We start from the raw sequence: 54,360 nt of genomic DNA, 5'->3' as shown, positions 1-54,360 counted from the left end.
GTCGATGCGCGGGGTGGTCCCGTTGTAGTCCTCGGCGGCCATCGACGTCGTCGTGTCGACGAGGAAGTAGACGTCGGCGGCGGTCTCGTACTCCTCGGTCGTCGACTCGGTGGTGACGCCCGGGCGGGCGAGGGCGAGGGCGAGGACGGCGACGACGCCGATGCGCGCGAACCACTTCCACTTCGGGCCCCGGCCGCGGATGAGGGGGATGAGGCACACGGCGAGGAGGACGGCGACGATGACGGCCGTGCCGATCCATCCGAGCAGCGGGTCGAAGGTCATGATCGCACCCTCCACGCGAGGACGAAGACGCCGATGAGTCCGAACGCGGCGATGAGCAGGGGAGCGGCGGGCATGTCGTGGACGATCGTGTACGAGCGACCCGGAGTGTTCTGCGCCTCCTGGCTCTGGATCTCCGAGACGATGCGGTCGATCGTCGTCGCCGAACCCATGTCGAACTGCTTGCCGCCGGTCCGATCGGAGACGGACCTGAGCTCCTGGGTCTGGGTGGTTGCGAGGATCGACGGCGGGGAGAGGCTGTAGATCCGGACGTTCGCCTCCACGGCGATGTCGGCGGCCTCGTTGAGCTCGAACAGGGGCTCACCGGCGAGCATGTTGTCGGTGGCGAAGACGATCGAGCGCGACCGGTCCTCGTCCTTGCGGTCGAAGTTGTCGATGCAGGACACGAGTCCGTCGCCGATGAGCGAGGACCCGCCGATGTTCGGCGGCGAGGTCGACCATGAGTAGTCGGTGCCCTCCGAGCCCCACGTCCGGAACCCCTGCTCGGCGTCCTCGAGGTAGTTCTGCACCATGTCGTAGTCATCGGTGAGCGGGAACGCGGAGACCGCGGTCGCATTGAACACGGTCATGCCGATGCGCTCGCCGTCGAAGCGCTCGACGAGCTCCTGGTAGGCGGCCAGCAGGTCGGCGTCGTAGCCGAGCATCGAGCCGGAGACGTCGAGGCAGAGCATGACGTCGCGCAGCTTCTTCTCCGGGTTGACGGTCTCGATCCAGGCGGGCCGGGCGACTCCGGCGAGCGCCCCGAGTCCGGTGAGGGCGATGACGCCGAGGAAGGCGGCGGTGAGCGTCATCTTCCTCCGCATCGCACGGCGGAACCCGGGAAGGCTCGTCATCCGTGCGCTGTGGGCGACGGGCAGGGAGGAGACCGTGCGGCGCGGACGCCGGAAGACGACGACGGCGAGTGCGGCGAGGACGAGGAGCGCGAGCGCGAGCCACCAGAACATCAGGACCATCGCGCCACCAGCTTCCTCGCCTCGGCGATCTGGGCACGCAGGTCCTCGGCCCCGTCCTCGGCGAACTCGGCGGTGTAGAGCCCGCGCAGGGAATCGGCGAGGTCGTCGAGGCCGGCGACCGCGGCATCGCGGTACGTCAGATGCTCCGAGCGCACGCCCCACGCGTCGCGGGCGAACTCGCGGACGATCTTCGCCAGCGTCCGCGCGCCCTCGCGGACGTCGGTCTCACCGGCGGCGAGATCCGCCTCGACGTCGGCGATGCGGGTCATGTACGTGCTGCGGACGGGGATCGGGATCCGCGGCTGCGCCTTCGCCGTGGCGCCGGCGGCCGCGCGCAGGAGCGGGGCGAAGAGGTTGACGAGCGCTGCGAGGAGGACGATCGCGGCGGCGACGTACCACCACACCGAGATCTGCAGCGGACCCATGAGCTCAACGGGACCCACGACGGTGCCTCCAGAGCAGGGAATGCAGGCTGCCGAGCGCCTGCTCGGGCTCGGACACCTCGGTGTGGGCGATCCCGAGCTTCGAGAGCAGGTCGGTGCGGTGCTGACGGCGCTCCGCCTCGGCGACGATGAACTCCGCCTGCACCCGGGGGTCAGCCATGACCGAGGACGGCAGGCCGACGTCGGCGCGGGCGACGTCGAAGGGGGCGGCGGCGGGGCCGAGACGCGCGAGGTCGGCGTCGGTGATGGTGATCCAGAGGATCTCGTGCTGGGCGCGCAGGCGCCTGATCGTCGCCTCCGCCTCGGGGCCGAGCGGCGCCTGGTCGGAGATGACGACGATGAGCATCCGGTGGGTGATGTGCCCGGCGATCCACTGCAGCTGCGCGTCGATCGACCCGTCGGTCGTCCCTCCGGCCTCGGCGAGGATCTGCTGGAGGAGGTGCTCGAGGTGGGCCTCGCTGCCCTTGCGCGGGGAGGCCAGCGTGTGCTCGGCGTCGCCGTGGATGAGCATGACGTCGTCACCGTGGCGCACGGCGAGGTAGCCGGTCATCCCGGCCATGAGGATTGCGAGCTGCCGTTTGTCCGCCCCCGCCGAGGTGACGGCGTCGAAGCCGCGGGAGGTGTCGACGACGAGGGCGAGGATGTGGCGACGGTGGGCGACGTAGCGCTTGACGAGCGGATCCGCATGGCGGGCCGTGGCCTTCCAGTCGATGTCGCGGATCTCGTCACCGGGGATGTAGTCGCGCAGGTCGTCGAAGTCGAGGCTGTGGCCGTGGAAGACCGAGGAGTAGTCCCCGTCGAGGAGACGGCGCGTGCGCCGGTGGGCGTGGATGGTCATCCGCGCCTTGATCCGATTGAGCAGAGCAGTCATCAGGGCACCTGGTCACGGGGTCGGCACTGCCATGAGGAGGGCATCGACGACCTGGGCGCTCGTGATGTTCTCCGCGGCGGCCTCGAAGTTGAGCTGGATGCGGTGAGCGAGGACGCGGTGGGCGAGATCCTTGATGTCCTCGGGGATGACGTAGTTGCGCCCGCGGATCATCGCCAGCGCCCGCCCGGCGTTGGTGAAGGCGATCGAGGCGCGGGGGCTGGCCCCGTACTCGATGTAGGGGGCGAGGCGACCGAGGTACTTCTGCGTGTTGCGCGTGGCGTGGACGAGTTCGACGAGGTAACGAGTGATCGAGGGGTCGATGTAGATGGTGCGCGCGTAGCGCTGCATCGTCATGACGTCCTCGAGCGTGCACGAGGCCGCGGGCACGGAGTCCTTGTCGAAGACACCGGAGTCGAGGCGGGCGAGGATCTCGACCTCTTCGTTCGGGCTCGGGTGGGTGAGGAGATCCTTGATCATGAAGCGGTCGAGCTGGGCTTCGGGCAGCTGGTAGGTGCCCTCCTGCTCGATGGGGTTCTGGGTGGCCATGACGAGGAAGGGCCTGGGCAGGTCGAAGCGCTGTCCGCCGATCGTCGTCTGCCGCTCCTGCATCGCCTCGAGCATCGCCGACTGCGTCTTCGCCGAGGAGCGGTTGATCTCGTCGAGGAGGACGATGTTGGCGTGGACGGGACCGAGGACGGTGTTGAAGGAGCCTTCGCGGGCGTTGTAGATCTGCGAGCCGATGATGTCCGCCGGCAGCAGGTCGGGGGTGCACTGGATGCGGGAGAACTTCCCGTCGACGGCGTTGGCGAGGGCAGCGGCCGCCGTGGTCTTCGCGAGTCCGGGGACGCTCTCGAGGAGGAGGTGGCCGCCGGAGAGGAGGCCGATGAGCAGGGACTCGCGGAGTCGCTGCTGCCCGACGACGAAGTGGTCGAGATACGATTCGAGCCCGCTGAGGAGGGACTTCGCGTGGGCGATCTCCTGCGTGTTGGCCGGTGCCGTTGCCGTCATGCGCGTGCTGCTCTCTCGTGGTCGTCGTTGCTGTCGGTACCCAGCATAGGAGCGGACCCTGACACGTGACTGGGTGTTCTCGTGTCAGTACCGACACATAGTGTGAAGGTCCGGACGCAGTCGTCGACACGCCGGGCAACACGCCCACAAGGAATGAATTTTTCCTGTGGACAACGGTGGATAACCCAGCCCGGATCCCGACCCCGAATCGCTGTCTCGCCCGGAGTCGCGCGTGTCCGCGCTGGTGATCGAACTACACCGTTGTCGTTCACAGCCTGTGGACGACTGTGGAGGACTTCGGGCACAGGGTGTGGACGGTGCTAATCACACTGGTGTAACACTGGATATAGGGGTAGGCTCGTACCCGAACACAACATCTAGTGGTCATCGCCGGTCGCCTTGACAGTGATCCCTCCCACTCGGGAGGCCGCGTCGCCGGCATGGCCCACCCATCGGAAACACCCATCCAGCACAGAGACGAGGAGTCGCCATGATCACCGTGTACACCAAGCCCGCTTGTGTCCAGTGCAACGCCACCTACCGTGCGCTCGACGCCAAGGGACTGAAGTACACCACGGTCGACCTCAGCGTCGACGAGAACGCCCTCGACGTCGTCAAGGCCATGGGCTACATGCAGGCGCCGGTCGTCGTCACCGACAGCGACCACTGGTCGGGCTTCCGCCCCGACAAGATCGCCGCCCTCGCCGGCCAGCAGACGGCGGCCACCGTCGTGGCCTGAGATGCTCGTCGTCTACTACTCCAGCTCGTCCGAGTACACCCACCGCTTCGTGGGCAAGCTCGATCATCCCTCCCGCCGTCTGCCGCTGCTGACGAAGGATGAGACGCTGCTGGTCGACGAGCCGTTCGTGCTCGTCACCCCCACCTACGGTGCCGGTCCCAACCGCGGGGCCGTGCCCAAACAGGTGATCAAGTTCCTCAACATCGAATCGAACCGCCGGCACCTCGTCGGCGTCATCGGCGCCGGAAACACGAACTTCGGAGCCGAATACTGCAAGGCGGCGATCAAGGTCGCCGCGAAATGCCACGTTCCCCTGCTGTACCGCGTCGAACTCCTCGGCACCCCCGAGGAGGTCGCGGATGTGAACCTAGGATTGGACAAACTGTGCGAGAGCTCGCTGAAGACCGCAATGTAGAGGACATCATCCGCGAAGAGACGGACCTCGACTACCATGCGCTCAATGCCATGCTGAATCTCTACGACATGGACGGGCGGATCCAGTTCGAGCGGGACAAACAGGCTGCGCGCCAGTACTTCCTTCAGCACGTCAACAACAACACGGTCTTCTTCCACGATCTCAAGGAGAAGCTCGACTACCTCGTTGAGAAGGACTACTACGAGCCGGAGGTCTTGGAGCAGTACTCCTTCGACTTCATCGAGTCCCTGTCGAAGCGCGCGTACTCGCACAAGTTCCGCTTCCAGACGTTCCTCGGCGCGTTCAAGTTCTACACCTCGTACACGCTCAAGACCTTCGACGGCAAGCGCTACCTCGAGCGCTTCGAGGACCGCGTCGTCATGGTCGCCCTCTTCCTCGCCCGCGGGGACGAGACGCTCGCGACGCAGCTCGTCGACGAGATCATCACCGGCCGCTTCCAGCCGGCCACCCCGACCTTCCTCAACGCCGGGAAGAAGCAGCGCGGCGAGCTCGTCTCGTGCTTCCTCCTGCGCATCGAGGACAACATGGAGTCGATCGGCCGCTCGATCAACTCGGCCCTGCAGCTGTCCAAGCGCGGCGGCGGCGTGGCCTTCAGCCTGACGAACATCCGCGAGTCCGGTGCTCCGATCAAGAAGATCGAGAACCAGTCCTCGGGTGTCATCCCCGTGATGAAGCTGCTCGAGGACTCCTTCTCCTACGCCAACCAGCTCGGTGCGCGTCAGGGCGCGGGCGCGGTCTACATCCACGCCCACCACCCGGACATCTACAGCTTCCTCGACACCAAGCGAGAGAACGCGGATGAGAAGATCCGGATCAAGACCCTCTCGCTCGGCGTCGTCATCCCCGACATCACGTTCGAGCTCGCCAAGCGCAACGAGGACATGTACCTCTTCAGCCCCTACGACGTCGAACGCGTCTACGGGATCCCGTTCTCCGACGTCGACGTCACGGAGAAGTACGAGGAGATGGTCGACAACGCCTCGATCCGGAAGAAGAAGATCAACGCCCGCGAGTTCTTCCAGACGCTCGCGGAGATCCAGTTCGAGTCCGGCTACCCGTACATCATGTTCGAGGACACGGTGAACCGGGCGAACCCGATCGACGGCAAGATCATCATGTCGAACCTCTGCTCGGAGATCCTCCAGGTCTCCGAACCGTCGAAGTACGACGAGGATCTGGGCTACGACGTCGTCGGCAAGGACATCTCGTGCAACCTCGGGTCGCTCAACATCGCCCTGACGATGGACTCCGAGGACTTCGGGCGCACCGTCGAGACCGCGATCCGCGGACTCACCGCCGTCGCCGAGACCTCGGACATCCAGTCGGTGCCCTCGATCGCCCGAGGCAACGACATGTCGCACGCGATCGGGCTCGGCCAGATGAACCTCCACGGCTACCTCGCCCGTGAGCACGTCTACTACGGCTCCGACGAGGGCCTCGACTTCACGAACATGTACTTCTACACCGTCGCCTACCACTGCGTGCGGGCGTCGATGGAGATCGCGAAGGAGCGCGGCTCTGCGTTCGCCGGCTTCGAGCGTTCGAAGTACGCGACCGGTGAGTACTTCGACAAGTACATCGATGAGACATGGGAGCCGCGGACGGCGCGGGTCGCCGAGCTCTTCGCCGAGGCGGGCGTGCACATCCCCACCCAGGACGACTGGCGTGAGCTCAAGGCAGCGGTCGCCGAGCACGGCATCTACAACCAGAACCTCCAGGCCGTGCCGCCGACCGGGTCGATCTCCTACATCAACAACTCGACCTCGTCGATCCACCCGGTGGCCTCGAAGATCGAGATCCGCAAGGAGGGCAAGATCGGGCGCGTCTACTACCCGGCTCCCTTCATGGACAACGACAACCTCGAGTACTACCAGGACGCCTACGAGATCGGCTACGAGAAGATCATCGACACGTACGCCGAGGCGACGAAGCACGTCGACCAGGGCCTGTCCCTGACGCTGTTCTTCATGGACACCGCGACGACGCGCGACATCAACAAGGCACAGATCTACGCGTGGCGCAAGGGCATCAAGACGATCTACTACATCCGCCTGCGTCAGCTCGCGCTGCAGGGCACCGAGGTCGACGGCTGCGTCTCGTGCATGCTGTGACGCCGACCGACCGCTGACACCCCGCTGAACTGACGAACTAAGAAGAGAGAACACCTCCGTGGAAAACCTCACCCTGGCCTCACACGTCGACGCCATCAACTGGAACCGCGTCGTCGATCCGGTCGACGACGACGTCTGGGACCGCCTCACCGGCAACTTCTGGCTGCCGGAGAAGGTGCCGCTGAGCAACGACGTCCCCTCGTGGGCGACGCTGACCGATGAGGAGAAGATGCTGACGATGCGCGTCTTCACCGGGCTGACCCTGCTCGACACGATCCAGGGCACGGTCGGCGCGATCTCGCTCATCCCCGATGCGGTGACCCCGCACGAGGAGGCCGTGCTCACGAACATCGCCTTCATGGAGAGCGTCCACGCGAAGTCGTACTCGTCGATCTTCTCGACCCTGACCTCGACGAAGGAGATCGACGAGGCGTTCCGCTGGTCGCGGGAGAACACGTACCTGCAGCAGAAGGCCGACATCATCCTCAGCTACTACCGGGGTGATGATCCGCTCAAGCGCAAGGTCGCCTCGACGCTGCTCGAGTCGTTCCTCTTCTATTCCGGGTTCTACCTGCCGATGTACTGGTCGTCGCATGCGAAGCTGACGAACACCGCCGACCTCATCCGCCTCATCATCCGCGATGAGGCCGTCCATGGGTACTACATCGGCTACAAGTACCAGCGGGGACTCGAGTCGCAGACCGCGGAGCGCCGTCAGGAGCTCAAGGACTACACGATGAACCTCCTCTTCGAGCTCTACGAGAACGAGGTCTCCTACACCCACGAGCTCTACGATTCGGTGGGACTGGCCGAGGACTGCAAGAAGTTCCTCCACTACAACGCGAACAAGGCGCTGATGAACCTCGGCTACGAGGCGATGTTCCCCAAGGAGGTCACGGACGTCAACCCGGCGATCCTCGCGGCGCTCTCGCCCAACAGCGATGAGAACCACGACTTCTTCTCCGGCTCCGGGTCGTCCTACGTCATCGGCAAGGCCGAGAACACCCAGGACGAGGACTGGGACTTCTGAGTCGCTGACCCTCACAGCAGCGCGCTGCCGACTGGCGGCCCGGTCGATCGACCGGGCCGCCTCTGCTTTCTCCTTGACATGCGCGCCCACGCGGTTACGATCACGAGTACCCCCATGGCCGTCCCGTCTCAAGGAGGAATCGTGAACTCAGTGCAGTCGTTCAGCGAAGTGCCCGAGCCGGACCGGATGGAGCAGGCACAGGACCTCGACGACCCCGAGGGCGTCGTCGGCACGGAGCCCACGGGTGAGGACGCGCAGCCGACCGGATCGTTCCCCGCGGTCCGCGAGGCCGATGGCGCCGATGTGGCCGAACAGTCCGTCGAGGTCGGCCTCGACGACGAGGACCACCCTCAGACGTGAGCCGATTCAGTCGGTGATTCTTCGGCGTCCCGGGCTCGGCGTGCCGAGGCGACATCGTCGACGATGACGGCGATGTGGCGCACGCTCGTGATGAGCGCCCCGTAGAGCGGCCATGCCCGCTGCGGCAGCTCCTCACCGTCCGAGAGCTCCGCGGAGAGCTCGTCGAGGCGGGCGTGGATGGGAGCGACCTCGGCGTCGGGGTCGGCGACCGCCCGGCCGGCGTCGCCGACGATCGCAGCCCAGCGCTCGCGGAAGGTCTCGTCCCAGTCGCCGTCATCGTAGGTCGCTGCGTGGAGAGTGCGCGCAAGGTGGCGGACGTGGGAGACCCCTTCGTCGAGACGCTGGAGGATGTTCTCATAGCTGAGCTCGGCGACCTCCGAGGGCTCGTCGTCGTGCCGACGCAGCACCCGCCGCAGCGACCGCAGTCGGGTCCGGGGATTCGCCCGCCTGGACTCACTCGCCAGGTGTACCGTCTGCCACGCGGCGGAGAGTTCACCGCTCATCGATTCCGTCTCCGCGAACCAGACCCCAGCCCGATCAGTGTCCCAGGACACGGCGAATTCATCACCCATGTTCTCCAGCACCTCGCCGATGCGCCGGTTGACGCTGTCGATGTGCTCCGCCGCCTGCTGGTCGCGCATCGGTGGGACGATGAGGAAGTTCACCCCCACACCGACTCCGACGCCGATCGCGAGCTCGACGATGCGTTCGAGGAGGAACGGCTCCTGACTGTCGAATCCGCTGCCGAGGACGAAGATCGCCGTCGTCGCGATCGCGATGCCCTCCTCCCGGATCCACGGAAGACGGGCGAGGAGGACCCCGACGAGGAGGGCGAAGCCGAACGTCCAGAGGCTCACCCCGAGCCAGTTGCCGATGACGAAGGACATCGCGACCCCGGCGACCGAGGCGACCATCGTCTGCGCTCCGCGTGCGACCGAGCGGTGGATCGTCGCATGGACGGTGAGGAGTGCGGCCCACGGGGCGAGGAACGGCATCTGCGAGTCGAGGACGGCCACCGAAAGCCACCACCCGAGAGTGGCGGCGATGACCGTCTTGGCGACTTGGATGAGATCCGTGACCGTCTCGGGCCGTCGGAGGCGGTCGAGGATCGTTGCGAGAGAGGGTGTCACTAGGGTCGTCCTCGCTTCCTGGAAAGGGATTCTCGTGCCGGTCGAGACGAGTCGTGCGCTCGCCCGAAAAGACAAGGTACCTGTTCATTTTCGGGGACGCAAAGACGCCCGGATCATGATCCTCGAACAAGGAGGCACATGATCCGGGCGTCGTGGTCGGTGCCGGGGGAGCGGGCGCACTGCGTCAGACCCGGCAGTGCGCTGCTCCGCTCCGGCGGAGGCTGCGCTCAGGCAGCCAGCGGCGTGGTCTCACGCAGCGCCGAACCGGTGAACAGGACGGTGCGGCCGGTGGCGTCACTGATCGTGACCTCCCCGTGCTCCGTGCTGATCTGCGGGTCGATGAGGCCGGCATGCTCGACGGCACGCTGGACCCACTGTGGGAACTCAGACATGGGTTCCCCTCCTTTCTGTCGACGACAGGACAGGCAACGACGCCTGGGCCCTGTCGTGTGGTTGATGCGGCGATGGGTGGTCGCCGGTGCTCGGCGATGGGTGGTCGCCGGAAGACGGCAGGATTCCTGCAACGGTCGTCGTCGCATTCTCCTGCGGGGTTCACCGTGATGCGGGTCGATCCCGACGGTGACGGGACTGCACTGCGAAGAGACACGGTGTCCGTGGTGGTTCGTCTCGGTCGGCGGCCGTCATGATCGGCCTGCCGTCTCCGTCGTCGCCCGGCCGATGCATGCCAGGGCGGTCACGGACGCTTCGAGCGCAAGTGACCAGAGTAGACCCTCCAAGCGTCGGGAGTCAAAACGACGCCTCAGCTCAGCGTGCGATGCCGTTTCCGCAGACGCCCCCAGAGCAGGATCGCTGCGATGAGGAGGACGACACCCCCGCCGAGGAGGACGAACGGCAGCACCCCGCCCCACGGAACCGAGGTCTCATTCCCGGCTGCCTCGGCAGACGGCGCGGCATCGGCGTCGGCGGTCCCGCCGGCGTCGCTGCCGCTGCCCGAGGCCGTGGCCGTCGGACTCGGCGTCGCCGCCGGTCCGACCGGCACCGTGGCCAGCGTCTCCGGGTTCGTCTGTGCGAAGTCCCATTCGAGGAGGTCGACGGCGGCCTGCCGGGAGTTGTTCTCCGACCCGAGCAGCGCGGAGACGACCCGTCTGCCGTCGCGTTCGGCCACGGCGATGTAGGAGCCCTTCGCGGCCTTCGTGTACCCGTTCTTCAGCCCGAGGCCGCCCTCGACCTGACCGACGACCTTCGTGTGGTTCTGGATCTCGTAGCCCTTGAACTTCTCCTTCGTCTCCGGGTTCGTCCCACCCGGGAACTTATACGTCTGCGTGCCGATGATCTCCATCAGCCGCTCGTTCTCGGTCACCGCCCAGGCGAGCTTCATCATGTCGGAGACCGTCGTGTACTGGTCGGGGTCGTCGAGGCCGGTGGTGTTGGCCGCGCGCGTGTTCGTCATCCCCAGCGACTTCGCCTTCTCGTTCATCAGCGCCACGGCCTTCTCCTGCCCGCCGGCGGCCCGACCGAGCGCATTGGCCGCATCGTTGGCGCTCGACATGAGCATCGCGTGGAAGAGGGTGTCGACAGTGTACGAGTTCTTCTGCATGAGCCCGACCTTCGTCCCGTCGATCTCCATGTCCTCGAACGTCGCTTCGACCTTCTGCTCGGGGTCATTGAGGACGTCGACGAGCGCGAGCGCCGTGAGCAGCTTGATCGTCGACGCCGGCGCATGCCGGACATCGATGTTCTCGGCCACCTGCAGCTCCCCGGAGTCGAGGTCCCCGACGAGCCATGCGGTGCCGATCGGTGCCGGTGGCTTCGTTCCGTCGCCGAGGTCGGACCGCGTGACGTAGATCTTCTCCCCCTTCTCGGTCGGCTCGGGCTGAGCATGCGAGGTGCCGGGGGAGAGGACGAGCTGTGTGAGGACGAGGAACAGCGTGAGGATCGCGGCGGTGACGGCGCGCGGGCGCGAGGCGGCAAGGACACGCGGGGCGCAGCGAACGGTCGGAGAAGCAGAGCGCATGCCGACCAGTGTACGGATCCTCGGTGTCGCCGATCCTCAGGTTTCGCATCCCCGAAGCGACGGGGAAACCGACGAAGGCGGCCGTGCCTGTGCACGGCCGCCTCGGCGGGGGATCCGGTCGATCCCAGGGGGATCCGACCGATGCCGGATCAGCGCTGGATCAGAACGCGCGCTGGAGGATCGCCTGCTTCACCTCGGCGATGGCCTTGGTGATCTCGATGCCGCGCGGGCAGGCATCGGTGCAGTTGAACGTCGTGCGGCAACGCCACACGCCTTCCTTGTCGTTGAGGATCTCGAGGCGCATGTCGCCACCCTCGTCACGCGAGTCGAAGATGAAGCGGTGCGCGTTGACGATCGCGGCCGGACCGAAGTACTGGCCGTCGGTCCAGAACACGGGGCACGACGAGGTGCACGAAGCACAGAGGATGCACTTCGTCGTGTCGTCGAAGGCCTCGCGCTGCTCAGCAGACTGCAGGCGCTCGCGCGTGGGCTCATGACCGGAGGTGATGAGGAACGGCATGATCTCGCGGTACGACTGGAAGAAGGGCTCCATGTCGACGATGAGGTCCTTCTCGAGCGGAAGGCCCTTGATCGCCTCGACGGTGATGACCTTGTTCGTGTCGAGGTCCTTGAGCAGGGTCTTGCAGGCCAGGCGGTTGCGGCCGTTGATGCGCATGGCATCGGACCCGCACACGCCGTGGGCGCACGAGCGGCGGAAGGACAGCGAACCGTCGATCTCCCACTTGATCTTGTGCAGGGCATCGAGCACACGGTCGGTGCCGTACATCGTGACCTTGTACTCCTCCCAGTGCGGTGCTTCGTCCGTCTCGGGATCGAAGCGGGCGATGCGGAAGGTGCAGTCGAAGGACGGGATCTCTCCCTGGTCTCCGCTCACATGCGAGGGGAGGTCGACCTTCGACGCCGGCTCCGGGGTGGTGGTTTCGGTGCTCATCAGTACTTACGCTCCATCGGCTGGTAACGGGTGACGACGACGGGCTTGGTCTCCAGGCGCATGCCCGGGATCCCTTCGGCCTCCGATTCCGGATCGAGGTACGTCATGGTGTGGTGCATGAAGTTCTCGTCGTCACGGTTCGGGAAGTCCTCGCGGAAGTGACCGCCGCGGGACTCCTTGCGGTGGATCGCTGCCACCGTGATGACCTCGGCGAGTTCGAGCAGGAAGCCGAGCTCGACGGCTTCGAGCAGGTCGAGGTTGTAGCGCTTGCCGCGGTCCTGGATGCCGACGTTGTCGTAGCGGGCACGGAGCTTCTCGATCTCCGCGAGCGCCTCGCGCAGCGTCTCGTCGGTGCGGAACACCTGGACGTTGGCGTCCATGATCTCCTGCAGGTCCTTGCGGATCGCGCCGATGCGCTCGGGTCCGTCGGAGGTCCGCAGGCGCTCGAGCACGGCGACCGTGTCGGCCTGAGGGTCCTCGGGCAGTTCGACCATGTCGGCGCCCTTGGCGTATTCGGCGGCGGCGATGCCCGCACGCTTGCCGAAGACGTTGATGTCGAGCAGGGAGTTCGTGCCCAGGCGGTTCGAGCCGTGGACGGACACGCACGCGCACTCGCCGGCGGCGAAGAGGCCGGGGATGACGGTGTCGTTGTCGGCGAGCACCTCGGAGGCGATGTTCGTCGGAATGCCGCCCATCGCGTAGTGCGCGGTCGGGAAGACCGGCACCGGCTCCGTGTAGGGCTCGACACCGAGGTAGGTGCGGGCGAACTCGGTGATGTCGGGCAGCTTCTCGTCGATGTGCGAGGGCTCGAGGTGGGTGAGGTCGAGGAGGACGTAGTCCTTGTTCGGACCGGCGCCGCGGCCTTCGCGGACCTCGTTGGCCATCGACCGGGCGACGATGTCACGCGGAGCGAGGTCCTTGATCGTCGGGGCGTAGCGCTCCATGAAGCGCTCACCCTCGGAGTTGCGCAGGATCGCACCCTCACCGCGGGCGGCCTCGGACAGGAGGATGCCGAGACCGGCGAGACCTGTCGGGTGGAACTGGAAGAACTCCATGTCCTCGAGCGGGATGCCGCGGTTGTAGGTCACGGCCATGCCGTCGCCGGTGAGCGTGTGGGCGTTCGAGGTGGTCTTGAAGACCTTGCCGACGCCGCCGGTGGCGAAGACGACGGACTTGGCCTGGAAGACGTGGATCTCACCGGTCGCGAGTTCGTAGGCGACGACGCCGGCGGGACGACGGACTCCGTCGACCTCGGTCATGACGAGGTCGAGGACGTAGAACTCGTTGTAGAACTCCACCCCGTGCTTGACGCAGTTCTGGTAGAGGGTCTGGAGGATCATGTGGCCGGTGCGGTCGGCGGCGTAGCAGGACCGGCGCACCGGTGCCTTGCCGTGGTCACGGGTGTGACCGCCGAAGCGGCGCTGGTCGATCTTGCCCTCGGGGGTGCGGTTGAACGGCAGCCCCATCTTCTCGAGATCGAGGACGGCGTCGATGGCCTCCTTTGCCATCACCTCGGCGGCATCCTGGTCGACGAGGTAGTCACCGCCCTTGACGGTGTCGAAGGTGTGCCACTCCCAGTTGTCCTCCTCCACGTTCGCCAGGGCCGCGCACATACCGCCCTGGGCGGCGCCGGTGTGGGAACGGGTGGGGTAGAGCTTGGTCAGGACCGCGGTGCGGGCCCGCTGGCCCGACTCGATGGCCGCGCGCATGCCAGCGCCACCGGCGCCGACGATGACGACGTCGTAGTGATGTACCTGCATGTTTCTCCTTTAGGCCTGGCAGAACGACGCGAGCAGCGCGGGGTCGGCTCCGGCAGGGCAGGGATCGAAGGTGAAGATGACGAGCGTGCCGAGCACGAGGATGACCGCCGAGGCGATGTAGAGGATGAGCTGGAGGCTCATCCGGGTGCCGGGCTTCTCGGCGTAGTCCATGATGATCGTGCGCAGGCCGTTCGTGCCGTGCAGCATCGCCAGCCAGAGCATGAGGAGGTCCCAGATCTGCCAGAACGGGCTCGCCCACTTGCCGGCGACGAAGCCGAAGTCGATCTGCTGGACGCCTTCGCCGGCCCAGAGGTTGACGAAGAGGTGCCCGAAGATGAGGATGACGAGCACGATGCCCGACAGACGCATGAAGAGCCACGCGAACATCTCGAACTTCGAGCGCGTGGACTTGTGGCGGGAGTAACCGGTGCGGGGCGCCGGAATCGATGTTGTGCTCATATCAGCCTCCGAACGTGTGCATCAGCTGGCGGGGCACGAACGCGACCATGACGATGAGCCAGAGGATCATGACCCCCCAGAACAGCTTCTTCTGGTTCTTCGGTCCGCCCTTGGAGAAGTCGATGAGGATGACGCGCAGGCCGTTGAACGCATGGAAGGCGATCGCGGCGACGAGGGCGATCTCCCCGAAGGCCATGATCGGCGTCTTGTACGTCCCGATGACGGCGTTGTACGCCTCGGGGGAAACGCGAACGAGTGCTGTGTCGAGCACGTGGACCAGCAGGAAGAAGAAGATTCCGACGCCTGTGACGCGATGCGCGACCCAGGACCACATTCCTTCTCCACCGCGGTACAGAGTGCTCGTTGACGCTTGGGCCACGGAGCATCCTCCATCTTGGATGAATCGACGATGTACAACATGAAACTACGCCCAACGCCCCGCAGTTGCCAGTCGGTCCGCCGCTGAGCGGGATGGATCACACCCAGACCCTGGCAGTTCCCTCACAGCGACTGATTCCGCGTGCTGGGACGGCGATTTACCACATATTCATGTGCGGTAATTCGCGGCCCGGTGCGCTCGGGATCTCCTCACCCCGACACGGCGGAGAACTTCGCAGAGGCGGTGCCCGGACTCTGAGACACTGAGGGGGTGAACACGCACTTCCACGCCATCATCCCCGCGGGCGGATCCGGAACCCGGCTCTGGCCGCTCTCCCGCAAGGCATCCCCGAAGTTCCTCCACGACGTGCTCGGCACCGGACGCAGCCTTCTCCAGTCGACGTGGGATCGGGTCGCCCCGCTCGTCGGCGATGACAACGTCTGGGTCGTCACCGGTGAGAGCCACCTCGACCAGGTCGCCGAGCAGCTGCCCGAACTGTGCCCGAGCCGCATCGTCGCCGAGCCTTCGCCGAAGGACTCCGCCGCGGCCATCGGACTGGCGACCCTCCTCATCGCGAAGACCGACCCCGAGGCGATCGTCGGCTCGTTCTCCGCCGACCACTCGATCACGAACGTCGACGAATTCCGTTCCGTCATCGAACAGGCCTGCGCAGCCGCGGAGACCGGTGACATCGTCACCGTCGGCATCATGCCCCGGAACCCCGCGACCGCCTACGGCTACATCAAGACCGGCAGTCTGCTCGGCCTCCCCGGCGCTCCCACCGCCCGCCGGGCGCTCGCGTTCGCGGAGAAGCCGGCCGCGAGCACGGCCCGCCGCTACGTCGACTCCGGCCGCTACCGCTGGAACGCCGGAATGTTCATCGCCAAGGCCTCGGCCTTCCTCGAGATCCTCCGGACGGAGGACCCGACCCTCTTCGAGGGCCTGTCGCAGATCGCCGAGGCGTGGGACACGGAATCCCGTGACGCCGTGCTCGCCGAGGTGTGGCCGGGCCTGGAGAAGCGCGCGATCGACTACGTCGTCGCCGAACCCGCCGCCGAGGCCGGTCGCGTCATCGTCATCCCCGGCGACTTCGGCTGGGACGACGTCGGCGACTTCGACTCCGTCGCCCGGCTGCGTCAGCCCGTGCCCGGCGAACCGCGCGGGGTCATCTCGATCGGCGGGTCCTGCGACCTCCTCGAAGTCGACGCCTCGGGCGTCGTCTTCTCCGAGCAGCCGCGCACCGTCGCCATCGTCGGACTCGAGGACCTCGTCGTCGTCGACACCGAGGACGTCCTCCTCATCACCTCCCGCTCACATGCCCAGGACGTCAAGAAGGCGGTGTCCCTGGCCGGCGAGCGCGGCCTCGACGACCTGCTCTGAGCCTCACCGCCTCACTGCGGGCTCTGCGCCCAGAGGTCGGGTCCGAAGACCTCGTAGTGGATGCGCTCGGCCGGCACGCCCTTGTCGATGAGCGCGAGCCTCGTCGCCTGCATGAACGGCAGGGGACCGCACATGAATACCTCTGCCTCGGCGGGCACGGCGATGCCGCTGAGGTCCATGAAGCCGCTGCGCGCGGGGTGGAGGGTCGGAGCCTCGGTCGCGCCCTCCTCGTACCAGTTGAGCGCCTGCGCATCGGTCATCGCGAGGATCTGCCGGCGCAATCCGGCGTAGAGCGCGTGATGGGCGTGTGAGCGGTCCGCGTGGTAGAGGCGCACCGTGCGGTCGGGCTGGCGCCGCGAGAGGTCCTCCATGATCGCGGCGATCGGGGTGATCCCGATGCCCGCGGAGACGAGGACGAGCGGAGCGTCGGACTCGCCGAGGACGACGTCGCCGGCCGGCTGCGAGAGCTTGAGGACGGTGCCCGGCTCGGCATTGTCGAACAGCCAGCCCGAGACGACACCATCCGGTGCCCCGCCGACGCCGCGGACCCGCTTGATCGTCACCCGCAGCGAGTCCCCACGGGGACCCGAGGAGATCGTGTACTGCCGCGGCTGGGTCGAACCGTCGGGGAGCTCGACGAGAATCGCGACGTACTGACCGGTGCGGTGGCTCGGCACCTCGCCGGAGACGGGGGCGAGCAGGAGGGAGAAGACCTCGTCGGATTCGTCGAAGCGCTCGACGACCCGGTAGTCGCGCCACGGGTGCTCGGGATCCGTGCCGCCCTGCGCGTAGAGCCTCGCCTCCTCGGCGATGAGGGCAGTGGCGAAGAGCCAGTACACCTCGTCCCACGCGGCGGCGACCTCGTCGGTGACGGCATCGCCGAGCACGGTCTTCACCGCGCCGAGCAGGTACTTGCCGACGACGAGGTACTCCGAGGCCCTGATCCCGAGCGAGACGTGCTTGTGGGCGATCCGATTGAGCACCGGGGTGAAGTCGGGGGCGTCGGGGTCGATGAGCTGGACGGCGAAGGCGACGACCGAGGCCGCGAGGGCCTTCGGCTGCTCGCCGACGGCCTGATTGGCGGTGTTGAAGATGTTGAGAAGCTCGGGGTGGGCCTCGAACATCGAGGGGTAGAACACCGAGGTGATCTCGTCGGCGTGTGCGGCGACGACGCCGGCCGTGGCCGCCACGATCTCGTGTGACTGCGGGCTGAGCTGCATGGGGATCCTTCGTCAGGGGGCGGTTCGTTGGCTCCAGGGTGGCAGCGGGGCGCGCAGCATGCTCGGGCTTCGACCGTGTTTATTCGGCCGTGACCGTCCGTTCGGCGCTGTGACCACAGCCGTTGTCCCACTTTTCTACGCGGCGTAGAATAGTGGTGCGTTCGACGCCGACGAACAGGATGCCGCCATGCCGCGCAGGACCACCGACTACAGAGGACTCACCGAGCCCAACCGGGTGCGCCTCCTCGGCGCCGTCCAGGAGCACCCCGACCGCTCCCTCAAGGAGCTCGCCGAGGCGGTGGGCCTCCACGTCAACACCGTCCGCGACCACCTCGGCGTCCTCATCGCCGAAGGCCTCGTCAGCTCCCGGCCCCGGCCCTGCGGCACCCGCGGCAGACCCCCGACCGTCTACCGGGCCGTCGACGATGCGCAGATGAACCCGGCGGCGCGGAAGCGCATCGATGAGGCCCGCCGCCTCGGTCCGGTGCTGCGGCGGATCGGCATGTCGTGCCGGCCGCAGCGGGTGCGCGACCTCGGCGAGGACGCGGGAGACCAGTTCGAGACCCTTTTCGAGCACCTCGACGACTCCGGACTCGAGCCCGTCGCCGACGAGACCGAGCTGCGCGTCTCGCTCGCCGCGTGCCCGCACCTCCAGCTCGACGGTGACGAGCGGACCATGGCGTGTGCCGTCCATGCGCGGCTGCTCCGCGACATCCTCGCCCAGGTCCCCGGACCGCTGACGATCGACGAGGTCGAACCGTTCCTCACCCCGGACTCCTGCGAACTCCGCCTCCTCGCCGCCCGCTCGAGCGCGCAGACCGCCTGAGGGGCGCGGCTGGGGAGGGAACGAAGTCACCGAACGTGTCGAATTTGGTCACGAGGGGTCCAAACCCGCGCGCCAGTGTCTAGCATGGCCTCAATGTCACTCAACCCCGATCCCAGCACAGCGATCCACGACGGAGAGCCTCCCAGCGTCGCAGGCACCCGGTCGCGCGCGAATGCCGCTGGCTCCCAGCAGCGCGTCACCGCCGACGCGACGGCTGCCGCCGACGGCGCCGCGGCGGCGACTCCCGCGAGCGTCATCGCCTCCACGATCGCGGAAATCGGCCCCGAGCTCATCGACTTCCGCCGCGACATCCACTCGCATCCGGAGCTCTCCTTCCGGGAGTCCGCGACGACGGACAAGCTCGTCGCCCGCCTCGAGGCCGCGGGGCTGACCCCGGTCCGCCTCGAGGGAACAGGGCTGATCTGCGACATCGGTGAGGGACCCATCGCGCTCGCCCTGCGCGCCGACATCGACGCCCTGCCCATCGACGACCTCATCGCCGAGGAGTTCGCCTCGACCGTGCCCGGGGTCGCCCATGCGTGCGGACACGACGTCCACCTCACCGGCCTCCTCGGCGCCGGCATCGCCCTGCAGCGGGCCCACGAGAGCACTCCGGGCGGCCTCGGGGGACGGGTGCGCCTGATCTTCCAGCCGGGCGAGGAGGTCACTCCGGGCGGGGCGCTGCGCGTTATCTCCCAGGGCGTCCTCGACGACGTCCCCGAGATCTACGCCGTCCACTGCGACCCCAACGTCGACGTCGGCCGGATCGGTTCGCGCATTGGTGCGATCACCGCCGCCGGCGACACCGTCCTCATCCGGCTCACCGGCCATGGCGGCCACACCTCGCGGCCCCACCTCACCGAGGACCTCGTCTACGCGCTCGGCAAACTCGCCACCGACCTGCCCTCGACGCTCGGTCGTCTCATCGACCCCCGTCACGCGATCTCGCTCGTCTGGGGTGAGATCAGCGCCGGCCACGCCGCCAACGTCGTCCCCTCCGAGGGAGTGCTGCGCGGAACCCTGCGGTGCCTCGACGTCGACGGCTGGAACCAGGTCGCCGAGGTGCTGCCCGACCTCGTCGAGCGCATCGCCGGCCCGTACGGGGTCAAGGTCGAACTCGACCACCGCCGCGGCGTCCCCCCGGTCGTCAACACCGAGGACCAGGTCGCGCTCATCGAAGCGGCCGTGCGGGCCGAACTCGGAGAGCACTCCGTGCAGCTGACCCCGCAGTCGATGGGCGGGGAGGACTTCGCGTGGTACCTCACGCACGTTCCCGGGGCGCTCGTGCGCATGGGCACACGCACGCCCGGGGGCACCACCTACGACCTCCATCAGGGCGACCTCCTCATCGACGAGGACAGCGTCGCGATCGCTGCGCGCATCTTCACGGCCACCGCGCTCAGGGTCCTCGACTCGAAGCGGTGAGGCGGGCGGCACTCAGGCCCGCCCGATAACCTGGAGCGATGAGAACGAACCTCGCGACCCGGGCCGCCGGTGCCGCCCTCGGCGTGCTCAGCCTCCTCGGGGTGAGCGCGTGTGCGGTGTCGACGCCCGAGGCGGTCGCGGACCCGACGACCGGATGCATGATCTCGGCCCCTGCCGGCTTCGACGACCACTCCGCCGGAGCCATCACCCTCGCCGAGATCGAGCTCGCGCGGGCGGCGGGACTCTTCACCGCGACCTCGAGTCAGCGGGTCTCGAACTCCTCCGCCACCTCGGCGGCCCTGCAGCGAACGACGGGGGAGGCGTGCACGCTCACGACCGTCGTCGGACCCGGCGGCGCGAGCGAACTCGCCGACTTCGCCCGAGGCAACCCCGACGGCCTCTTCCTCGGCATCGCCAGCGGGCACGAGGACTTCCCCGACAATGTGCTCAGCCTCGACTTCGACCTCGTGCCGCCGGCGTTCATCGCCGGCTACATCGCGGCCACGGCGAGCGAATCGGGTGAGGTCTCCGCGTTCGTCTCCCGCGGATTCCCGCAGGCCGAGCAGATCCTCACCGCCTTCGACGCCGGTGTGGCCCTCTACAACAAGGAGTCCGGCGACGAGGTCGAGGACGTCACCTCGTACCGGGAGTCGCGGATCGCCGGACGCACCGTCGACGACACCGACGGCGGCGGCCGCGACTTCTTCGAGTCCGCGCGCAGAGCCGACGCCGATGTCGTCGTGCCCTTCGGCTCGGCTGCAGCGATGGGGGTGCTCGCCGCCGTCACCGAGGAGCGCACCGCCGCGGCCACTGCCACCCCCGACCCCGAGGGCGAGGGTGAGGAGCCGGTGCTGCCGAAGATCATCTGGTACGGCGCCTCGGGCGACTTCAGCGACGCGATCATCGCGACGATCGAACCGAACATCCGCCGCGGGCTGCGGACGATGTTCCCCGAATGGCCGCAGAGCAAGAATCCCGACGAGGTCGTCGAACCCGGTCCCGAGGACCCCGCCGAGATCAACGGCATCCTCGTCACCGAGCACGAGTACAAGGGGACGATCGACAACGGCGGAGTCGGCATCTCTGCCGAGGACGGGTTCCTCAGCCGCGTCTCCGACGCCGGGCGCAGCATCGCGGATCTGCGCGAGCGGATCAAGAGCGGGGACATCGACCCGACCGCGGGGTAGCGTTCCCATGCTCCTCCCGGCCGGCAGCCGATAGACTTGCCCCGTGCATAGAACTCCCGCCGGCGTCGCCCACGACGACCCGATCCTCCAGCTGCCCAAGGTCTCCCTCCACGACCACCTCGACGGTGGTCTGCGACCGGAGACGATGATCGAACTCGCCGAGGCGGTCGGCCATGAGCTGCCCGCCACGGATCCCGAGGCGCTGGCCCAGTGGTTCGCGGAGTCCGCGAACTCCGGTGACCTCGTCCGCTACCTCGAGACCTTCGCCCACACCACCGCGGTGATGCAGACCCGTGAGGGCCTGATCCGCGTCGCCAAGGAGTGGGTGCTCGACCAGGTCGCCGACGGAGTCTTCTACGCCGAAGCCCGGTGGGCACCCGAGCAGCACCTCGCCGGCGGCCTCGACCTCGACGACGTCGTCGACGCCGTCCAGGAGGGCCTCGACGCCGGTGTCGCCGAGGCGTCGGCCGACGGCCGGTTCATCCGTGTCGGTCAGATCATCACCGCGATGCGCCAGGCCGACAACTCGATGGCGATCGCCGAACTCGCCATCCGCCACCGGGAGAAGGGCGCGGACTCCGGCGTCGTCGGCTTCGACATCGCCGGCCCCGAGAAGGGCTTCCCGCCCTCGGCCCACCTCTCGGCCTTCAACGCCCTCCACCAGGCCTACGTGCCGGTGACGATCCACGCCGGTGAGGCCGCCGGGAAGGAGTCCATCCACGAAGCGGTCACGGTCTGCCACACGCAGCGCATCGGCCACGGCGCGCGGATCGTCGAGGACATGGACATCGTCGACGGTGAGGGCCAGCTTGGCAGCCTCGCCGCATGGGTGCTCGACCAGCAGATCCCCCTCGAACTCTGCCCGAGCTCGAACCTCCAGACCGACATCGGCGGCACCATCGCCTCCCACCCGATCACCGGGCTCAAGGACCTCGGCTTCGCCGTGACGATCAACCCGGACAACCGCCTCATGTCGGGCACATCCGTGACCCGGGAGATGCGCCTGCTCGTCGACGAGGCGGGCTGGACCCAGACCGACCTCGAGTGGGCGACCGTCAACGCGATCACCGCGGCCTTCCTCCCGCTCGACGTGCGCGAACGCATGCTCGACGAGATCCTCATCCCCGGATTCGCGCGGGTGACCGTGTGAGGCCGGCGGACGCAGGTGGGGCGCCCGGGTCTCCGGATCCGGACGGTCACGGTGTGCCCACCCCGCGGGCGATGCTCCTCGTCGTCATCGTCCTCGGTCTGCAGGCGCTCGTGCTCATCGGCACCGCGATCTCGTTCGTCGTCACCGCGCTGGGCGCCGGGGCGCTCGCGAGCTCACTCATCGGCCTCGCGGTGATGTTCCTCATCTTCGCCGCCGGACTCCTCGCCGCGGCGCGGGGATCGTGGCGGCTGCATCGGTGGGCGCGGCCCGCGGCGATCGCCTTCGAGCTCCTCGTCATCGTCTTCGGCATCAGCGTCATCGGCGGATCACTGTGGCTCGGCCTCGGATGCCTCATCACTGCGATCGCCGTCATCGTCGGCTACTTCACCCCGCCGGTCGTCTACGCCTACAACCGGGCGCTCGCGTAGCAGGGGCGAGGCGGCTCACTCCGGCGACTCACTCGTACGAGGTCGACGTCACTGACCCAGGTAGGCCCCGCATGCCTCGGTGAGGTAGTCGCCGGCGACGTCGCCCTCTTCACCGAGGCTCCGCGCGGTCATCTGGATGCCCCACCACACCTGCGGGGACGCACCCCACTGCTGGCGGAACTCCTCGCGCTTCGACGGATCCGCGGAGAGGTCGTCGGCGGCCAGGGAGATCCGCTCCTGGGCGTCGTCGGCCGTGCACCGGGCCTCGTCGTCGGGTCCCTGCGGATCGAGTTCGGGGATGTCGTCGGAGTTCACGGTCGTGAGCGTGTACGCGGACTCGCCGATCTCCTCGACGTCGAAGAGTCCGTGGATGAGGACGAACGGGGCCTTGTCCGTCGTCACGTTGCCCGCATCGAGGGTGACGCTGACGCTGTTGGGGCTGTCGGGGGTGACGGTGACCTCGCCGGAGTCGGGGAGGTCCGGGTTGGCCGTGTGGACCCACGTCTTGAGGTAGGCCGGCTTCTTCTCCGCGGCGGCCTGCGCCAGGCCCTGCCACAGCGGGTCGGACTCCTTCGCTCCGCCGGGGGAGGAGTCGACGACGGAGATCTCCGGTGCATCGTCTGGCGTGGCGATCGGAGTGACCTCCTCGGGACTGACCGAGGGGCGCGGCTGGGGCCGCGTCTCCGTCGAGGTCGGCACGCAGGCGCTCGTGGTGAGGACAGCGGCAGCGGTCAGGAGGGCAAGGGAGCGAAGGCGCATGGTTCCTCGAACGTCGGAGTCGTGTCGGACATCAGCTCCAGCCTATGCCGACGGGCCGTCCGGGCCCGGCGGGACGCGCCGATCTCAGCGCCCTGTGGGGTCTCTGTGTCCTGTGTGGACCCGGCGTCTGTCGGTGCTCAGCGTCCCCTGAGCTCGCGCAGACTGCGCCTCTGCACTCCGGCCTCGTCGAAGTTCGCCGGATCGAGCCATGCGGCGAACCCCTTCCGCAGCTGCGGCCATTCGGAGTCGAGGATCGAGAACCATGCGGTGTCCCGGTTGCGCCCCTTGACGACCATGTGCTGGCGGAAGACCCCTTCGGGAGTGAAGCCGAAGCGCTCCGCCGCCCGTTTCGAGGGGACGTTGGCGTCGTTGCACTTCCATTCGAAGCGGCGATAACCGGAAGCGAAGACCGCGTCGGCGAAGAGGAAGAACGCCTCGGTCGCCCCGCGGGTGCGCGCGAGGTCGGGACCCCAGAGGATGTTGCCGATCTCGATGACCCCGTTGGCCGGATCGACGCGCATGAGCGCCTGGCGTCCCACTGCGCGTCCGGTGGCGCGGTCGACGACCGCGAAGAAGAGGGGATCGGGCGAGGCCGCGACCGTGGTCAGCCAGTCGGTGAACTCACCGCGATCGGTTGGTGGGACCTCCGGCAGATAGGCGAAGTGCTCCTCGGCTCCCTCGGCAATCGAGGCCTCGAAGAGGTCGTCGCCGTGACGGAGGGGATCGAGCGGTTCGAGGTCGACGATCGTGCCGTGGATCGTCTCCCGCCGAGGCGGCGCCACCCCGGTCCAGTCGCGCAGGGACCCGGCGGTCGCCTCGGCGGGGTGGAGCACCTCGGCGGGATCTGTCGGGTCGGTCATCGTTCAGTCCTCGTCGCCGTCGAAGCCGGTGGAGAGCTCGCGCAGGAGTGCGGCGAGCTTGCGCCGTCCCGCGGGGGTGAGGCCGGCGAGGATGTCGCGCTCCTTGACGAGGAGGTCGGCGAGTGCCGAGTCGACGGTCGCGCGTCCGGTCTCGGTCAGGCGCACGAGCACCCCGCGGCGATCGGCAGGATCGGGGAGGCGTTCGACCCAGCCGGCGGTGACGAGGCGGTCGATGCGGTTCGTCATCGTCCCCGAGGTCACGAGCGTCTCCTGGAGCAGCGTGGAGGGGGAGAGCTGGTAGGGCTCGCCGGAGCGGCGCAGGGCGGAGAGCACGTCGAAGGCCCAGCCCTCGATGCCGTACTCGGCGAAGCTCGACTTCCGTGCCCGGTCGAGCTGACGGGAGAGCCGAGTCACCCGGGAGAGGATCTCCATGGGGGAGACATCGAGGTCAGGACGCTCGTGTCGCCACGCAGCGACGATCCTGTCGACCTCATCCATGATCCGATTTTACGTCCAGATCAAGAATCTTGACGACCAAGATTCTTTTTCGCGAGACATTCCTTACGTACCGGGCCTGCGAATTTGGTTGCTCGAGTGCGGTTGGGAATAAAGTGGTCTGTGGTTGTTGCATCCGTCAACGCTCTTGCGGGGCCAAAAGACCCCGCACGAATGCTGGGTGAGAACGCCCTGCAGACGAAACGAAGGAAGACACGTGGATCTTTTCGAGTATCAAGCACGTGACCTGTTCGAGAAGCACGGGGTGCCCGTGCTCAAGGCTCAGGTCGCCACGACACCAGAAGAAGCGAAGAAGGCAGCCGAAGACCTGGGCGGCGGCGTGGTCGTCGTCAAGTCGCAGGTGAAGATCGGCGGCCGCGGCAAGGCCGGCGGCGTCAAGGTCGCGAAGAATCCTGACGAGGCGGAAGCGCGTGCCAAGGAGATCCTCGGTCTCGACATCAAGGGACACATCACGAAGAAGGTGATGATCGCCGAAGGTGCGGACATCGCCGAAGAATACTACTTCTCCGTCCTCCTCGACCGCTCCAACCGCACCTACCTCGCGATGTGCTCGAAGGAAGGCGGCATGGAGATCGAGCAGCTCGCGGTCGAGCGCCCCGAAGCGCTCGCGAAGATCCCCGTCAACGCGATCGACGGGATCGACGAGGCCAAGGCCAGGGAGATCGCCGAGGCTGCCGGCTTCGATGCCGAGACCGCTGCGAAGGTCGCCCCCGTGCTCGTGTCCCTGTGGACCGTCTTCGAGAAGGAGGACGCCACCCTCGTCGAGGTCAACCCGCTGGTCAAGACCGGTGCCGGTGACATCATCGCCCTCGACGGCAAGGTCTCGCTCGACGAGAACGCCGACTTCCGCCACCCCGACCACGAAGAGCTGCGCGACATCGACGCCGAGGACCCCCTCGAGCTCAAGGCCAAGGAACTCGACCTCAACTACGTCAAGCTCGACGGCGAGGTCGGAATCATCGGCAACGGTGCGGGCCTCGTGATGTCGACCCTCGACGTCGTCGCCTACGCAGGCGAGAAGCACGACAACGTCAAGCCGGCGAACTTCCTCGACATCGGCGGCGGCGCCTCGGCGGAGGTCATGGCCAACGGACTCGACGTCATCCTCGGCGATGACCAGGTCAAGGCTGTCTTCGTCAACGTCTTCGGCGGCATTACCGCCTGCGACGAGGTCGCCCGCGGCATCGTCAAGGCCCTCGAGATCCTCGGCGACCAGGCGACCAAGCCCCTCGTCGTCCGCCTCGACGGCAACAACGTCGAAGAGGGACGGGCGATCCTCGCCGAGGCCGCTCACCCGCTCGTCACCCAGGTCGACACCATGGACGGTGGAGCCGACAAGGCCGCCGAACTGGCTGCTGCGAAGTAAGGAAAGGTCTCCATACCCATGTCAATCTTCCTGAATTCCGATTCGAAGATCATCGTCCAGGGCATCACCGGCGGCGAGGGCACCAAGCACACCGCGCGCATGCTCGCGGCCGGCTCGAACGTCGTCGGCGGCGTCAACGCCCGCAAGGCCGGCACCACTGTCAAGCACGTCGACAAGAACGGCGATGACATCGAGCTTCCCGTCTTCGCGACCGTCGCCGAGGCGATGGAGGCCACCGGTGCCGACGTGTCCGTCGCCTTCGTCCCGCCCGCGTTCTCGAAGGACGCGGCGATCGAGGCGATCGACGCCGGCATCGGCCTGCTCGTTGTCATCACCGAGGGCATCCCGGTCCAGGATTCGGCCGAGGTCTGGGCGCGTGCCCAGGCGGCCGGCAACAAGACCCGGATCATCGGCCCCAACTGCCCGGGCATCATCTCGCCCGAGCAGTCGCTGGCCGGCATCATCCCCGCGAACATCACGAAGAAGGGCAAGCTCGGGCTCGTCTCGAAGTCGGGCACGCTCACCTACCAGATGATGTACGAACTCCGTGACCTCGGCTTCTCGACCGCGATCGGCATCGGCGGTGACCCGGTCATCGGCACCACGCACATCGACGCCCTCGAGGCGTTCGAGGCCGACCCGGAGACCGAGGCGATCGTCATGATCGGCGAGATCGGCGGAGACGCCGAGGAGCGGGCCGCCGCCTACATCAAGGAGAACGTGTCGAAGCCGGTCGTCGGCTACGTCGCAGGCTTCACCGCTCCCGAGGGCAAGACCATGGGCCACGCCGGCGCCATCGTCTCCGGCTCCTCGGGCACCGCCCAGGCGAAGAAGGAGGCCCTCGAGGCCGCCGGCGTCAAGGTCGGCAAGACCCCGACCGAGACCGCCGAACTCATGCGTGAGCTCCTCGCCGGCAAGTGAGCCGCTGACACCCGGCCGCTGAGACCGGGTCGCCGCGGTCAGCACTGCGAAGCCCGCCTCCGATCATCGGAGGCGGGCTTCGTGCCGTCTGCACTCGCCTCAGCCCCTTCATCCCGCACCCGCAGCGCCACGTCATCCCCGGAGCGTCACGTCATCCCCGGAGCGTCACATCATCCCGGCAGTTCTCCACCCCGCACCCGCAGCGCTGAAAACACCCGGTGCACGGGTAGTTCTTGGTGCTCCAAGTGCGGAATCCGCAGCTGCACACCCTCATCACCGCCGGCAGCACCCCTCATCTCTGAGAGCCGACTGGGCAGAATTCGTGTGCAAGTTGTGATCATCGTGTCCAACTTGTAATGTTTCGCTTTGAGTCCCCACTCAGCACCGATCTCCGGTCCCCTCCCGGATAGTCGACGGTGCTGTCCAACATACAAAGGAATCCCCATGACGCACGTACTTCCACGCGTCGGGGCGGCCATCCTCGCGATGTTCGCCCTGCTCGCAACGGTACTGGTCGCAATCCCCGCGAATGCTGCGCCGCCGTACCAGACCAACGCCTCGATCGACTCCCTCGAATTCCAGCAGGACGAGATCAAGAGCGGCTCCGTAGCCCGCATCGACGGCACCTGGAGTCTCCCCGACAACCCGACGACGCCCGCGGGCTTCGTCGTCGACCTGCCTGCCGAACTGCAGGGCCGTGTCGACGCGTTCGACCTCCTCGATCCCGAGGGCGTCGCAATGGGCGAGTGCACCGTGACCGAGACGCAGATCTTCTGCGACTTCGACTCGCAGTACCTCGCCGACAACCCGCTCAACCTCAAGGGCACGTTCTACTTCTGGGTCTCCGTGCAGACGGAGACGACCGAGACCAAGGAAGTCACCTACGACTTCGGTGAGGTCTCCGACACCGTCACCGTCACTCCGCCCGACGGACCCTGCGAGGGCGAATGCGAGTGGAAGGGCCAGGACTCCTACAAGTGGGGCAGCTACGACCGCGAGAACGACATCATCCAGTGGCACGTCAACATCGCCTCGCCCGCCGGCGGGATGAAGGGCGACCAGAAGGTCACGGTGACCGACCTCGGCGGGGAGAACATCGAACTCATCCCCGGTGAGACCCGTCTGGCCGGCACGAACCAGTTCAACGAGAACGGGCAGCCGGTGGGCTGGGGGCCGAAGCCCGAGGACTTCTACACCGTCTCCGAGGACGGCTCGACCGTGAGCTTCACCTCGGAAGAGGGCTGGGTCTACGCCGTCATCTACCGCACGACGGTCACCGACGGCGGCAAGGCCGGAACCTACACGAACTCGGCGAAGTTCGAGATCGAGGGCGAAGAGACCGTGATCAAGAAGGGCGAGGTCGTCCGCCAGGGCGGCGGCGGCACCGGCGACGGTGACGAGGGCTCCACCCCGACCCCGACCGACACCCCGACCGACACCCCGACTGAGACTCCGACTGAGACCCCGACCGAGACGCCCACGGGATCGCCGACTCCGACGGACAGCCCGGCCCCGACGGACACTCCGACGGACAGCCCGGCCCCGACCGAGACCCCGACCGCCCCGGCTCCGTCGCCGTCCGAGACGCCGACGGCCCCGGGCCCCGGCGGTGACCTGCCGCGCACCGGTGTCGAGACCATCGGCACCCTCGCTGCCGGCGCGGCGCTGCTGGCCGCCGGTGCCGTGACGCTCATGCTCGTCCGTCGCCGGAAGATCAGCGAGGAGAGCTGAGACCGCGATTGACGGCTGAGACCGTCTGAGCCGGAAGGGGGGAGTGATCGTCGATCGCTCCCCCTTCCGCCATTCACCGCTCACTCGCCGAGGCGGGATGTCGGTCCGCGGCCCCGCCTGCACGGCGGTGGGGCAGGGCGATACGCTGAGCAGGTGAACGACGAGACTCGCAACGACGCCCCCTCACCCGCCGACCAGGTCCTCGACCCCTCGGCCGAACCCGCCACGCCCGAGCAGCCGCACCTTGCCGACCGCGTGAGCACGGATCCCGTCGACCACCCCCGCAACTTCGGTTCGGACAACTGGGCAGGCGCGCATCCCGAGGTCATCCAGGCGCTCATCGACGCCAATGTCGGGCACACCCCCGGCTACGGCGGGGATCCCTGGACCGCGCACTTCCACGGCGTCATGGAAGGACACTTCGGGGCGCGGGCGCAGGCGTTCCCCGTCTTCAACGGCACCGGCGCCAACGTCCTTGCCCTCCAGTCGGCCCTGCCCCGCTGGGCCGCGGTCATCACGGCCGCGAGCGCCCACATCAACTACGACGAGACCGGCGCACCGGAGAAGGTCGGCGGGCTCAAGATCGTCGCCGTCCCGACCGCCGACGGCAAGCTCACCCCGGAGTCGATCGCCTCTGCGATGGTCGGCCGCGGCAGCGAGCACAATGCGCAGCCGCTGGCCGTGAGCATCTCCCAGTCGACGGAATGGGGGACGACCTACCGGCCCGAGGAGATCCGCGCGATCGCCGACCACGCCCACGCGAACGGGATGATCCTCCACGTCGACGGCTCCCGCCTCGGCAATGCCGCCGCCTTCCTCGGCACCGACCTCGCCACCCTGACCACGGACGTCGGCGTCGACATCCTCAGCCTCGGCGGGACGAAGAACGGCCTCCTCGGCGCTGAGGCCGTCGTCGTCCTCAACCCCGAGATCGGGCAGGGGATGCGCTTCCTGAGGAAGATGAACCTTCAGCTGTCGTCGAAGATGCGCTTCCTCTCCGCGCAGCTCAACGCCCTCTACGACGGGCAGCTGTGGCGGACCTCGGCGGACCATGCCAATGCCATGGCGCGGCACCTCGAGACCGGGCTCGCCGAGGTGGCCGCCTCCGGCCGTGTCCCCGGGCTCGAGCTCGTCCAGCCCGTCGAGGCCAACGTCGTCTTCGTCCGCATGCCCGCCGAGGTGGCCGCCCGGGCCCGACAGCGCTTCGCCTTCGCCGACTGGCCGCTCGAGCGGGACATCGTCCGCCTCATGTGCGCCTTCGACACGACGACCGACGACGTCGACGCCCTCATCGCCGCCATCGCGGGGGAGTGAGCGTCACCGCACGGACGAGGCCGGTGCCGATCGGTCGGCGTCTGCGGCGGTGAGAGCCGTCAGCGGGAGCGGTCGGCCTTGACGGAGACGACGGGGACCTCGGCTTCGAGGATGATCCGCTGCGCGGTCGAACCCATGATGAGCTTGCCGACGGGGGAGCGGCGACGGGAGCCGATGACGATCATGCGGGTGTCGTCGGTCGCCTCGGCGAGGGCCAGGAGCTCCTCGACTGGGTCGTTGCCGCGGAGGAACTGGAGGATCTCGTGGGAGACCTCGGAGTTCAGCAGGGTCTGCTTGAGTTCATCCATGTCGGCGTTCGTCGCGACTCCGCGCTCGTCGGGCGTCTCCCCGATGCCGGCGTTGAGGACGATGAGGGTGTCGTCGAAGGCGCGAGCCTGCTCGATGCCGAATGCGACCGCGGCCTTGCCTTCGGGCGAGGGGGAATAGCCGACGAGAATGGTCATGGTCTCTCCTGGTGCGTCGGGGGATGAGGCTCCCTCAATTAGTAGCACATCTCACGCCGGGCCCGGTCGCCGACAGGTGCGCACGAGCGGGCGCGCATTAGACTGAGCGGATGCCCGCCTCCCTCCTCGCCCCCGACTCTGCGGCCCTGCGCACCCGCGACGACCTGCTCGCCCGGATGCCGTGGCCCGCCGACGCCCCGGGGCTCGCCCAGGCGCGGCTGCTCGCCGACTATGTGATCGGGCGTCGCACCGGTGAACTCGACGTCTCCGGACGGTCGAGCGAGGGGACGTTCACCGCCCCGAGCGCTGCCCCCGACGAGGTCATCCTCGTCGACGACCCGCTCGGCCTCCAGACCCGCGTGCTCTCCGAGCTCACCGCCGTGCGCACGTACAACGACCGCCTCGACGAGGCACGGAACGTCGCCGCGGAAGCCCCGGGTGCCGAGCCCGTCGCCGACCTCGCCGACGTACAGTGCACCGAGAGCGGGGACGTGCCCGGCGAGACCTGGGCGGTCGTCGATGCGCCGAAGGCGACACATGCCCTCGCCGAGGCGATCACCGTCCTCCACCCGCTCGTCACGACACTCATCGTCATCGGCCGCAGCGACGCGATGAGCCGGGCGGTGAACAAGGAGCTCGCCCGCGCCTTCGGTCGCGTCGACGTCTCACCGGGAGTGGGGAAGAACCGTCTGATCATCGGCAGCCGCCCCCTGACCTCCCCCTCGCTCACCCGCTTTCCGCACACCGGGGTCATCGACACGCCCGCGACCGGGCCGCTCACGGTCAGCGCCCACGGCGCGTGCTTCTCCGGGACGAAAGCCGACGAAGGGTCATCGCTCCTGCTCACCGCCCTCGCCGAGGCGGCCGCCTCCCCGGACCCGGTCCGGGCGCTCGCCCGTCCGGCCTCCGTCCTCGACCTCGGAGCGGGCAACGGCTGGCTGCTCACAGCGGCGATGGCCGTGACGGGAGCGGACACGGGAGTCGGCGTCGACGTCTCGAAGGCGGCGGTCGCCTCGGCGAGGGAGACGGCGGAGGCCAACGGAACGGCCGTCGACATCATCCTCGCCGATGCCGGCGATACCGACAGCGGCGGTACCGACGACCCGCTCGGGGGAGCGTACGACCTCATCCTTCTCAACCCGCCGTTCCACCACGGCACAGCGATCGAGACGGACACGGCGGCGGGGATGATGCGCACGGCTGCGGCCCACCTGACCCCCGGCGGCCGCGTGCTCACCGTCTTCAACTCCCACCTGCGCTACCGGGACCGGCTCGAGGACCTCATCGGTCCGAGCGTGCAGCTCGCCCGGACGGCCAAGTTCACGGTCGTCGAGAGCCGCCTGCCCGGAGAGTGACCCACGTCACCTGCTATTCACGTCGTCGTCCTAGTCTCGGGGCATGAACGACTTCGATCGGATCGAATACAGCCAGCTCGACGACATCCTCTCGTGTGAGAAGGACAGCTCCCACCCCGTTCTGCTCACGCAGGAGGCCCTCGATGGCACCGCCGCAGAACTCGTCGACTGCAACCGCGGAATCGTCGCCGGTGCACTCGATCGCGTCGATGACGCCGACGCGATCTCCCAGGACGCCCTGCGCAGCAGCTATGTCGACCTCTACCGTACGGCGGTGAGCGAGCACGGGCTCGCCTGGTACCGGACGCACGTCCCCCGACCCGCCCGAGAGCTCGCGCTCCAGGGGCTGCGGCTGATGAGCGCCCCCGAACACCTCGACCTCGCCGTCCGGGCGATCGAGTCCGACCTCGACGACGAAGCCTTCGCGGCGGCCTTCGCCTCCGCCGAGGCGGCGCTCCCGCTCGAGGAAGCCAACGCCGCGTACCTGCGCGACCTGCCGGCGATGAGCATCCTCAAGGACGCGGACATCCCCACCGCGATGAGCATCGAGTTCACCGGCTCCGGGGCGTCGAGTGACTACCCGCGCTGGAACGGAAACCTGAGCGTCCTCGGGTGATTGGGGGCCACACTCCTTGAGGTCGAGCGCCTCACTCGGCGAGATCGAGCGAGGGTGTGGGCCGGCGGAAGCCGCGGGTGACGAACGCGAGGTAGGCGACGCCGAGGGCCAGCCACACCAGCCCGATGATGAGCGTGCGCGGGGACAGGCTCGTCCACAGCCACACGGTGAGGCCGAAGCCGATGCCCGGTAGGACGACGTAGCTGAGGATCGCACGACCGCCTCGGCGACCCGTGTCGATGACGAAGTGCTTGATGACTGAGAGGTTGACCGCGGAGAACGCCATGAGCGCGCCGAAGCTGACCATCTCGGAGATGAACGTGAGGTCGACGGTGAGCGCGAGGAGGGAGACGACGCCGACGGTGACCGTCGCGAAGACCGGAGTGAGGAAGCGCTTGGAGAGGCGACCGAAGAACCCGCGCGGGAGCACGCCGTCGCGGCCCATCGCATAGAGGATGCGCGAGACCGAGGCCTGCGAGGTCAGCGCCGACCCGCAGGCACCGGCGACATAGGCGGCGGTGAAGAAGATCGTGAGGAACTGCCCTCCGGCGGCGGCCATGACATCGAGTGAACCCGACTCGGGGTCGGCGAACGCGTTCGACGGGAACACGAGCTGAGCGATGAACGAGAGCACGATGTAGATGATCCCGCCGGTCACGGTGGCGATGACGATCGCGCGTGGCACCGAGCGCTTCGGATCCTTCGCCTCCTCGGACAGCGTCGAGACGGCGTCGAAGCCGAGGAAAGACAGGCAGAGGATCGCGGCACCGGCCATGACGGCCCCGAACCCGTCGACGGTGCCGTCGCCGGTGAACGGGGCGGCGAGATCGACCGAACCCGAGCCCGAAATGGTGGCGAAGGAAAGGACGGCGAAGGTGAGGATGAAGATCCCCTGGGCGGCGATGATGACGATGTTCGCGCGCGCCACCGAGACGATGCCGATGATGTTGAGGATCGTGACGAGGACGATGGCGATGAGGACGAAGACCCACGAGGGGACCATCGGCAGGGCGGCATTGAGATAGAGGCCGATGACGAGGTAGTTGATCATCGGCAGGAAGAGGTAGTCGAGCAGCAGCGCCCACCCGGCGACGAAGCCGACACCGGCGCCGAAGGTCTTCTGCGTGTACGTGTACGCGGAGCCGGCGAAGGGCAGCTCGCCGGCCATCTTCGCGTACGAGCGGGCGGTGAAGACCATCGCGAAAAGGGTGATGACATAGGCGAGCGGCACCCGTCCGCCGGTGATCTCGGTGACGATGCCGTACGTCGTGAACACCGTGAGCGGGACCATGTAGACGAGGCCGAAGAAGACGAGTGAGGGAACGCCGAGGGCGCGGCGCAGGTGCCCGGTCTCGGCGGGAGCGGTGGTGCCGTGGTCGTCGGACATGACGGTCCTTCCGGTCAGACTGTCGGGGCGGCGAGGCTGCCGCGCAGGTAGGTGGCGCGCACGCGCAGTGCTGCGAGTTCCGCGGCGGTGAGCGTGCGCGGGTCGGCGTCGAGGATGACGAGGTCGGCGCTCGCCCCGGGACGGATCTCACCCCAGGGTGTCGGCGCGCGGTCGGCGAAGGCCTGATGGGCCACGGACTGAGAGTACGCGTCGAGGGCGGGCCCGACATCGACGATCTCATCAGGTGTCCATCCGCCTGCCGGTTCGCCGTCGGCGGTGCGCCTGCTTGTGGCGATCGCAAGCCCCTCGAGCGGGGCGCCGGAGGAGACCGGCCAGTCGGAGCCGAAGGCGAGCTTCGCCCCGGAATCGAGGATCGAGCGCATCCGGTACTGCTCATCGGCCCGATCCTCGCCGAGGCGGGGGACCGTGAGCACGGTCATGAGCGCATCGAGCTGTGCCCACAGCGGCTGCATGTTCGCGATGACCCCGAGCTCGGCGAAGCGGCGGAGGTCGGCTGCGTCGACGAGCTGGGCGTGCGCGATGACGGGGCGGCGGTCGCGCGGACCGTTGACGGTGATCGCGGTCTCGATCGCATCGAGGGCCTGTCGGACGGCGGCATCGCCGATCGCGTGGATGTGGATCTGGAAGCCCTCGGCGTCGACGGCGGTGACCGCCTCGGCGAGGGAGTCACCCTCCCACACGCGCATGCCGTGGTTGTGCAGGGACGAACAGTACGGTTCGAGGAGCGCGCCGGTCTCGTTCTCGACGACGCCGTCGGCGAAGAACTTCACGGTCTCCGCGGTGAGCAGGTCAGACCCGGCAGCCCGGACCTTCTCGCGGGAGTCGACCATGACGGGCAGCTGCTCGGCGAAGTGCCGGGGGTCGGCGTAGAGGGCGAGGTTGACCCGGAGGCCGAGGTCGCCGGACCTCGCGGCGGTGAGGTAGGTGTCGACGTCGGCGGGTTCGACCCACGCGTCCTGGACCCACGTCACCCCGCGGTCGAGGAGGTAGCGGGCAGCGCGGTCGAGCGCGCGGAGGCGGTCGTCCTCGGACTGGGGCGGGCGGACGGCGTCGATGAGGTCGACGGCACCCCATTCGCGGAGGATGCCGAGCGGGGAGCCGTCGGGCAGGCGGGGGATCTCGCCGAGGACGGGGTCGGGGGTGTCGGCGGTGATGCCGGCGAGCTCGAGGGCCCGGGAGTTGCACCACACCGTGTGGTAGTCCCACGCGCGGAGGACGACGGGACGGTCGGCCACCGCCTCGTCGAGCCAGCGGGCGTCGAAGAGTCCGCCCTCGACGAGGCTGCCGTCGTACGAGGCGCCGACGATCCAGTCGGCCTCGGGGTTCGCCTCGGCGAAGCGGCGGACCTCGGCGACGATCTCGTCCACAGAGCTGCATCCGCGGACCTGGGGGCCCGCGGCTTCGAGACCGCCGAACATCGGGTGCGCGTGCCCGTCGCCGAAGGAGGGCATGAGGAACCCGCCGGCGAGGTCGACGTGCTCGACTGCGGTGTCGGCGGGAAGTTCGCCGAGGCGGGCCGCGACGTCGGTCGCCCCGACGGCGATGACGATGCCGTCACTGATGAGGATGGCGTCGCTGGGCTCGCTGCTCGCACCGCGCCAGATCGTGCCGCCTGAGAAATGGGTTGTCGTCACAGGACTCCCTTCCGCTCCATTGCGTACGAACAGTGTTCGTATTTGTGACCCTCAGCACGATACACTCTTCACGGAGTCAGGGGAAGTGGTGATCATGCGACTCAATCGGGACCGGCTTGTCAGTGCCGCCCTCGATCTCGTCGATGTCGAGGGCGCCGAGGCGCTGTCCATGCGCGTGCTCGCCGATCGGGTCGACCGCCAGGTGTCCTCGCTCTACAACCACGTCAGCGGGCGCGATGACCTCATCGAGGCGATGCGCGCGCGGATCGTCACAGGCATCGACGTCAGCGCCTTCGCCGAGTCGTCGGGTCTGGCCTGGGACGAGGCGCTCGAGGTGTGGGCGCGTTCCTACCTGAGGGTCTTCGCCGCCCACCCCAACCTCATCCGCCTGCTCGCGACGACCTCGATCCGGGACCGGTCGACGTATGCGATGTACGACGCGGTCGTCGCGGGCCTGCGCCGAGGCGGTTGGCCGGAGTCCGAGGTCATCGCCGTCGTCCGCACGGTCGAGGCGCATGTGCTCGGGTCGGCGCTCGACATGGTCGCCCCCGGTGACCTCCTCGCGCAGGAGGCCGCCGATGAGCAGTTCCCTGCCGTCCATGCGGCGCTCGCCGCTCACAATGCCGACTCGTACGGGGCGGAGCCGTCGTTCGAGCTCGGGCTCGCTGCCCTGCTCGACGGGCTGCGGTCGCGTCTGGCAGCCCGAGTGGCGTGACAGGCGTTCGCGTCCTATAGGCGCGGTTCGCCCCAGATGCCCATCGCGAGGAAGATGACGGCGGCGAGCAGCGTGAGCGCGGTCGCCCACGGGCGGAGGTTCGCGTTCGCGATGCGGGTGAAGAACGCAGAGAGTTTCGCGGACACCGTCGGGAAGCGGTTCCATGCCCAGGTGAGGAGCACGTAGGGGGCGATCATCGCGGCGATGAAGACGAGGTAGACGATGCCGCGGATGATGATGTCCTCGCTCACGGCGCGGACGATGCGGGCGACCATGTACATCGTCGCGAAGTCGCTGAAGCTGATGACGGTGTTCGAGATGCCGATGAGGATCATTGCCCCGGCTTTGCCGGTGGGCTTCCTGTGCGGCCTCTTCGGTTTCGGGGGTCGGCGCAGCCGCACGGCCATGATGATGCCGGCTGTGAGGAAGAGGGCGCCGGCGGCGAGGTCGACGCTGTGACGGACGAGGATCTTCTCGACGTCGCGACTGACGAGCGTCTCGAGCGTATGCGGGTCGATGACCTGGAGCGCGAGGAGGATGACCGTGGCACCGAGGATGAGGCCGAGGAGCATGAAACCCATCGCGCGCTTGGCGCGGGGAACATCGGTGAGGACCCGGAAGGACACCGCGATCGTCGTCGGGCTGATGCCCATGACGAGACCGAGGCCGATGAGGCTGATCGCGGCGCCGACGAGGCGCACCAGGTCTGACACGAGCATGGAAGCAAGACTACCGGGATAGGGTCGGTCCATGGACGACACGAGGCTTGCTGATTTCTGGGCGGGAGCGCGGGCGATCGACCCGACTCTGCCGGAGGCTGTTCCCGACGCCTGGACCTTCGGTGCCACCGCTGAGCAGGCCGATGAGCTGCTCGGACTCGTCCTCGACGGCACGAAGACGGCAACGGCCTCGGCGCTGTGGGACTACGAGGCGACGGGAGATCCGCTGCCCACCATCGGAGAAGTGAGCATCGTCCTCGACGGTGTGGATCGGCCACGGGCAGTCATCGTCACGACTGCAGTCGACATCGTTCCCTTCGCCGAGGTGACCGCTGAGCATGCGTGGGCCGAGGGCGAGGGGGACCGATCACTGGAGTCCTGGCGCGAGGTCCACGAGCGTTTTTGGCGCGAGCACGCCGAGAACGCGGTGGGATTCCACCCTGATATGCCCGTCGTGTGCGAGCAGTTCCGAGTGGTCTACTCGGCAACCGGTGCCGCGTCGTAGGTGAGCCAGTTCGTCTTCGTCGCGACCTGGTCGTAGAGGACCTGGGCCTGGGTGTTGTCGTCGGCGGTGATCCACCGGACGACCGAACGCCCCTCCTCGGCGGCGATCTCCTGGAGCCGGGTGATGAGCGCGCGACCGGCCCCGGTGCCGCGGGCTTCGGGGTCGGTGAAGAGGTCGTCGAGCCAGAGGCCGACGGTCCCCGTCGACGGACGGGAGAAGCGCCGGTAGTCGGCGATCGCGATGATCCGGCCGTCCGCCTCGGCGACGAGTCCCTCGCTCTCATGGGACGGATCCGTCAGCCATCCCCAGACGTGCTCGACGACGTCCTCGGATTCGGGGAGCTTGTAGAACTCCCGGTAGCCGCGGAAGAGCTCCTTCCAGCGGGACTCGTCGGAGGAGGTCACGGGGCGAACGGTGAGGTCGGCGGTTGAGCTCATGAGACCACTGTAGATGTCCGCTGAACCCGCGGGAAGTGTCCGCCGGTAAGCAACATTGGTTGACAGTCGTTGCGTTAGCAACGTAAATTGACAGTCATGGAGTCGACACAGATCGCCGATGTCGCGGCCGACACGAGTGACCCCCGGGCGGGGCTGCGGGCAGTGTCATCGTTGCGCGCACTCACCGAACGCCTCGAACTCGCCCAGGTCGAAGCCGGACTGCGAGCCGGGATGAGCTGGCAGGACGTCGCCGACGCGCTCGGCGTCTCCCGGCAGGCGGTGCACAAGAAGTACGCGAAGAGGATCGATCCGACGATCCCCGTCCCCAGGAGGGCCCGATGAGCAGGTTCACCGATTCCGCATCGACGTCGTACTCGCTGTCGATCACGGCGATGGAGGAAGCCTCGCGCGTCGGCCAGCGTGAAGCCGACATCGACCACCTGTTCCTCGCGCTCACCGTCAGCGAGCAGACCGCCGGTCAGGTGCTGCGCAGTCTCGGCATCACGATCGACGACGCCCGGGAGGCGGTTGCCGCTCAGCATGCCGAACAGCTCGCCGAACTCGGAATCCGCATGGACCCGCCCGAGCCCGGCCGCATCGTATTCCACGAGACCGAGGGCTACGAGTGGGGTGACCGTGCGGTGAGGATCCTCCAGTCCGCGAACAGCTCCGGCAAGCGAGGTGACGCGGCCGCGGTGCTGCGCGACCTCGTCGTCGAACCGAGCGGCATGATCGAATCGATTCTCAAGCGATTGGGCACCTCGCCCGAGGCTGTGCTCGCCGAGCTCGACAGGGTGGAACTGCTGTCAGGCACGACCCGGGGCCGACAGCGCGCGGATGCGCTGTCGGGCACGGCTGCGGCGTTCGTCCCGGCGCCGATCGATGACGTGTGGCGTCTGCTCTCGGACGCCTCGCGACTGCCCGACTGGGATCCGACGATCGGCGCCGTTGAGGACGGCGCAGCTGCCACCTCGGCGGGTCAGTCGTGGGCCGCTCGAACGCGCTCAACCCGGCGCGACGGGACGCCGATCACCGTCAAGCCCCACGTGGTCAACCAGCGAGTGGAGGTCGCCGAGGTCGACGAACCGCGTTTCATCGAATGGCGGGCCACCTACCCCGATGCTGCGCGGGCCAACGCCCGACGCACGTCGATCGCCCTGGAACCGGCGGCCGGCGGCACCCAGCTGCACATCGAGTACGCGTGGGTGCGCACCTCGACCAGCCTTGTCCGCCGCCTCCTCGGACTGGTCCTGCGGCCGCTTCAGCGCTTCCCCATCTGGATCCAGCTGGGGCAGCTGCGCGCCGGGATCAGTCGCGCGTTCCGGTGACGGCCCGGTTGTGCTCGAGGGCGACATCGACCCACATGCTCAGACCGACGTCGCCGCCGATCGCCGTGGCAGCGACGTCGACCCACCCCGGACCCATCGTCCGTCCGGCACCCATCTCGGCCTGCCGAGCACCCGGCCGGCCGACGAGCTCGTCGTGACGGTCGGCGTCGATGCGCACGAGCAGGCTGCCGGACTTGAGTGCACTCACGGCGATCTTCTCGCTGACCATGAACGACCGACCGCCGAACATCGCGACTTCGCGCACCACCGGCTCGTCGGCGAGCAGGGCGCGGAGTCGATCGACGAGGGCTCCTTGTTCGGGTGTCATCGCTCACTCCTCACTGGTGTGCACGCGTCGACGTCGATCATGACGGGTTCGGCGGACCGTAGGAGAGCCGGTCGAACATGAGCAGGCTCTCGGTGATCAGACCGTTTCGGACCGTGAAGAGCTCAGCGGCCGGAGTCGTCGACGTCGCAGCGGTCTGCGGGTAGTAGAAGAGCGCGACCTGATCTCCGGCGGAGAAGTCGGCGATCTCCCCGATGCCTGTGAGCATCGGGGCGAAATCGCCGATGAACTGCCGGTAGGCGTCCTTGCCTTCGATGTCCCTGCCGGGCGCGCGGCAGGTGATGTCCTCGGCGACATGCGCCATCGCCTCATCGACGCGGCCGTTCGTCCAGGCCTCGTGATACTTCCTCACGGTGTCGTATGCGGTTGTCTCGGCCATGGGATTCTCCTCATCTCTCGGTGTTCCCAGTTCCTGTGAATGGTCTTCCGTCGGATCGGGCGGAGTCAGTGCGGGCGGTCGGGCAGCGGCACCCACGTGTCGGGTCCCGCGTCGCCGCCGGTCCCGGCGATGACGAGGCGGGAGAGGAAGTGCGACCAGCCGTCCGCATGGCCGGGCACACTGACCTCGGGCAGGTCCGAGTGCCGGAGATCGACGCGCGTGCCCGCCGAGGTCGGAGTGAGCCGGAATTCGACGGTCGACGCGCCGGCGGGCAGATCGTCGCTGCCGGCGAATCCCCACGAGACGACGACGCGGCTGTGGGGATCGACGTCGAGGAACTCACCGCGGACGGGATGGCCGGCGATGTCGACGGCGAACCGACCGCCTCGGCGAGGGTCGAGGTCGGCGAACTCACCCATCCACGCCGTCATCCCCTCGTTCGTCGTGAGATAGGCGAAGACGGCCTCGGGTGGGGCGGCGATGTCGATGGAATCGGTGAACTCAGCCATGATCACTCTCCACGGCGGCCTTGAGAGCAGAGAGCTTGGTGGGCCAGAAGTCATCGAGGTACGTGCGCACCGCCGCGATTCCGTCGGTGCGCACCGCGAAGAGGTGCCGCGTGCCCTCCCGGGTGCCGACGGTCAGTCCCGCCTTCCGCAGCACGCCGAGGTGGTGCGACGTCGTCTGCTGGGAGAGACCGAGCTCCTCGGCGATCGTCCCCACCGGTTTCGGGGAGGTGCGGATCGCTGCCAGGATGGCCCGTCGGTTCCCGTCGGCGAGCGCGCGCAGCGCCCGATCGAGGTCTGGTGCGGCCTCAGCGTTCATCGCGATCTCCATCGTTCGGACTGTGCTGTGTACCCTCACTGTAACACAAATGAGTGTTTGTACTCATAGAGATGAGTGAATTAGGACTGTGCGCCTGTAGAGTTGAAGTACAACGGCAAGACCTACGACACGTTCAAGACCAATGTGCCAGTCTCGTACGGAGGGAAGAACGTGATTACATCATTCCCTGCAAAGAAGTGCTGATGACTGAGAAGATCCACGACCTTGACTACGTTCTCGCCGGGCGGCTGGCTGACATGGTAGGTGCGGTAGGCGACGTTGAAGTTCATGGCACCGAAATGACATTCCCAATGCGTGACAACGAAGGCTCAATTGTCAGTTTCAGTATCGACGTTCGTGGACTTGCAGACGAAGTCGAGGCGAATAGTCCTGACGCGGTCGTCGCGATGGGAAACAGCCGTGGACGACAGCATGCAGCGCTCGCGCTGATCGCAAACCGAATCCTCGAGGATCATCACGAAGACTGGGACACGTCCTCCAGCGATGAGGTCGAGCATCGCATTGACGATTACGAACCGATCGTGATCGACGTGGAGAATTTCCCGTCGAAACGACGTAATTAGCGTCATCTCGTGTAGAACGACCAGCCCCGAGGGCTGTTTGCGTGGGAGACCAGCCGTACTTGGTTCTCCACTTATAGTTCACAGTAACCCTCCCGGGTCAGGCCGCGTGCTGCGAACATGATCGTTGCCGTCCTCACCGCCGACCACATACACATGTGCCTGGACCAGGTCCGTGTCGACGTCCTGCACACCACTGAAGTGCGGGGTTGTGAAAACCGCAGCGGCCAAGAGCAACTGGATCCGGCGAAATGGCAAGGACCTGAAAGCAGCGCGGCGACAAGTGGAAGAACAATCCGTCCGCGTTCTGCGAAGGGTGAGGGCGATGTTGCGCTGCTGACGAATCACTCGGGGCCGGTCGTCTTACGCGGCAGCTCGTCGACGAAGGCGGTGATGGCGGAGGCGAGTCCGGCAGGGTCCTCGAGCATGGGGAGGTGCCCGGTGGTCAGCTCCTGTGTCCAGTCGCCGCCGAGGTTCGCGGCGAAGCGCTTCTGCAGCGCCGGCGGCAGCTCCTTGTCAGCCGTCGACATCACGTATCCGCGGGGAGCGCTCCACGTGCCGTCGCTGAGGTGGTCGCGATAGTAGGCCTGCGGTTCGGGGGTGAAGTCGCCGATGAGACGGTCGACGATCTCACCGTCGAGGCCGCTGGCGAGGTTCTTCCGGATGGCCGACTCGGGCGGCTTGGTTCCGGCGAACCTCATCGCCGCGCTGAGCACCCAGCGGTTGGGTGCGGGCATCGCGGAGACGAACGACCCGCCGGCCGGCGGCACGATCGCGCTCACCGCGAGGACGCCTGTGACCCGCTCGGGAGCGAGGCGGGCGATCTCCGAGGCGACGACGCCGCCGGCCGAATGGCCGACGAGGATGACCTGCTCGGTCGGCATCGCGGCGATCGCCGCTTCGGCGTAGTCGCGCAGGCGCGCGGATTCCGAGGTGGGGCGCGGGGTGACGACGGTGGTCATCGCCTCGCCGAGGTGGTCGCGGGTCCGATCCCAGATCCAGGAGGGGAGTCCGGCGCCGGAGAGGAGGAGAAGTGACTGCGAGTTCGTATTCATGGAACCATCATGACCGAATCCGATGTCACTGGTATGTCACCATTTATCCATGAATCGCATCGATCGTCTCTATGCGCTGCGCGAGGAGCTGCGCCGGGCCGGTTCGGCGGGTCGGACGGCGGAGCGGCTGTCGGAGATCTTCGAGGTGAGCGTGCGCACGATCAAACGCGACATCTCGAGCCTGCAGCAGGGCGGTTTCCCGGTCTGGGCGCAGCCGGGCCCGGGCGGCGGGTACGCCGTCGACGCGGCGGCGACCCTGCCGCCGGTCAACTTCACCGAGGCTGAGGCCTCGGGGCTCGCCGCTGCCGTCGCCGCCCATCGTGGTCAGCCCTTCGACGGCGACGCTCGGGCGGCGCTGGCGAAGGTCCAGGCGGTGATGGACGCACGCACACGGGAGCGGTCGGACCGCCTCGGCGCGCGGATCTGGATCGATCATGCCGATGAACCGGGATCACCGCAGGTGAGGAGGGCCGTCGAACGGTCGCTCGAGGAACGGAGAGTGCTGTCTCTGCGCTACCGCGATCGGAACGGGCGCGAGTCGGCGCATCGGGTCGATCCGATCTTCCTCGCACACACGCAGAGTTGGTGGTTCCTCGTCGCCCACAGTCGCGACCGGGAGGCCATCCGCTGGTTCGTCCTCGACCGGATGCTCACCGCCCACCTCACGGCGGAGCCGGCGGCCGACATCCCCGTCGCCTCGGTCGGTGCCCCGCCGACGACGGCACGGGCGGTCACAGGCGGGGCCTGAACGACGCTGTGCCGCGACACCGATCGGTGTCGCGGCACAGACTGCGTACGCGAGAGGGGACTTGAACCCCTACGTCCGAAGACACTGGAACCTAAATCCAGCGCGTCTACCAATTCCGCCACTCGCGCGTGGCCGCATCAAGCCTAGCAGGACGCGGGCGAGCGGCGGAAAGCCCAAGCACGCGGGCGAGCAGACCGCTCAGGCGGCGTCGATGCCGAGCGCCTTGCGCAGACGGGCGACGTGGCCGGTGGCCTTGACGTTGTACTGGGCGAGTTCGACCTTGCCTTCGGCGTCGACGACGACGGTCGAGCGGATGACGCCCTGGACGACCTTGCCGTAGTTCTTCTTCTCGCCGAACGCGCCCCACTCGTCCATCATCGCCTTGTCCGGATCGGAGAGCAGCTCGAAGGTCAGTCCTTCCTTCTCCTCGAACTTCTTGAGCTTCTCCGGCGAATCGGGGGAGACGCCGAGGACGACGAGACCGGCGCTCGTCAGCGCGGAGAGCGAATCGCGGAAGTCACACGCCTCCGTCGTGCAGCCCGGCGTCATCGCCGCCGGGTAGAAGTAGACGACGACCCGCTTCCCGCGGAAGTCGCTGAGGCTCACGGACTTCCCGTCCTGATCGACGAGCGTGAAGTCCGGGGCGGTGTCGCCGACTGACAGACGTGGCATGAGGTCTCCTCTTCATGATGCTGACGTTTCCGTCCACTCTATCGGCCGGGAAGGACTCGGCACCCGCCGGGACGGACTCTGCCCATCCGACCTCACCGGATCCGGGCGATGGCCTCCCCGACGACGACGACGTCGCCGACCGACGCGGCATGGGTGAGCGTGCCCGCGGCTCCCGCCTGCACCCGGGTCTCCATCTTCATCGCCGAGAGCACGGCGACCTCGTCGCCTTCGGCCACCTCGGCGCCGTCATCAACGAGGAAGTCGACGAGGCTGCCGGGCACAGGCGCGGTCACCGCAGTCGATCCGTCGTCCGAGGCCACTGATCCCTCGGCGCGGTCCCCGTCCTCTCCGGTCCCCGCCGAGGCGGTCCCGCCGACCGACCCGAGTGCTGCGAGCAGCGCGTCGGGCAGGCCGAGTGTCGTGAGCTTCCCGTCGATCTCGATGTCGACGCGGGTGATCCCGTCGCCCGATACGGGCGCGGGCCTCTCCTGCGGGGCGAACTCGGGCAGCAGCTGGGATTCGATCCACTGCGTGTCGATGCCGAGGCTCTCCCCGGCGAAGGCCGGGTGGCGGAGGATCGCCAGCGAGCACGGGAGCACGGTGGCCGGACCGACGACGTCGAGCTCGGTGGCCGCGGTGATCGTTCGCGCGATCGTCGTGGCCCGGTCGGGTCCGTGGACGATGAGCTTCGCGAAGAGGGAGTCGAAGGCAGGCTGGACGGTGTCACCGGCACGGACCCCGGAGTCCCAGCGCACCCCGGGCCCGCCGGGGACGGTGAGGGTCTCAATGCGCCCGGGCGTGGGGAGGAAGCCGCGGTCGGGATCCTCGGCGTTGATCCGCAGTTCGATCGCGTGTCCGCTGACCTCGGGGGTCGCCGACAGGGACAGCCCCTCGCCGAAGGCGATGCGGAACTGCTCGGTGACGAGGTCGACCCCGGTGACCGCCTCGGTGACGGGGTGTTCGACCTGGAGCCGGGTGTTGACCTCGAGGAACGTCATCGTCCCGTCGGCGGCGAGGAGGAACTCGACGGTGCCGGCGCCTCGGTAGTCGACCTCGGCGCAGATCGCCTCGGCCGAGCGCTGGAGGCGTTCGCGCTGCTCCTCCGAGAGGTTCGGGGCAGGAGCCTCCTCGACGAGCTTCTGGTTGCGCCGCTGGGCCGAACAGTCCCGGTCGCCGACGGCGACGACCGTGCCCCTTCCGTCGCCGACGACCTGGACCTCGACGTGGCGGGGGTGTTCGAGGAACTTCTCGACGAAGCATTCGGGACGACCGAACGCCTCGATGGCCTCCCGGGTCGCCGATTCGAAGGCCCCGGCGACGTCGGAGATCTCGCGGACGATCTTCATCCCGCGACCACCCCCGCCGTGGGCGGCCTTGATGATGATGGGCAGGCCGTGCTCGGCGGCGAACTCCTCGACCTCAGCGGCGTCGCGCAGCGGCCGGTCGATTCCCGGCGCGAGCGGTGCCCCGGCCTTCTGGGCGAGCTGCCGGGCGGTGACCTTGTCCCCGAGCGCGGTGATCGAGTCCGGGGTCGGTCCGATCCAGATCATCCCGGCGTCCTCGACGGCGGCGGCGAAGTCGGCGTTCTCCGAGAGGAACCCGTAGCCGGGATGGACGGCGTCGGCACCGGCCTGCCGGGCGGCTGCGATGATCGCCTCGATGCTGAGGTAGGTCTCGGCGGCGGTCGTCCCGGGCAGGGCGATCGCGACATCGGCGAGCTGCGTGTGCAGGGCGTTGGCGTCCTGATCGGCGTAGACGGCGATGGAGGTGTGCCCGTTCTGGGCGCAGGCGCGGATGACGCGCACGGCGATCTCGCCGCGGTTGGCGATGAGGATTCTCGACATGGTTCAGCTTTCGTCGGTGGTGGTGGAGTCGACGGTGGCGGCAGTGTCGGCAGGACCCGAATCCGAACGCCGGAAGCGGATCCGGACCCCCGGGGCGAGCTGGGCTGCGAGGTCGGTGTCGTCGACGCTGCCGATGATCGGATAGCCGCCGGTGAGCGGATGGTCGGGGCCGAAGAGCACGGGCTGACCGTTCGGCGGCACCTGCAGGGCACCGGTGACCGCGCCCTCGCTCGGCAGCTCCCCGGTCCGTGCCCGCTCGAGCGGAACGTCCCCGCTCAGCCGCAGGCCGACCCGGTCGGATTCGTGGGTGACCGTCCACTCCTGGTCGAAGAGGGTGGCGACCCCCGCGGGGGTGAACCAGTCATCGCGCGGTCCCAGGGTGACCGTGAGTTCGACGACCTCACCCGGTGTCGGCAGGTGCCTACCCTCGCCGAGGCGGGGGCCAGGATCGACGAGGAACGGTGCGGTGGCGGGCCCGTGGAGTCCGATCGTGCGCCCGGCCGTGAGCGCTGCGGGTCCGAGGTGCCCGAGGGTGTCACTCGAGGCACTGCTGAGCGCGGTGGCCACTGCCAATCCGCCGCGGACGCTGAGGTACCGGCGCAGCCCACGCTCGCTCGCCCCGATCTCGAGGCGGTCGCCGTCGACGAGGGAGAACGCCTCCCCGACTTCGGGCCGGACGACGTCGCCGTTCGCACCGGTGAGCGTGATCGGCCCCTCGGCCCCGGTGACCGCGGCGACACCGTCACCGGTGACGTCGAGGACGGTTCTGCCGAGGCTCTCGAGCGCCGCCGTATCTTCGGCGTTGCCGACGAGGCGGTTGGCTTCGCGCAGGGCCGCCCGGTCCGCGGCTCCCGCGCTCGAGACGCCCATCGAGGCGAACCCCGGCCGCCCGAGGTCCTCGACGAGGAGCTGGAGTCCTGGTTGGACGACGGTGAGCGCATGGGGCGCCGAGGCTGAGCCGGATCCGGAGTCGGAGTCGGTGACAGTCTCCGTCGAGTCCGCGGTCGGTTCGGTGTCTCGTTCGGTGTCCGCGCCCCCGACCCGCACCATCTCCCGTTCGGCCTCGCGGAAGGTCACGAGGGTGCCGGGGACGAAGAGCGCAGGCGGGTCCCGGTCGAGGTCCCACAGCCGCGCGTCGGTGCGGCCGATGAGCTGCCATCCTCCAGGAGAGCTGCGGGGGTAGACCCCGGTGAACTCCCCGGCAAGGCCCACGGATCCGACGGGAACCCGGGTGCGCGGACTCGACCGGCGGGGCACGTCGAAGAGCGGGTCGTCCCCGGCGAGATAGCCGAAGCCGGGGGCGAACCCGGAGAACGCGACCTGCCAGCGGGCCCGCTGGTGGCGGGCGACCACCTCGGCGGGGGAGACGTCGAGGAGGTCGGCCACCTCGGCGAGGTCCTCCCCGTCGTAGCGGACGTCGATGGTCACGGTGCGGGCATCGTCCTCGCCTCCAGAGCTGAGGTCGAGGCCGCGGATCGTCGTCTCGAGCTCCCGCGCCGAGGTGCGTTTCGTGTCGAAGCGGACGAGCACGGTGCGGGCGGCGGGCACGAGTTCGAGGACGCCGGTCAGCGCTGCCGTCTCGAGGCTGTGGTGGAGGCGCATGGTCGCGGTGAGGTCGGCGCACTCGACGAGGAGGTGCTGCCGGGAGGCCGTGCGGAATTCGGTCACTGGCGGTAGTCGCTTTCGGGGGCGTCGGTGATGAACATCCGCCCGGGGGAGTGGGTGATGGCGAAGGGCGGCGCCGATTCGGCGATGGCGACCTGCGGGGTGACTCCGCACGCCCAGAAGACGGGGATGTCGCCTTCGGCCATGACCGGGGCATCGCCGAAGTCGGGGGAGTCGAGGTCGGTGATGCCGATCGCCTCGGGGTCGCCGATGTGGACGGGAGCGCCGTGGACGGCGGGGAAGCGGTCGGTGATGCGCACCGCCTCGGCGACCTGATGGGCGGGGATCGGGCGCATCGAGACGACCATGTCGCCGGCGATCCGACCGGCCGGTCGGCATCGGGTCGACGTCCGGTACATCGGGACGTTGCGCCCGGCCTCCTGGTGGCGGATGGGGATGCCCGCGTCGAGGAGTCCGGTCTCGAACGTGAAGCTGCACCCGATGAGGAAGGACACGAGGTCGGGGTGTGAGCCCCAGATCTCGGTGGCGTCGTCGATCTCCCCGGTGAGCTCACCGTGCTCCCACACGCGGTAGCGGGGGAGGTCCGTGCGCAGGTCGCTGCCCTTCGCGAGCGCCGATTCGACCTGTCCCGGTTCGAGGACGTCGACGATCGGGCACGGCTTCGGGTTGCGCTGGGCGAAGAGAAGGACGTCGAAGGCCCAGTCGGCGGGAACGGCGATGAGATTGGCCTGGACGAATCCCGGCGCCATCCCCGAGGTGGGGCCGGTGAAGCCGTGGCGGATGCGCTCGCGGGCGGCGGCGCCGGTCACGACCGCGCACCGGCGAACGGAGCGATGATGACGCCGGCCTCCTCGAGGACGGCGCGGGAGGCCTGCGCCATCTCGATCGAGCCCTTCGAGTCCCCGTGGAAGCAGATCGACTGGGCGTCGACGGTGATGGTGCTGCCGTCGATCGCCTCGATCTGCCCGGTCTCGACGAGGCGGAGGACCCGGGCCGCAACGAGCGCCGGGTCGTCGAGGACGGCACCGGCTTCGGTGCGGGAGACGAGCGAGCCGTCGGGGTTGTAGGCGCGGTCGGCGAAGGCCTCGGCGGCCACGGTCAGTCCCACCTCGGCGGCGACCCGGTTGGACACGCTGCCGGCGAGGCCGAGGAAGGTCAGGTTCGGGTCGACGGCTTTGACCGCCTCGGCGACGACCCTCGCCTGCGCTTCGTCGTGGACGATCGCGTTGTAGAGACCCCCGTGGGGTTTGACGTAGCCGACGGTGCCGCCGACCGCGGTGGCCAGGCCCATGAGCGCACCGATCTGGTACTCGACCTGGGCCTGCAGGGTCGCCGCGGGCACGTCGAGGGCCCGCCGACCGAAGCCCTCGTAGTCATCGTAGCCGGGGTGGGCTCCGATGACGACGCCCCGGTCGGTCGCCTCGGCGAGGGTGGCCCGAATCCCCTCGGGACTGCCGGCGTGGAACCCGCAGGAGACGTTCGCGCTGGTGACGACGCCGAGCATCGCCTCATCGTCGCTGACGATGCGGTCGGGGACGTTCTCCCCGAGGTCGGAGTTGAGGTCGATCGTGGGTGCGTGCTGGGTTGTGGTCATTCTCAGGCTCCGATTCCGATCATGGCGAAGATGGGGCCGACCGACTGGACGGCCATGTACCAGGACACCAGTGTCGCCGCCGTGCCGAGGACGAGCAACCACTTCGGGTACGAGTCGGTGCGCAGGAGGTTCGGGCGGAACCAGCCGATGTACATGAAGATCGTCAGGCCGATGGGCAGGATGAGGCCGTTGAACCCGCCGACGAAGACGAGCAGGGTCGCCGGTGCCGTGCCGAGAAGGAGGTAGACGACGAGCGAGACGACGATGAAGGCGACCGTGGCCAGTTGCAGCGGCCAGCCGCGGCTGAGCTTTGCCGAGAACGCGGAGAGGAACGTCGCCGAGGTGTAGGCCGCCCCGATGACCGAGCTCAGTGCCGCTGCCCAGAAGATCGCCCCGAAGATCCGGATGCCGGCGTCGCCGAGGACGGCGGCGAAGGCCTGACCGGCGGGGTTGGCGACCTGGCTCTCGAGGTCGAGGACGACACCGGAGGCGACGACGCCGAAGATCGCGAGGAAGAGGACGTAGCGCATGATGCCGGTGACGACGATGCCCGAGAGCGCCGAGCGCATGACCGCCGGTGCGTTCTCCGGGCCGGTCTTGCCCGAGTCGAGATAGCGGTGGGCACCGGAGTAGGTGATGTAGCCGCCGACGGTGCCGCCGACGATCGTCGTGATCGTCGCGAAGTTGATCGTCTCAGGCAGGAAGGACTGGCGCAGGGCCTCACCGACCGGCGGCTGGGAGACGACGGCGACAATGACGGTGAGGACGATCATGCCGACGCCGAGGATGAGGACGACGGTGTCGACGACCTTGCCGGCGCGCTTGAAGAGGAAGATCCCGATCGCGAGGACACCGGTGAGCAGGCCGCCGAGCTTCGGATCGATGCCGAGGAGGGCGTTGAGGCCGAGACCGCCGCCGGCGATGTTGCCGATGTTGAAGGCGAGGCCGCCGATGACGATGAGGATAGAGAGGAGGATGCCGGAGCCGGGCACCGCGGACGAGGCGAGCTGGGCTGCGCGTTTGCCCGACGAGGTGATCATCCGCCAGATGTTGAGCTGGATGGCGATGTCGATGAGGATCGAGATGAGGATCGCGAAGGCGAACGCCGCCCCCATCTGCGCGGTGAACGTCGCCGTCTGGGTGATGAATCCCGGACCGATCGCCGAGGTGGCCATGAGGAAGATCGCACCGACGATGGCACTGCGGCTGATCTTCTCGTGCTGCCGGCCGAGCGGACTCTCCTGGTCGGGCGGGGGCGAGACGGGCGTCTGTGACATGGGCTCTCCGATGAGGTGTCGCGGTGTGTGGTCGATGGTGCGCTCGGACGTCGGCGAAGGACGACTGCTGTGTCCTGCTTCACGCGCTGTCCGCTGAATTAGTAAACAATCTACCAACGATTGTTCAACAAGAGTAGACGTGGATCACAGAATCGTCAACGGCGGCGGTCGACACATCAGGGCGAATTGTCGCCCCGTCCAACGTGCTTCGCTGCGCGGTCACTAGGATGGAGATGTGAATCACGAATCCTCCCTGGTCAATCGGCTCACCGATCGCCTCATCGCCGGTGAGCTCCGTCCCGGCGCTCGTCTGTCCGAGGCGGCGCTGGCGAAGGAGTTCGACGTCTCCCGGAACACGCTGCGCGAGGCGTTCCGGGTGCTCGGGGAGCAGGGGCTCGTCGACCATGTTCCCAACCGCGGCGTCTCGGTCGCCTCGCCGTCCACGGCCGATGTCATCGACATCTACCGGGTGCGACGGACCGTCGAGTGCACCGTGCTCGCCCACGCGCCCCGCAACCATCCGCGGGCCGCGGACATGCTCCGGGCCATCGAGGAGGCGAAGGCCGCGGCCGAGGCGGGGGACTGGCTCCAGGTGGGCACGGCGAACATGGCGTTCCACAACGGCGTCGTCGCGCTCTCCGACAGCGTCCGCCTCATGCGGTCCTTCGGTCATGTCCTCGCCGAGCTGCGCCTCGCCTTCCTCAAGGTCGAACTCCTCGATTTCCTCCACGCGCCCTTCGTCGAGCGCAACGAGGAGGTCTATGAGACCTACCTCGGCGACGGCCCCGCGGCCGCCTCGACGCTGCTCGGGCACTACCTCGGCGATTCCGAACGGCAGGTGCTCGGCGCCTACGCCCGCGCCGGGCAGGGGTGAGGCCCGCACCTGCGTCCGCAGTCGACTGAGAATGCGAAAGAACCGCCGTCCGGATGATCCGAACGGCGGTTCTTGGCTGGTGCGCCCCCCGGGACTTGAACCCGGAACCCACTGATTAAGAGTCAGTTGCTCTGCCAATTGAGCTAGAGGCGCCTGTCGCACTTGCCGCGCAACGAGAATTAATACTACTCAGGGGCGCGGCGCTCGTGCAAACCGAGACGGGCCATTATGCGGTTTTGTGACTGAGATCGCAGGTCAGAGGTACATTCCCGCGCTCGACTGCTCGGCGGGTTCGGAGATCGCGTGGACGTCGCGCTCACGCAGGAGCACATACGCCTGCCCCTCGAGCTCCACCTCGGCGCGGTCCTCGGGATCGTAGAGGACAGTGTCGCCGAGGTCGGCCTGCCGCACATGCGGACCAGCGGCGACGACCTCGCCCCAGACGAGGCGCTTGCCCATCGTCGCGGTCGCGGGGATGACGATCCCCGCCGCGGACTTGCGTTCGCCGGCCTCCTCACCGGGGTCGATGAGGATCCGGTCATGGAGCATGCGGATCGGAAGAGCGGAGTCAGCCACGCCGGTCTCGACCGGAGAACCCGACGACGAGGGCAGCGATGCCGAGCACGGTGCCGGCGCCGAGGGCGATGGCCTCGGGCTTCGGGGACCCGTCCTCTTCGATGACGGTCGACTTCGCCTTGTTGACGGCGCGGGTGAGGAGGACCTTGGGGTGGAGGCGTCCCACCAGTTCGTCGATGTTCTCCGAGAGGCGCTCCTCGCGCAGGCGGATCGACTCCGACAGCTGCGCGGCTGTCGCATTGTCGACGGTCACATCTGAGGTGTAGACGTTGTCTGTCATCGGGTCGCATCCTCCGGATCGCACGTGCATGTCCGCCTGTGACCGGCAGTCACAGGCCCTGTCGCCAAGCTTAGCCGTTGAGTTCTCACAGTGTCAGTTCGACGCCCCCGGATTCCCCGCGAGCTGCGGCCCCGACCTCGAAGTTCGCCGCCCCCGCTGAGGCGGTGGGAGGGTCAGGCGGTTTCGTCGCGTCGACTGCGCCGGCCGACGAGGAAGAGGATGAAGCCGACGGCCCCCATGCCGAAGGCGGCGAGGACGAGGACCGGCCACGAGCTCACGATCGTCGAGACGAACGACTCGCCGAACGACGACGAGGCCTGGTTGTTGCCGCGCGGCGCCGGCTGATCGCCACCGGTGATGAGGTCGGTGTCATCATCGGGGGTGGGGGAGTCGGGGTTGCGCGGGACGGGATCCGAGTAGTCGGGGTGCGGGCCCTCGCCGGTCGCGCCCGGCAGCCAGTCGGCACCGGTGTCGCCCGGGATGACGTCGCGCCCGGGGCCGGACCCGTTGCCCGTCGAGGGAGCCTCCGTCGTGCGACCGTCCTCGGACTCGCCGTCCGCGGAGTCCGAGCCCTGGGTGCCGGAGCCGTCGGTGTCGGAGCCGGCTCGTGTCGACCCCCCGCTGTCGTCGCCGTTTCCCGTCGGGTTCGAGGCGCCTTCGGAGGAGGCGTCGGCATTCGCGCGGCTCGACGATCCGCCCGAGCCGTCGGCCTGCGATCCGGAGTTCGCCGAGGCGCCCGATCCGGAGCCCGACCCCGACGATCCGCCCTCGGAGTCGCTCGGGGCGTTGGCATCCGCCGAGGTGGACGAACCTCCGCTGTCGGATCCCGACCCGCCGCTCGCCGAGCCGTTCGAGTCCGAATCCGCGGAGTCGCCGGAGTCCGTGTACGGGGTGCCCCGGACGACGATGGTGCCGTTGTCGACCTCGAACTTCCAGTTCGGGTTCGAGGTGAAACCGCTGAAGGTGTAGCGCTCCGAGGAGCCGGGCAGAGTGACGTAGCCGTCCGAGTTGAGGGAGAACTCCGTCGGGACCGCCGGTGCCCGCACGTCGATCGGGTTGCCGCTGTCGTCGGTCTCCCCGTCCGAGCCGGCATCGGCAGGGCTCTCGGTTCCGGAGGCATCGCTCGTCGAATCCGATCCGGAACCGGCGGTGGTATCGGAGGAATCGGTCTCCGCATCGGAGGTTCCCGACTCCGCGGACTGCTGGGCGGGAACACTTTCCGGCTTCGGGCCTGCGAACCGGGCACCGACCCAGCTGACGGGCATATTCGTCGTAGGATCGGAGTTCGTCGTCGGAAGCTTGAGGGTCTTGGCCTTCCCGTCCCAGGTCGCGATGAGAGGGACGGTCGCCGCCACGCAGGGCTCGTCGCCGGTGGCCTCTTCGGGGTTCTCGCAGGCTTCGTCGCCCTTGAACCCGTCGGCGTCGGAGCCGGCGTTGTCCGACCCCTCGGCGTTCGCGTCGCCGTCATCGGCGATGGGATCGCTGCCGGCGTCGGCCGTGCCGTCGCTCGAGGAGTCGGCGCTCGCCCCGGACTCCGCGCTCGCCTCGGACCCCGCGGTCGCACTCGAGTCGGCGGTCGCCTCGGCGGTGGGGGTCGGAGAGGGGGAGGGGGAGGCTGCGACGGGGGAGCCGACGGTCAGGGGCAGGGCCGCGAGGGCAAGCGCAGTGCCGAAAGCGGCCGCGGTGCGGCTGAACTCTCGTGTGGTGATCGGCACTGGGATCCTTCGGTCGGGGTTGCCGGTCATCGGCCCGTCAAGGGGACATGACGTCACGGCACGACGGCCACAATCATAGTGGCTCGGCGTGCGCTGTTAAAGCTCCGCTCATCCGTTCGCGGTCTGCGGGCGCTTCGGATAGGCCCGGATCGTCGAGTCGACGCCGTCGACTATCGCCTGGTTGCCGTTGTCGGTGACGGCGAGGAGGCGGGTGTCACTGCGGTACGCGGTCTGGCCGGCGATGAGGCACGCCGCCTCGTTGTCGATCGTGCACGGAACGATCGTTCCCCGCGGTTCGGAGAGGTTGACGTCGGCGCGTGTCGTGTCGGCGAGCAGGAGACCGGTCTCGAGGTCGAAGAGGTAGGGGCCGATGTAGGCCCGCTGTCCGCCTTGGCCGCGGACCCACGACATCTCGCCGACGATGTCGGTCGTTGTCGTCACCGTCGAGAGGATCGAGCCGTCGTCGAGGGAGTGGACGACGAGCTGGATGCGGTGCCCGCTGTTCGTCGACGCCCCCTGCTCGCCCCATAGGGCGATGACCTTGCCGTGGCCGGCCGAGATCCATTTGATGATCCGGAGACCGTCGGCAGGGGCTTCGAGGTCGATGTCGCGTTTGTCGCCGGACTCGATGTTCGTCGCCACCACCGGCCCGTCGAAGTCGGCGCTGTAGAGCTCCCCGTTCTCCACCGCCATCGGCGTCGACCCGCTCTCCGGGGTGGGCACGTCGATGAGCCCGTCTTCGCCGAAGGTCGCGAGGCGGTTGCCGGACTTGACGAGCACGCTCGTGCCTGCCGAGGA

At 68.1% G+C, this 54,360-nt stretch carries 60 protein-coding genes and 2 tRNA genes (2 of these 62 running past the window's edge); 24 read left to right on the top strand and 38 right to left on the bottom strand.

What is annotated here, in order from left to right; translation table 11 throughout:
• The 5 genes in view from EZE58_RS05995 to EZE58_RS05975 are tightly spaced (at most 12 nt apart) and all read right to left on the bottom strand, a layout consistent with a single transcriptional unit that may run on beyond the window.
• On the bottom strand, positions 1-282 hold the 5' portion of the coding sequence (locus tag EZE58_RS05995; protein ID WP_063249142.1) for a VWA domain-containing protein. The gene continues 993 nt to the left of window position 1, outside the view; only the first 282 of its 1,275 coding nucleotides appear in the window; its start codon is at positions 280-282; its stop codon lies off the left edge, out of view.
• Positions 279-1,253 carry a VWA domain-containing protein gene (locus EZE58_RS05990; protein ID WP_009379522.1) on the bottom strand — a complete coding sequence of 325 codons (975 nt, stop codon included), beginning with the start codon at positions 1,251-1,253 and terminating at the stop codon, positions 279-281. Before EZE58_RS05990 ends, EZE58_RS05995 begins: the two co-directional genes overlap by 4 nt.
• Positions 1,244-1,696: a hypothetical protein gene (locus EZE58_RS05985; RefSeq protein ID WP_100227494.1), complete on the bottom strand. Its 453-nt coding sequence runs from the start codon at positions 1,694-1,696 to the stop codon at positions 1,244-1,246. Before EZE58_RS05985 ends, EZE58_RS05990 begins: the two co-directional genes overlap by 10 nt.
• Entirely contained in the window at positions 1,683-2,567 is an 885-nt protein-coding gene (locus EZE58_RS05980) for a DUF58 domain-containing protein (RefSeq protein WP_009379515.1), read from the bottom strand. The genes EZE58_RS05985 and EZE58_RS05980 overlap by 14 nt, the downstream gene beginning before the upstream one ends.
• 12 nt (positions 2,568-2,579) lie before the next feature.
• Positions 2,580-3,575 (bottom strand): AAA family ATPase, encoded by a 996-nt coding sequence (locus EZE58_RS05975; RefSeq protein ID WP_009379514.1) that lies wholly within the window; start codon positions 3,573-3,575, stop codon positions 2,580-2,582.
• A 490-nt stretch (positions 3,576-4,065) separates the two neighbouring features.
• On the opposite strand from EZE58_RS05975, the gene nrdH reads away from it, so the two are divergent.
• The 5 genes from nrdH (at position 4,066) to EZE58_RS05950 (ending at position 8,251) form a co-directional block, all read left to right on the top strand.
• Entirely contained in the window at positions 4,066-4,314 is a 249-nt protein-coding gene (nrdH, locus tag EZE58_RS05970) for a glutaredoxin-like protein NrdH (protein ID WP_009379512.1), read from the top strand.
• A gap of 1 nt (position 4,315) precedes the next feature.
• Positions 4,316-4,729, top strand: coding sequence for a class Ib ribonucleoside-diphosphate reductase assembly flavoprotein NrdI (gene nrdI / locus EZE58_RS05965; protein WP_009379509.1), 414 nt, complete (start codon positions 4,316-4,318; stop codon positions 4,727-4,729).
• Positions 4,730-4,734: 5 nt separating this feature from the next.
• Positions 4,735-6,861 carry a class 1b ribonucleoside-diphosphate reductase subunit alpha gene (gene nrdE / locus EZE58_RS05960; protein ID WP_255248975.1) on the top strand — a complete coding sequence of 709 codons (2,127 nt, stop codon included), beginning with the start codon at positions 4,735-4,737 and terminating at the stop codon, positions 6,859-6,861.
• A 58-nt stretch (positions 6,862-6,919) separates the two neighbouring features.
• Positions 6,920-7,891: a class 1b ribonucleoside-diphosphate reductase subunit beta gene (nrdF, locus tag EZE58_RS05955; protein WP_009379500.1), complete on the top strand. Its 972-nt coding sequence runs from the start codon at positions 6,920-6,922 to the stop codon at positions 7,889-7,891.
• A gap of 141 nt (positions 7,892-8,032) precedes the next feature.
• Complete coding sequence (locus tag EZE58_RS05950; RefSeq protein ID WP_009379498.1) at positions 8,033-8,251, top strand: hypothetical protein; 219 nt, start codon at positions 8,033-8,035, stop codon at positions 8,249-8,251.
• On the opposite strand, the gene EZE58_RS05945 is transcribed toward EZE58_RS05950, so the two are convergent.
• The 7 genes from EZE58_RS05945 to sdhC form a co-directional block, all read right to left on the bottom strand.
• Positions 8,242-9,381, bottom strand: a complete 1,140-nt coding sequence (locus EZE58_RS05945; protein ID WP_009379496.1) for an aromatic acid exporter family protein — start codon at positions 9,379-9,381, stop codon at positions 8,242-8,244. The two genes, EZE58_RS05950 and EZE58_RS05945, sit on opposite strands and share 10 nt — an antisense overlap.
• A gap of 227 nt (positions 9,382-9,608) precedes the next feature.
• A complete protein-coding gene (locus EZE58_RS05940) occupies positions 9,609-9,773 on the bottom strand; it encodes a hypothetical protein (RefSeq protein ID WP_156491127.1) in 165 nt (54 codons plus the stop codon).
• A 368-nt stretch (positions 9,774-10,141) separates the two neighbouring features.
• Positions 10,142-11,356, bottom strand: a complete 1,215-nt coding sequence (locus tag EZE58_RS05935) for a serine hydrolase (RefSeq protein WP_009379494.1) — start codon at positions 11,354-11,356, stop codon at positions 10,142-10,144.
• 160 nt (positions 11,357-11,516) lie between these two features.
• Positions 11,517-12,308, bottom strand: coding sequence for a succinate dehydrogenase iron-sulfur subunit (locus EZE58_RS05930; RefSeq protein WP_009379493.1), 792 nt, complete (start codon positions 12,306-12,308; stop codon positions 11,517-11,519).
• Positions 12,308-14,068, bottom strand: a complete 1,761-nt coding sequence (gene sdhA / locus EZE58_RS05925) for a succinate dehydrogenase flavoprotein subunit (RefSeq protein ID WP_009379491.1) — start codon at positions 14,066-14,068, stop codon at positions 12,308-12,310. Before sdhA ends, EZE58_RS05930 begins: the two co-directional genes overlap by 1 nt.
• A gap of 9 nt (positions 14,069-14,077) precedes the next feature.
• Positions 14,078-14,527, bottom strand: coding sequence for a succinate dehydrogenase hydrophobic membrane anchor subunit (locus EZE58_RS05920; protein ID WP_009379489.1), 450 nt, complete (start codon positions 14,525-14,527; stop codon positions 14,078-14,080).
• Between the two features lies 1 nt (position 14,528).
• A complete protein-coding gene (sdhC, locus tag EZE58_RS05915) occupies positions 14,529-14,906 on the bottom strand; it encodes a succinate dehydrogenase, cytochrome b556 subunit (RefSeq protein ID WP_009379486.1) in 378 nt (125 codons plus the stop codon).
• Positions 14,907-15,176: 270 nt separating this feature from the next.
• Here sdhC and EZE58_RS05910 point away from each other — a divergent pair, with 270 nt between their 5' ends.
• Positions 15,177-16,286 carry a mannose-1-phosphate guanylyltransferase gene (locus EZE58_RS05910; RefSeq protein ID WP_167560068.1) on the top strand — a complete coding sequence of 370 codons (1,110 nt, stop codon included), beginning with the start codon at positions 15,177-15,179 and terminating at the stop codon, positions 16,284-16,286.
• Between the two features lie 11 nt (positions 16,287-16,297).
• Here the strand turns inward: EZE58_RS05910 and EZE58_RS05905 are convergent, their stop codons facing one another.
• Positions 16,298-17,506, bottom strand: coding sequence for a globin domain-containing protein (locus tag EZE58_RS05905; protein ID WP_063249140.1), 1,209 nt, complete (start codon positions 17,504-17,506; stop codon positions 16,298-16,300).
• A 187-nt stretch (positions 17,507-17,693) separates the two neighbouring features.
• On the opposite strand from EZE58_RS05905, the gene EZE58_RS05900 reads away from it, so the two are divergent.
• The 5 genes from EZE58_RS05900 to EZE58_RS05880 all read left to right on the top strand — a co-directional run bounded on the left by EZE58_RS05900 (position 17,694) and on the right by EZE58_RS05880 (position 22,522).
• Positions 17,694-18,332: a helix-turn-helix domain-containing protein gene (locus EZE58_RS05900; RefSeq protein WP_167560066.1), complete on the top strand. Its 639-nt coding sequence runs from the start codon at positions 17,694-17,696 to the stop codon at positions 18,330-18,332.
• Positions 18,333-18,425: 93 nt separating this feature from the next.
• The gene (locus EZE58_RS05895; protein WP_205772137.1) at positions 18,426-19,757 is read left to right on the top strand and encodes an amidohydrolase; all 1,332 of its coding nucleotides are present in this window, start codon (positions 18,426-18,428) and stop codon (positions 19,755-19,757) included.
• 38 nt (positions 19,758-19,795) lie between these two features.
• Positions 19,796-20,944 carry a BMP family ABC transporter substrate-binding protein gene (locus tag EZE58_RS05890; protein ID WP_009379476.1) on the top strand — a complete coding sequence of 383 codons (1,149 nt, stop codon included), beginning with the start codon at positions 19,796-19,798 and terminating at the stop codon, positions 20,942-20,944.
• Positions 20,945-20,987: 43 nt separating this feature from the next.
• On the top strand, positions 20,988-22,094 hold the full coding sequence (locus EZE58_RS05885) for an adenosine deaminase (protein ID WP_009379474.1): 1,107 nt from the start codon (positions 20,988-20,990) through the stop codon (positions 22,092-22,094).
• Positions 22,095-22,147: 53 nt separating this feature from the next.
• A complete protein-coding gene (locus tag EZE58_RS05880; protein WP_346773172.1) occupies positions 22,148-22,522 on the top strand; it encodes a hypothetical protein in 375 nt (124 codons plus the stop codon).
• Between the two features lie 48 nt (positions 22,523-22,570).
• Here the strand turns inward: EZE58_RS05880 and EZE58_RS05875 are convergent, their stop codons facing one another.
• The 3 genes from EZE58_RS05875 to EZE58_RS05865 all read right to left on the bottom strand — a co-directional run bounded on the left by EZE58_RS05875 (position 22,571) and on the right by EZE58_RS05865 (position 24,639).
• Complete coding sequence (locus tag EZE58_RS05875; protein WP_009379470.1) at positions 22,571-23,281, bottom strand: hypothetical protein; 711 nt, start codon at positions 23,279-23,281, stop codon at positions 22,571-22,573.
• A gap of 137 nt (positions 23,282-23,418) precedes the next feature.
• Positions 23,419-24,141 carry a GNAT family protein gene (locus EZE58_RS05870; protein ID WP_009379469.1) on the bottom strand — a complete coding sequence of 241 codons (723 nt, stop codon included), beginning with the start codon at positions 24,139-24,141 and terminating at the stop codon, positions 23,419-23,421.
• A 3-nt stretch (positions 24,142-24,144) separates the two neighbouring features.
• Positions 24,145-24,639: a MarR family transcriptional regulator gene (locus EZE58_RS05865; RefSeq protein ID WP_009379468.1), complete on the bottom strand. Its 495-nt coding sequence runs from the start codon at positions 24,637-24,639 to the stop codon at positions 24,145-24,147.
• Positions 24,640-24,853: 214 nt separating this feature from the next.
• On the opposite strand from EZE58_RS05865, the gene sucC reads away from it, so the two are divergent.
• The 4 genes from sucC to EZE58_RS05845 all read left to right on the top strand — a co-directional run bounded on the left by sucC (position 24,854) and on the right by EZE58_RS05845 (position 29,989).
• Complete coding sequence (gene sucC, locus EZE58_RS05860) at positions 24,854-26,023, top strand: ADP-forming succinate--CoA ligase subunit beta (RefSeq protein ID WP_009379467.1); 1,170 nt, start codon at positions 24,854-24,856, stop codon at positions 26,021-26,023.
• 18 nt (positions 26,024-26,041) lie between these two features.
• On the top strand, positions 26,042-26,944 hold the full coding sequence (gene sucD / locus EZE58_RS05855) for a succinate--CoA ligase subunit alpha (protein WP_009379466.1): 903 nt from the start codon (positions 26,042-26,044) through the stop codon (positions 26,942-26,944).
• Positions 26,945-27,388: 444 nt separating this feature from the next.
• A complete protein-coding gene (locus EZE58_RS05850) occupies positions 27,389-28,675 on the top strand; it encodes a collagen binding domain-containing protein (protein ID WP_095376016.1) in 1,287 nt (428 codons plus the stop codon).
• A 153-nt stretch (positions 28,676-28,828) separates the two neighbouring features.
• Positions 28,829-29,989, top strand: coding sequence for a beta-eliminating lyase-related protein (locus EZE58_RS05845; RefSeq protein ID WP_346773171.1), 1,161 nt, complete (start codon positions 28,829-28,831; stop codon positions 29,987-29,989).
• 59 nt (positions 29,990-30,048) lie between these two features.
• Here EZE58_RS05845 and EZE58_RS05840 read toward each other — a convergent pair whose 3' ends face one another.
• Positions 30,049-30,453 (bottom strand): universal stress protein, encoded by a 405-nt coding sequence (locus EZE58_RS05840; RefSeq protein ID WP_095376014.1) that lies wholly within the window; start codon positions 30,451-30,453, stop codon positions 30,049-30,051.
• Between the two features lie 110 nt (positions 30,454-30,563).
• Here EZE58_RS05840 and EZE58_RS05835 point away from each other — a divergent pair, with 110 nt between their 5' ends.
• Both EZE58_RS05835 and EZE58_RS05830 read left to right on the top strand, forming a co-directional pair.
• Positions 30,564-31,808 (top strand): methyltransferase, encoded by a 1,245-nt coding sequence (locus EZE58_RS05835; protein ID WP_167560064.1) that lies wholly within the window; start codon positions 30,564-30,566, stop codon positions 31,806-31,808.
• A 43-nt stretch (positions 31,809-31,851) separates the two neighbouring features.
• Positions 31,852-32,424 carry a hypothetical protein gene (locus EZE58_RS05830; RefSeq protein WP_167560062.1) on the top strand — a complete coding sequence of 191 codons (573 nt, stop codon included), beginning with the start codon at positions 31,852-31,854 and terminating at the stop codon, positions 32,422-32,424.
• A 31-nt stretch (positions 32,425-32,455) separates the two neighbouring features.
• On the opposite strand, the gene EZE58_RS05825 is transcribed toward EZE58_RS05830, so the two are convergent.
• Together EZE58_RS05825 and EZE58_RS05820 are read right to left on the bottom strand one after the other, a co-directional pair.
• Positions 32,456-33,811: an amino acid permease gene (locus tag EZE58_RS05825; protein WP_167560060.1), complete on the bottom strand. Its 1,356-nt coding sequence runs from the start codon at positions 33,809-33,811 to the stop codon at positions 32,456-32,458.
• Between the two features lie 14 nt (positions 33,812-33,825).
• Positions 33,826-35,466 carry an amidohydrolase gene (locus tag EZE58_RS05820; RefSeq protein ID WP_167560058.1) on the bottom strand — a complete coding sequence of 547 codons (1,641 nt, stop codon included), beginning with the start codon at positions 35,464-35,466 and terminating at the stop codon, positions 33,826-33,828.
• Positions 35,467-35,560: 94 nt separating this feature from the next.
• Here EZE58_RS05820 and EZE58_RS05815 point away from each other — a divergent pair, with 94 nt between their 5' ends.
• Positions 35,561-36,181 (top strand): TetR/AcrR family transcriptional regulator C-terminal domain-containing protein, encoded by a 621-nt coding sequence (locus EZE58_RS05815; protein WP_205772136.1) that lies wholly within the window; start codon positions 35,561-35,563, stop codon positions 36,179-36,181.
• A 14-nt stretch (positions 36,182-36,195) separates the two neighbouring features.
• On the opposite strand, the gene EZE58_RS05810 is transcribed toward EZE58_RS05815, so the two are convergent.
• Positions 36,196-36,900, bottom strand: coding sequence for a hypothetical protein (locus tag EZE58_RS05810; protein ID WP_167560055.1), 705 nt, complete (start codon positions 36,898-36,900; stop codon positions 36,196-36,198).
• A 31-nt stretch (positions 36,901-36,931) separates the two neighbouring features.
• On the opposite strand from EZE58_RS05810, the gene EZE58_RS05805 reads away from it, so the two are divergent.
• Positions 36,932-37,405 carry an ASCH domain-containing protein gene (locus EZE58_RS05805; RefSeq protein ID WP_167560054.1) on the top strand — a complete coding sequence of 158 codons (474 nt, stop codon included), beginning with the start codon at positions 36,932-36,934 and terminating at the stop codon, positions 37,403-37,405.
• On the opposite strand, the gene EZE58_RS05800 is transcribed toward EZE58_RS05805, so the two are convergent.
• Entirely contained in the window at positions 37,378-37,842 is a 465-nt protein-coding gene (locus EZE58_RS05800; protein WP_167560052.1) for a GNAT family N-acetyltransferase, read from the bottom strand. The genes EZE58_RS05805 and EZE58_RS05800 overlap by 28 nt on opposite strands.
• 96 nt (positions 37,843-37,938) lie before the next feature.
• Between EZE58_RS05800 and EZE58_RS05795 the strand changes: the two genes are divergently transcribed.
• Positions 37,939-38,184, top strand: coding sequence for a hypothetical protein (locus EZE58_RS05795; protein ID WP_009379447.1), 246 nt, complete (start codon positions 37,939-37,941; stop codon positions 38,182-38,184).
• Positions 38,181-39,170, top strand: a complete 990-nt coding sequence (locus EZE58_RS05790; protein ID WP_167560050.1) for an SRPBCC family protein — start codon at positions 38,181-38,183, stop codon at positions 39,168-39,170. Before EZE58_RS05795 ends, EZE58_RS05790 begins: the two co-directional genes overlap by 4 nt.
• Here EZE58_RS05790 and EZE58_RS05785 read toward each other — a convergent pair.
• From EZE58_RS05785 to EZE58_RS05770, 4 genes are all read right to left on the bottom strand, one after another.
• Positions 39,151-39,498, bottom strand: coding sequence for a TfoX/Sxy family protein (locus EZE58_RS05785; RefSeq protein WP_167560048.1), 348 nt, complete (start codon positions 39,496-39,498; stop codon positions 39,151-39,153). The two genes, EZE58_RS05790 and EZE58_RS05785, sit on opposite strands and share 20 nt — an antisense overlap.
• Positions 39,499-39,535: 37 nt before the next feature.
• A complete protein-coding gene (locus EZE58_RS05780) occupies positions 39,536-39,895 on the bottom strand; it encodes a nuclear transport factor 2 family protein (protein ID WP_167560046.1) in 360 nt (119 codons plus the stop codon).
• Between the two features lie 65 nt (positions 39,896-39,960).
• Positions 39,961-40,404, bottom strand: a complete 444-nt coding sequence (locus EZE58_RS05775) for an SRPBCC domain-containing protein (RefSeq protein ID WP_095376010.1) — start codon at positions 40,402-40,404, stop codon at positions 39,961-39,963.
• The gene (locus tag EZE58_RS05770; RefSeq protein ID WP_167560044.1) at positions 40,397-40,720 is read right to left on the bottom strand and encodes a metalloregulator ArsR/SmtB family transcription factor; all 324 of its coding nucleotides are present in this window, start codon (positions 40,718-40,720) and stop codon (positions 40,397-40,399) included. Before EZE58_RS05770 ends, EZE58_RS05775 begins: the two co-directional genes overlap by 8 nt.
• A 203-nt stretch (positions 40,721-40,923) precedes the next feature.
• Here EZE58_RS05770 and EZE58_RS05765 point away from each other — a divergent pair, with 203 nt between their 5' ends.
• Positions 40,924-41,304, top strand: a complete 381-nt coding sequence (locus EZE58_RS05765) for a hypothetical protein (protein WP_167560043.1) — start codon at positions 40,924-40,926, stop codon at positions 41,302-41,304.
• 341 nt (positions 41,305-41,645) lie between these two features.
• Here the strand turns inward: EZE58_RS05765 and EZE58_RS05760 are convergent, their stop codons facing one another.
• On the bottom strand, positions 41,646-42,356 hold the full coding sequence (locus EZE58_RS05760) for an alpha/beta hydrolase (RefSeq protein WP_167560041.1): 711 nt from the start codon (positions 42,354-42,356) through the stop codon (positions 41,646-41,648).
• A 49-nt stretch (positions 42,357-42,405) separates the two neighbouring features.
• Between EZE58_RS05760 and EZE58_RS05755 the strand changes: the two genes are divergently transcribed.
• The gene (locus EZE58_RS05755) at positions 42,406-43,104 is read left to right on the top strand and encodes a WYL domain-containing protein (protein ID WP_167560040.1); all 699 of its coding nucleotides are present in this window, start codon (positions 42,406-42,408) and stop codon (positions 43,102-43,104) included.
• 46 nt (positions 43,105-43,150) lie between these two features.
• Here EZE58_RS05755 and EZE58_RS05750 read toward each other — a convergent pair.
• The 7 genes from EZE58_RS05750 to EZE58_RS05720 all read right to left on the bottom strand — a co-directional run bounded on the left by EZE58_RS05750 (position 43,151) and on the right by EZE58_RS05720 (position 50,117).
• Positions 43,151-43,232, bottom strand: a tRNA-Leu gene (locus tag EZE58_RS05750).
• 70 nt (positions 43,233-43,302) lie between these two features.
• Positions 43,303-43,776, bottom strand: coding sequence for a thioredoxin-dependent thiol peroxidase (gene bcp, locus EZE58_RS05745; RefSeq protein ID WP_009379426.1), 474 nt, complete (start codon positions 43,774-43,776; stop codon positions 43,303-43,305).
• A gap of 92 nt (positions 43,777-43,868) precedes the next feature.
• Positions 43,869-45,620 (bottom strand): biotin carboxylase N-terminal domain-containing protein, encoded by a 1,752-nt coding sequence (locus tag EZE58_RS05740; protein ID WP_167560039.1) that lies wholly within the window; start codon positions 45,618-45,620, stop codon positions 43,869-43,871.
• A gap of 3 nt (positions 45,621-45,623) precedes the next feature.
• A complete protein-coding gene (locus EZE58_RS17660) occupies positions 45,624-47,288 on the bottom strand; it encodes an urea amidolyase family protein (RefSeq protein WP_167560037.1) in 1,665 nt (554 codons plus the stop codon).
• Positions 47,285-48,055 (bottom strand): putative hydro-lyase, encoded by a 771-nt coding sequence (locus EZE58_RS05730; RefSeq protein WP_101624890.1) that lies wholly within the window; start codon positions 48,053-48,055, stop codon positions 47,285-47,287. The genes EZE58_RS17660 and EZE58_RS05730 overlap by 4 nt, the downstream gene beginning before the upstream one ends.
• A complete protein-coding gene (locus tag EZE58_RS05725; protein WP_167560035.1) occupies positions 48,052-48,840 on the bottom strand; it encodes a 5-oxoprolinase subunit PxpA in 789 nt (262 codons plus the stop codon). Before EZE58_RS05725 ends, EZE58_RS05730 begins: the two co-directional genes overlap by 4 nt.
• A gap of 2 nt (positions 48,841-48,842) precedes the next feature.
• Positions 48,843-50,117 (bottom strand): NRAMP family divalent metal transporter, encoded by a 1,275-nt coding sequence (locus EZE58_RS05720; RefSeq protein WP_167560033.1) that lies wholly within the window; start codon positions 50,115-50,117, stop codon positions 48,843-48,845.
• Positions 50,118-50,352: 235 nt separating this feature from the next.
• Between EZE58_RS05720 and EZE58_RS05715 the strand changes: the two genes are divergently transcribed.
• Positions 50,353-50,991, top strand: a complete 639-nt coding sequence (locus EZE58_RS05715; RefSeq protein ID WP_063249120.1) for a GntR family transcriptional regulator — start codon at positions 50,353-50,355, stop codon at positions 50,989-50,991.
• Between the two features lie 77 nt (positions 50,992-51,068).
• On the opposite strand, the gene EZE58_RS05710 is transcribed toward EZE58_RS05715, so the two are convergent.
• The 5 genes from EZE58_RS05710 to EZE58_RS05690 all read right to left on the bottom strand — a co-directional run.
• Positions 51,069-51,144 (bottom strand) — tRNA-Lys (locus EZE58_RS05710).
• Positions 51,145-51,246: 102 nt separating this feature from the next.
• Positions 51,247-51,567: a co-chaperone GroES gene (locus EZE58_RS05705; protein ID WP_009379413.1), complete on the bottom strand. Its 321-nt coding sequence runs from the start codon at positions 51,565-51,567 to the stop codon at positions 51,247-51,249.
• On the bottom strand, positions 51,560-51,847 hold the full coding sequence (locus tag EZE58_RS05700; protein ID WP_009379411.1) for a DUF3618 domain-containing protein: 288 nt from the start codon (positions 51,845-51,847) through the stop codon (positions 51,560-51,562). The genes EZE58_RS05705 and EZE58_RS05700 overlap by 8 nt, the downstream gene beginning before the upstream one ends.
• Positions 51,848-52,020: 173 nt before the next feature.
• The gene (locus tag EZE58_RS05695; RefSeq protein WP_167560031.1) at positions 52,021-53,562 is read right to left on the bottom strand and encodes a hypothetical protein; all 1,542 of its coding nucleotides are present in this window, start codon (positions 53,560-53,562) and stop codon (positions 52,021-52,023) included.
• A gap of 108 nt (positions 53,563-53,670) precedes the next feature.
• Positions 53,671-54,360 carry the final stretch of a hypothetical protein gene (locus EZE58_RS05690; protein WP_167560029.1) on the bottom strand. It continues 1,110 nt past the right edge of the window, so the window shows 690 of its 1,800 coding nt (coding positions 1,111-1,800); the start codon falls outside the window, past its right edge — the gene reads right to left on this strand; it ends in the stop codon at positions 53,671-53,673.

It is taken from the genome of Brevibacterium sp. LS14 (assembly GCF_012027885.1).
GTDB classification, from domain to species: Bacteria; Actinomycetota; Actinomycetes; order Actinomycetales; family Brevibacteriaceae; genus Brevibacterium; species Brevibacterium casei.
Note: the sequence above shows the minus strand (reverse complement) of the source record. Positions and strands in the feature narration are given on the sequence as shown.

What these genes read in the sequence shown, in the direction of transcription:
- EZE58_RS05815 (WP_205772136.1), top strand. Translation starts at nt 35,561, where the DNA reads ATGCGACTCAATCGGGACCGGCTTGTCAGTGCCGCCCTCGATCTCGTC.
- EZE58_RS05780 (WP_167560046.1), bottom strand. Translation starts at nt 39,895, where the DNA reads ATGGCCGAGACAACCGCATACGACACCGTGAGGAAGTATCACGAGGCC.
- EZE58_RS05760 (WP_167560041.1), bottom strand. Translation starts at nt 42,356, where the DNA reads ATGAATACGAACTCGCAGTCACTTCTCCTCCTCTCCGGCGCCGGACTC.
- EZE58_RS05840 (WP_095376014.1), bottom strand. Translation starts at nt 30,453, where the DNA reads ATGACCATTCTCGTCGGCTATTCCCCCTCGCCCGAAGGCAAGGCCGCG.
- EZE58_RS05810 (WP_167560055.1), bottom strand. Translation starts at nt 36,900, where the DNA reads ATGCTCGTGTCAGACCTGGTGCGCCTCGTCGGCGCCGCGATCAGCCTC.
- EZE58_RS05765 (WP_167560043.1), top strand. Translation starts at nt 40,924, where the DNA reads ATGACTGAGAAGATCCACGACCTTGACTACGTTCTCGCCGGGCGGCTG.
- bcp (WP_009379426.1), bottom strand. Translation starts at nt 43,776, where the DNA reads ATGCCACGTCTGTCAGTCGGCGACACCGCCCCGGACTTCACGCTCGTC.
- EZE58_RS05800 (WP_167560052.1), bottom strand. Translation starts at nt 37,842, where the DNA reads ATGAGCTCAACCGCCGACCTCACCGTTCGCCCCGTGACCTCCTCCGAC.
- EZE58_RS05825 (WP_167560060.1), bottom strand. Translation starts at nt 33,811, where the DNA reads ATGTCCGACGACCACGGCACCACCGCTCCCGCCGAGACCGGGCACCTG.
- EZE58_RS05830 (WP_167560062.1), top strand. Translation starts at nt 31,852, where the DNA reads ATGAACGACTTCGATCGGATCGAATACAGCCAGCTCGACGACATCCTC.
- EZE58_RS05770 (WP_167560044.1), bottom strand. Translation starts at nt 40,720, where the DNA reads ATGAACGCTGAGGCCGCACCAGACCTCGATCGGGCGCTGCGCGCGCTC.
- EZE58_RS05785 (WP_167560048.1), bottom strand. Translation starts at nt 39,498, where the DNA reads ATGACACCCGAACAAGGAGCCCTCGTCGATCGACTCCGCGCCCTGCTC.
- EZE58_RS05740 (WP_167560039.1), bottom strand. Translation starts at nt 45,620, where the DNA reads ATGTCGAGAATCCTCATCGCCAACCGCGGCGAGATCGCCGTGCGCGTC.
- EZE58_RS05720 (WP_167560033.1), bottom strand. Translation starts at nt 50,117, where the DNA reads ATGTCACAGACGCCCGTCTCGCCCCCGCCCGACCAGGAGAGTCCGCTC.
- EZE58_RS05875 (WP_009379470.1), bottom strand. Translation starts at nt 23,281, where the DNA reads ATGCGCCTTCGCTCCCTTGCCCTCCTGACCGCTGCCGCTGTCCTCACC.
- EZE58_RS05870 (WP_009379469.1), bottom strand. Translation starts at nt 24,141, where the DNA reads ATGACCGACCCGACAGATCCCGCCGAGGTGCTCCACCCCGCCGAGGCG.
- nrdI (WP_009379509.1), top strand. Translation starts at nt 4,316, where the DNA reads ATGCTCGTCGTCTACTACTCCAGCTCGTCCGAGTACACCCACCGCTTC.
- nrdH (WP_009379512.1), top strand. Translation starts at nt 4,066, where the DNA reads ATGATCACCGTGTACACCAAGCCCGCTTGTGTCCAGTGCAACGCCACC.
- EZE58_RS05890 (WP_009379476.1), top strand. Translation starts at nt 19,796, where the DNA reads ATGAGAACGAACCTCGCGACCCGGGCCGCCGGTGCCGCCCTCGGCGTG.
- EZE58_RS05725 (WP_167560035.1), bottom strand. Translation starts at nt 48,840, where the DNA reads ATGACCACAACCCAGCACGCACCCACGATCGACCTCAACTCCGACCTC.
- EZE58_RS05940 (WP_156491127.1), bottom strand. Translation starts at nt 9,773, where the DNA reads ATGTCTGAGTTCCCACAGTGGGTCCAGCGTGCCGTCGAGCATGCCGGC.
- EZE58_RS05930 (WP_009379493.1), bottom strand. Translation starts at nt 12,308, where the DNA reads ATGAGCACCGAAACCACCACCCCGGAGCCGGCGTCGAAGGTCGACCTC.
- EZE58_RS05755 (WP_167560040.1), top strand. Translation starts at nt 42,406, where the DNA reads ATGAATCGCATCGATCGTCTCTATGCGCTGCGCGAGGAGCTGCGCCGG.
- EZE58_RS05850 (WP_095376016.1), top strand. Translation starts at nt 27,389, where the DNA reads ATGACGCACGTACTTCCACGCGTCGGGGCGGCCATCCTCGCGATGTTC.
- EZE58_RS05935 (WP_009379494.1), bottom strand. Translation starts at nt 11,356, where the DNA reads ATGCGCTCTGCTTCTCCGACCGTTCGCTGCGCCCCGCGTGTCCTTGCC.
- sdhA (WP_009379491.1), bottom strand. Translation starts at nt 14,068, where the DNA reads ATGCAGGTACATCACTACGACGTCGTCATCGTCGGCGCCGGTGGCGCT.
- EZE58_RS05865 (WP_009379468.1), bottom strand. Translation starts at nt 24,639, where the DNA reads ATGGATGAGGTCGACAGGATCGTCGCTGCGTGGCGACACGAGCGTCCT.
- EZE58_RS05980 (WP_009379515.1), bottom strand. Translation starts at nt 2,567, where the DNA reads ATGACTGCTCTGCTCAATCGGATCAAGGCGCGGATGACCATCCACGCC.
- EZE58_RS05805 (WP_167560054.1), top strand. Translation starts at nt 36,932, where the DNA reads ATGGACGACACGAGGCTTGCTGATTTCTGGGCGGGAGCGCGGGCGATC.
- EZE58_RS05990 (WP_009379522.1), bottom strand. Translation starts at nt 1,253, where the DNA reads ATGGTCCTGATGTTCTGGTGGCTCGCGCTCGCGCTCCTCGTCCTCGCC.
- EZE58_RS05900 (WP_167560066.1), top strand. Translation starts at nt 17,694, where the DNA reads ATGCCGCGCAGGACCACCGACTACAGAGGACTCACCGAGCCCAACCGG.
- sucD (WP_009379466.1), top strand. Translation starts at nt 26,042, where the DNA reads ATGTCAATCTTCCTGAATTCCGATTCGAAGATCATCGTCCAGGGCATC.
- EZE58_RS05790 (WP_167560050.1), top strand. Translation starts at nt 38,181, where the DNA reads ATGAGCAGGTTCACCGATTCCGCATCGACGTCGTACTCGCTGTCGATC.
- EZE58_RS05835 (WP_167560064.1), top strand. Translation starts at nt 30,564, where the DNA reads ATGCCCGCCTCCCTCCTCGCCCCCGACTCTGCGGCCCTGCGCACCCGC.
- EZE58_RS05895 (WP_205772137.1), top strand. Translation starts at nt 18,426, where the DNA reads ATGTCACTCAACCCCGATCCCAGCACAGCGATCCACGACGGAGAGCCT.
- EZE58_RS05905 (WP_063249140.1), bottom strand. Translation starts at nt 17,506, where the DNA reads ATGCAGCTCAGCCCGCAGTCACACGAGATCGTGGCGGCCACGGCCGGC.
- EZE58_RS05795 (WP_009379447.1), top strand. Translation starts at nt 37,939, where the DNA reads ATGGAGTCGACACAGATCGCCGATGTCGCGGCCGACACGAGTGACCCC.
- EZE58_RS05775 (WP_095376010.1), bottom strand. Translation starts at nt 40,404, where the DNA reads ATGGCTGAGTTCACCGATTCCATCGACATCGCCGCCCCACCCGAGGCC.
- EZE58_RS05920 (WP_009379489.1), bottom strand. Translation starts at nt 14,527, where the DNA reads ATGAGCACAACATCGATTCCGGCGCCCCGCACCGGTTACTCCCGCCAC.
- EZE58_RS05700 (WP_009379411.1), bottom strand. Translation starts at nt 51,847, where the DNA reads ATGACAGACAACGTCTACACCTCAGATGTGACCGTCGACAATGCGACA.
- EZE58_RS05975 (WP_009379514.1), bottom strand. Translation starts at nt 3,575, where the DNA reads ATGACGGCAACGGCACCGGCCAACACGCAGGAGATCGCCCACGCGAAG.